The organism is Pseudomonas baltica (assembly GCF_014235765.1).
In the GTDB taxonomy this organism is placed as follows: domain Bacteria; phylum Pseudomonadota; class Gammaproteobacteria; order Pseudomonadales; family Pseudomonadaceae; genus Aquipseudomonas; species Aquipseudomonas baltica.
In genome coordinates this window covers 1-57,671 of the sequence record NZ_JACMYH010000004.1, presented here as the reverse complement: position 1 = coordinate 57,671, position 57,671 = coordinate 1, and the positions used below count along the sequence as shown (strand labels likewise).

At 58.2% G+C, this 57,671-nt stretch carries 36 protein-coding genes, 1 tRNA gene and 1 pseudogene (1 of these 38 running past the window's edge); 18 read left to right on the top strand and 20 right to left on the bottom strand.

All coding sequences use genetic code 11. The features are described 5' to 3' along the window. A protein-coding gene (gene dibA, locus H7993_RS14690; protein ID WP_185794827.1) for a phosphodiesterase DibA crosses the window boundary here: on the bottom strand, positions 1-1,574 show its 5' portion. 292 nt of this gene lie to the left of the window's left edge; the window shows 1,574 of its 1,866 coding nt (coding positions 1-1,574); its start codon is at positions 1,572-1,574; its stop codon lies beyond the left edge, outside the window. 146 nt (positions 1,575-1,720) lie between these two features. On the opposite strand from dibA, the gene desA reads away from it, so the two are divergent. The 3 genes from desA to H7993_RS14675 all read left to right on the top strand — a co-directional run bounded on the left by desA (position 1,721) and on the right by H7993_RS14675 (position 4,732). After that, on the top strand, positions 1,721-2,905 hold the full coding sequence (desA, locus tag H7993_RS14685) for a delta-9 fatty acid desaturase DesA (RefSeq protein ID WP_122480636.1): 1,185 nt from the start codon (positions 1,721-1,723) through the stop codon (positions 2,903-2,905). Positions 2,906-3,065: 160 nt separating this feature from the next. After that, entirely contained in the window at positions 3,066-4,055 is a 990-nt protein-coding gene (locus tag H7993_RS14680; protein ID WP_240998864.1) for a GGDEF domain-containing protein, read from the top strand. Between the two features lie 281 nt (positions 4,056-4,336). After that, positions 4,337-4,732, top strand: coding sequence for a hypothetical protein (locus H7993_RS14675; RefSeq protein WP_185794826.1), 396 nt, complete (start codon positions 4,337-4,339; stop codon positions 4,730-4,732). 78 nt (positions 4,733-4,810) lie between these two features. Here the strand turns inward: H7993_RS14675 and H7993_RS14670 are convergent, their stop codons facing one another. The 3 genes from H7993_RS14670 to gabD form a co-directional block, all read right to left on the bottom strand. Then, the gene (locus tag H7993_RS14670) at positions 4,811-6,028 is read right to left on the bottom strand and encodes an HDOD domain-containing protein (RefSeq protein ID WP_185794825.1); all 1,218 of its coding nucleotides are present in this window, start codon (positions 6,026-6,028) and stop codon (positions 4,811-4,813) included. 187 nt (positions 6,029-6,215) lie between these two features. Next, positions 6,216-7,496 carry a 4-aminobutyrate--2-oxoglutarate transaminase gene (gene gabT / locus H7993_RS14665; RefSeq protein WP_185794824.1) on the bottom strand — a complete coding sequence of 427 codons (1,281 nt, stop codon included), beginning with the start codon at positions 7,494-7,496 and terminating at the stop codon, positions 6,216-6,218. A 124-nt stretch (positions 7,497-7,620) separates the two neighbouring features. Further along, on the bottom strand, positions 7,621-9,063 hold the full coding sequence (gabD, locus tag H7993_RS14660; RefSeq protein WP_122795954.1) for an NADP-dependent succinate-semialdehyde dehydrogenase: 1,443 nt from the start codon (positions 9,061-9,063) through the stop codon (positions 7,621-7,623). 308 nt (positions 9,064-9,371) lie between these two features. Between gabD and H7993_RS14655 the strand changes: the two genes are divergently transcribed. From H7993_RS14655 to H7993_RS14635, 5 genes are all read left to right on the top strand, one after another. Beyond that, positions 9,372-9,448 (top strand) — tRNA-Arg (locus H7993_RS14655). Positions 9,449-9,553: 105 nt separating this feature from the next. Next, on the top strand, positions 9,554-10,636 hold the full coding sequence (locus H7993_RS14650; RefSeq protein WP_235668689.1) for a site-specific integrase: 1,083 nt from the start codon (positions 9,554-9,556) through the stop codon (positions 10,634-10,636). A gap of 340 nt (positions 10,637-10,976) precedes the next feature. Beyond that, a complete protein-coding gene (locus H7993_RS14645) occupies positions 10,977-12,548 on the top strand; it encodes a recombinase family protein (RefSeq protein WP_280517419.1) in 1,572 nt (523 codons plus the stop codon). Continuing rightward, the gene (locus H7993_RS14640) at positions 12,545-13,453 is read left to right on the top strand and encodes a plasmid partitioning protein RepB C-terminal domain-containing protein (RefSeq protein ID WP_185794823.1); all 909 of its coding nucleotides are present in this window, start codon (positions 12,545-12,547) and stop codon (positions 13,451-13,453) included. The genes H7993_RS14645 and H7993_RS14640 overlap by 4 nt, the downstream gene beginning before the upstream one ends. Beyond that, a complete protein-coding gene (locus H7993_RS14635) occupies positions 13,453-14,418 on the top strand; it encodes a plasmid partitioning protein RepB C-terminal domain-containing protein (protein WP_185794822.1) in 966 nt (321 codons plus the stop codon). Before H7993_RS14640 ends, H7993_RS14635 begins: the two co-directional genes overlap by 1 nt. A 126-nt stretch (positions 14,419-14,544) precedes the next feature. Here H7993_RS14635 and H7993_RS14630 read toward each other — a convergent pair whose 3' ends face one another. Next, positions 14,545-15,126 (bottom strand): hypothetical protein, encoded by a 582-nt coding sequence (locus H7993_RS14630; RefSeq protein ID WP_185794821.1) that lies wholly within the window; start codon positions 15,124-15,126, stop codon positions 14,545-14,547. 393 nt (positions 15,127-15,519) lie between these two features. On the opposite strand from H7993_RS14630, the gene H7993_RS14625 reads away from it, so the two are divergent. Together H7993_RS14625 and H7993_RS14620 are read left to right on the top strand one after the other, a co-directional pair. Continuing rightward, a complete protein-coding gene (locus H7993_RS14625) occupies positions 15,520-16,140 on the top strand; it encodes a helix-turn-helix domain-containing protein (RefSeq protein WP_185794820.1) in 621 nt (206 codons plus the stop codon). 280 nt (positions 16,141-16,420) lie between these two features. Beyond that, positions 16,421-17,476, top strand: a complete 1,056-nt coding sequence (locus tag H7993_RS14620) for a site-specific integrase (protein WP_185794819.1) — start codon at positions 16,421-16,423, stop codon at positions 17,474-17,476. A 436-nt stretch (positions 17,477-17,912) separates the two neighbouring features. Here the strand turns inward: H7993_RS14620 and H7993_RS14615 are convergent, their stop codons facing one another. Continuing rightward, positions 17,913-18,137 carry a helix-turn-helix domain-containing protein gene (locus H7993_RS14615; protein WP_005737328.1) on the bottom strand — a complete coding sequence of 75 codons (225 nt, stop codon included), beginning with the start codon at positions 18,135-18,137 and terminating at the stop codon, positions 17,913-17,915. Positions 18,138-18,272: 135 nt separating this feature from the next. On the opposite strand from H7993_RS14615, the gene H7993_RS14610 reads away from it, so the two are divergent. Beyond that, positions 18,273-18,887, top strand: coding sequence for a hypothetical protein (locus H7993_RS14610; RefSeq protein ID WP_185794818.1), 615 nt, complete (start codon positions 18,273-18,275; stop codon positions 18,885-18,887). A 188-nt stretch (positions 18,888-19,075) separates the two neighbouring features. Beyond that, positions 19,076-19,465 carry a hypothetical protein gene (locus H7993_RS14605; RefSeq protein ID WP_244647064.1) on the top strand — a complete coding sequence of 130 codons (390 nt, stop codon included), beginning with the start codon at positions 19,076-19,078 and terminating at the stop codon, positions 19,463-19,465. Positions 19,466-19,752: 287 nt separating this feature from the next. Here the strand turns inward: H7993_RS14605 and H7993_RS14600 are convergent, their stop codons facing one another. From H7993_RS14600 to H7993_RS14585, 4 genes are all read right to left on the bottom strand, one after another. Further along, positions 19,753-22,770, bottom strand: coding sequence for a type I restriction endonuclease subunit R (locus H7993_RS14600; RefSeq protein ID WP_185794817.1), 3,018 nt, complete (start codon positions 22,768-22,770; stop codon positions 19,753-19,755). Between the two features lie 417 nt (positions 22,771-23,187). Further along, positions 23,188-24,657 (bottom strand): ATP-binding protein, encoded by a 1,470-nt coding sequence (locus H7993_RS14595; RefSeq protein WP_185794816.1) that lies wholly within the window; start codon positions 24,655-24,657, stop codon positions 23,188-23,190. After that, positions 24,657-25,991, bottom strand: a complete 1,335-nt coding sequence (locus tag H7993_RS14590) for a restriction endonuclease subunit S (RefSeq protein WP_185794815.1) — start codon at positions 25,989-25,991, stop codon at positions 24,657-24,659. The genes H7993_RS14595 and H7993_RS14590 overlap by 1 nt, the downstream gene beginning before the upstream one ends. A gap of 4 nt (positions 25,992-25,995) precedes the next feature. Next, the gene (locus H7993_RS14585) at positions 25,996-28,386 is read right to left on the bottom strand and encodes a type I restriction-modification system subunit M (RefSeq protein ID WP_185794814.1); all 2,391 of its coding nucleotides are present in this window, start codon (positions 28,384-28,386) and stop codon (positions 25,996-25,998) included. Between the two features lie 685 nt (positions 28,387-29,071). Here H7993_RS14585 and H7993_RS20970 point away from each other — a divergent pair. Next, positions 29,072-30,250, top strand: a pseudogene (locus H7993_RS20970) (methyl-accepting chemotaxis protein); the annotation flags it as partial. Continuing rightward, positions 30,233-31,105, top strand: a complete 873-nt coding sequence (locus H7993_RS20965) for a methyl-accepting chemotaxis protein (protein WP_425312020.1) — start codon at positions 30,233-30,235, stop codon at positions 31,103-31,105. The pseudogene H7993_RS20970 and the gene H7993_RS20965, both read left to right, overlap by 18 nt. Before the next feature lie 396 nt (positions 31,106-31,501). Here H7993_RS20965 and H7993_RS14575 read toward each other — a convergent pair whose 3' ends face one another. The 3 genes from H7993_RS14575 to H7993_RS14565 are packed head-to-tail and all read right to left on the bottom strand — an operon-like array spanning position 31,502 to position 43,192. Beyond that, on the bottom strand, positions 31,502-31,972 hold the full coding sequence (locus tag H7993_RS14575) for a hypothetical protein (protein ID WP_185794813.1): 471 nt from the start codon (positions 31,970-31,972) through the stop codon (positions 31,502-31,504). Continuing rightward, complete coding sequence (locus tag H7993_RS14570; RefSeq protein ID WP_185794812.1) at positions 31,972-41,457, bottom strand: two-partner secretion domain-containing protein; 9,486 nt, start codon at positions 41,455-41,457, stop codon at positions 31,972-31,974. Before H7993_RS14570 ends, H7993_RS14575 begins: the two co-directional genes overlap by 1 nt. A gap of 25 nt (positions 41,458-41,482) precedes the next feature. Then, positions 41,483-43,192, bottom strand: a complete 1,710-nt coding sequence (locus tag H7993_RS14565; RefSeq protein WP_185794811.1) for a ShlB/FhaC/HecB family hemolysin secretion/activation protein — start codon at positions 43,190-43,192, stop codon at positions 41,483-41,485. 630 nt (positions 43,193-43,822) lie between these two features. On the opposite strand from H7993_RS14565, the gene H7993_RS14560 reads away from it, so the two are divergent. The 3 genes from H7993_RS14560 (at position 43,823) to H7993_RS14550 (ending at position 46,525) form a co-directional block, all read left to right on the top strand. Continuing rightward, positions 43,823-44,452, top strand: coding sequence for a LysE family translocator (locus tag H7993_RS14560; protein ID WP_185794994.1), 630 nt, complete (start codon positions 43,823-43,825; stop codon positions 44,450-44,452). Between the two features lie 111 nt (positions 44,453-44,563). Next, on the top strand, positions 44,564-45,451 hold the full coding sequence (locus H7993_RS14555; protein ID WP_185794810.1) for a bestrophin family protein: 888 nt from the start codon (positions 44,564-44,566) through the stop codon (positions 45,449-45,451). A 78-nt stretch (positions 45,452-45,529) separates the two neighbouring features. Next, positions 45,530-46,525, top strand: coding sequence for a zinc-binding alcohol dehydrogenase family protein (locus H7993_RS14550; protein WP_185794809.1), 996 nt, complete (start codon positions 45,530-45,532; stop codon positions 46,523-46,525). 46 nt (positions 46,526-46,571) lie between these two features. Here H7993_RS14550 and H7993_RS14545 read toward each other — a convergent pair whose 3' ends face one another. From H7993_RS14545 to H7993_RS14515, 7 genes are all read right to left on the bottom strand, one after another. Further along, a complete protein-coding gene (locus H7993_RS14545) occupies positions 46,572-48,011 on the bottom strand; it encodes an efflux transporter outer membrane subunit (protein WP_185794808.1) in 1,440 nt (479 codons plus the stop codon). Beyond that, a complete protein-coding gene (locus H7993_RS14540; RefSeq protein ID WP_185794807.1) occupies positions 48,008-48,898 on the bottom strand; it encodes an efflux RND transporter periplasmic adaptor subunit in 891 nt (296 codons plus the stop codon). Before H7993_RS14540 ends, H7993_RS14545 begins: the two co-directional genes overlap by 4 nt. Next, complete coding sequence (locus H7993_RS14535) at positions 48,895-49,104, bottom strand: DUF1656 domain-containing protein (protein WP_043191852.1); 210 nt, start codon at positions 49,102-49,104, stop codon at positions 48,895-48,897. Before H7993_RS14535 ends, H7993_RS14540 begins: the two co-directional genes overlap by 4 nt. Beyond that, positions 49,101-51,191, bottom strand: coding sequence for an FUSC family protein (locus tag H7993_RS14530; protein ID WP_185794806.1), 2,091 nt, complete (start codon positions 51,189-51,191; stop codon positions 49,101-49,103). The genes H7993_RS14535 and H7993_RS14530 overlap by 4 nt, the downstream gene beginning before the upstream one ends. Further along, positions 51,188-51,640, bottom strand: coding sequence for a MarR family winged helix-turn-helix transcriptional regulator (locus H7993_RS14525; protein WP_122480647.1), 453 nt, complete (start codon positions 51,638-51,640; stop codon positions 51,188-51,190). Before H7993_RS14525 ends, H7993_RS14530 begins: the two co-directional genes overlap by 4 nt. Before the next feature lie 212 nt (positions 51,641-51,852). Next, entirely contained in the window at positions 51,853-53,229 is a 1,377-nt protein-coding gene (locus tag H7993_RS14520; protein WP_122480648.1) for an HlyD family type I secretion periplasmic adaptor subunit, read from the bottom strand. Continuing rightward, on the bottom strand, positions 53,219-55,372 hold the full coding sequence (locus tag H7993_RS14515; protein ID WP_122795822.1) for a type I secretion system permease/ATPase: 2,154 nt from the start codon (positions 55,370-55,372) through the stop codon (positions 53,219-53,221). Before H7993_RS14515 ends, H7993_RS14520 begins: the two co-directional genes overlap by 11 nt. An 847-nt stretch (positions 55,373-56,219) precedes the next feature. Here H7993_RS14515 and H7993_RS14510 point away from each other — a divergent pair. Next, positions 56,220-57,671, top strand: a 1,452-nt coding sequence (locus tag H7993_RS14510) for a retention module-containing protein (protein WP_185794805.1), incomplete at its 3' end; no start/stop codon positions are given.

Genomic DNA, 57,671 nt, shown 5'->3' with positions numbered 1-57,671 from the left:
ATCGCCAGTTGCAAACCCAGATCGCGCAGGTGATGCAGTTGCTCCAGTGCGCGGTCCGGATCATCCATCACCGCACTTTCGGTCACTTCCAGTTCCAGATGCGCAGGCGCCAGTTCTGTCTCGGCCAGAACTCTCTCGACCTGCCGGTAGAGATCATGGTGGCTGAACAGACGGCTGGAGATGTTCACCGCGACGAAATCCAGTGCCTTGCCCTCGACCTGCCACTGACGCATCTGGCGGCACGCGGTGGCCAGCACCCAGGTGTCGATTTCGGCGATCAAACCACTGCGCTCGGCAATCGGTATGAACTGCCCTGGCGGCACCAGGCCGCGCTCCGGGTGCTGCCAGCGCACCAGCGCCTCTACCCCGACCATGGCCTTGTCGCGCAGGGCATGCACCGGTTGGTAGTGCACCCGCAACTGCCCGTCGGCCAGGGCCTGGCGCAGTTCTGCGGTCACTTCGATCTGCTGCTGGGCGCGGGTGGTCAGCTCTTGGGTATACAGGGCATAGCTCGAACGGCCCCGTGCCTTGGCCTGGAACAGCGCCGAGTCGGCGTTGCGCAACAGCTGCTCGGCACCCTGCGCGTCGTCGGGAAACAGACTGATGCCCATGCTGGCGCTGATGAACAAGGTGTGCCCATCGATGGCGAAGGGCGCGCGCAGGCCTTCGAGCAACCCCTGCCCCAGCGCCGTCGCCTGCCCTGTGCGCAACTCGCCTTCCATCAGCACCGCAAATTCGTCGCCGCCCAGCCGAGCCAGGGTCACCTCCTCGCCCAACCCGCACTGCAAACGCTCGACCACGGCCATCAGCAACCGATCGCCCACGCCATGCCCGAAGCTGTCGTTGACGTTCTGGAAGTGGTCGAGGTCGATCAGCAGCAACGCGCAGCAGCGTTGCGCAAGCCTGGCCGTACTCAAGGCGTGCTCGGTGCGGTGGCTGAACAGCAGGCGGTTGGGCAACCCGGTCAGCGGATCATGGTGTGCCAGATGGGCCAGCTCGCGCTGCGAATGCCTGATCGCGCTGATGTCGGAGAACACTGCTACATAGTGGCTCAGCTTGCCCCGATCATCGCGGATCGCGCGGATGGTCTGCCACTGCGGGTAGCTGTCGCCGCCCTTGCGACGGTTCCAGATCTCGCCGCTCCACTGGTCGTGCTCGGCCAGCGTGCGAAACATCTGTTGATAGAAGGCCGGCGGATGCTGCCCGGATTTGAACGTGTTCGGGTTCTGCCCGAGCACTTCGTCCTCTGCATACCCGGTGATCGCCATGAAGGCCCGGTTGACCTGCAGGATGCGCCCTGCAGTGTCGGTCACCAGCACGCCGTCGGCGGTGCAGTCGAAAACCGCTGCCGACAAACGTCGGCTTTCGCGGTTGGCCTGCCGCGCGCGCAGCCAGCCAAAGGCGAACGCACTGCCCAGCAACCACACACCGCAACCGGCCAGATGAACCCCCCATCCGGCCGACGACGCTCCGAAAAGGCCGTTTGCCACACGACCGCACAACAGAAACCACACCACACAGACAATCAGGTAAATCACAACGCCGCGCGCTGTAACCCGAGATAAAACAGACATAGGGTCAATCGGCCACACAAAATGTGTACCAATTATAGAATAGAAACATTCAGCGACTCTTATCTAAAAGAGCGACTGGCTTTATCTGATAGCTAGTCGATAATGCGCTGCACGCATTACCCACCCAACCGAGGGCCTTCCCGCCTATGTGGTACAACGGTTTTCTCGATCTGTCCGCCTGGCAAGTGGTGGCAGTCACGTTGTTGCTGACCCATGTGACCATCATCAGCGTCACTGTCTACCTGCACCGCTATTCCGCCCACCGCTCGCTGGAACTCAACGCCGGGCTCAAGCACTTCTTCCGTTTCTGGCTCTGGCTCACCACTGCCCAGAACACCCGCGAGTGGACCGCCATCCACCGCAAGCACCACGCCAAATGCGAAACCGTCGACGATCCGCACAGCCCCGTGATCAAGGGCCTGGGCACCGTGATGCGTACCGGCGCCGAGCTCTATCGCAAAGAGGCGGAAAACCCCGACACCTTGCGCATCTATGGCAAGAACTGCCCCGAAGACTGGATCGAGCGCAACCTGTACTCGCGCTTCCGCCACACTGGCGTGGTCCTGATGCTGGTCATCGACCTGTTGCTGTTCGGCGCTCTCGGCCTGACCGTGTGGGCCGTGCAGATGATGTGGATTCCCTTCTGGGCAGCCGGTGTCATCAATGGCCTCGGCCATGCCGTGGGCTACCGCAACTTCGAATGCCGCGACGCGGCCACCAACCTGGTGCCGTGGGGCATCATCGTCGGCGGCGAAGAACTGCACAACAACCACCACACCTACCCCAATTCGGCCAAGCTGTCGGTCAAGAAATGGGAGTTCGACATGGGTTGGGCCTGGATCAAGCTGTTTACCTGGCTGCGCCTGGCCAAGGTCCAGCGCGTGGCACCGATTGCCCACCGCGTGGAAGGCAAGGGCCAGCTCGACATGGACACCGCCATGGCGATCCTCAACAATCGCTTCCAGATCATGGCGCAGTACCGCAAGCTGGTGATCGCGCCGCTGGTGCAACAGGAGCTGAGCAGGGTCGACGAATCGGTACGTCACCAGTTCCGCCGGGCCAAGCGCCTGCTGTCGCGTGAAACCAGCCTGCTGGACGAAGGGCATCACCTGCACATCCAGACGATGCTCGAACACAGCCACGCATTGCGCGTCATCTATGAAAAGCGCCTGGCCCTGCAACAGATCTGGGCGCGCACCAGCTCCAACGGTCATGATATGCTCGCCGCCATCAAGGATTGGATCCAAGAGGCCGAAGCCAGTGGCATTCACTCGCTGCGCGACTTCGCGACCCAGCTCAAGACGTACTCGCTGAGGCCTGCTGCAGCCTGAGCCGTTTATCGGTGCGCCTTGGCCCCAAGGCGCGCCGTTCGGAACTTCGTTACAATTTTCCGCTCTCAGACTCATAGCGCTACCGCCTGGGATCATGCCTTGGCCGCGCTTTTCGCGCATCCGTTCGCAGTAATCCCAACGCCTCTGAGATGCCGTGATGATGGTCAATAAAAAATTACCTTCTACACCCGTCAAACCTCTACCCGAAGCCGCTGAAACCCTATTGGCCTTGATGCATGCCCAGGGTGAGGTCGCGCGGCTCAAGGAGCGCGAGCAGCTGTTCAGCTCGCTGTTGGTCAGCGTCAACGCGGTACTCTGGGCGTTCGATTGGGAAACCCAGCAGATGATCTACGTCAGCCCCGCCTACGAACGGATTTTCGGCCGCTCGGTGGGTTTGCTGCTGGCTGACTACAACGAATGGCGCGACAGCATCTACCCGGATGACCTGGACTACGCCGATCGCAGCCTGGCCGAAGTGCTCGACAAGGGCGCCGTCGAAGACCGCGAATACCGCATTATCAGCGCCGATGGCCAGATCCGCTGGCTCAGCGACAAGTGCTTCGTCAGCCACCAGGTGGATGCAGGCCAACGCGTGATCGTGGTGGGTATCGCCGAGGACATTACCGAAAAGAAGCACCTTGAAGGCGAGCTCCAACGCCTCGCCACCACCGATGTCCTGACCCAGAGCAGCAACCGTCGACACTTCTTCGAATGCGCCCACCGCGAGTTCGAGCAGTCCCGCCTCAACGACACGCCCATGGCCTTCCTGCTGCTGGACATCGACGATTTCAAGATGATCAACGATACCTATGGCCACCAGGAAGGTGACCACGTGCTGCAACGCATCGCCGAAACCGGCCGTGCGGTACTGCGCCGTGGCGACTTGTTCGGGCGCATCGGTGGTGAAGAATTCGCCGCCGTGTTCCCGGGCTGCGCGCCGGACATGGCCATGCAGATCGCCGAGCGCCTGCAGCGCGAAATCCAGCGCCTGAGCTTCCACCACAATGGCAAGAACTACGGCGTGACGGTAAGCCAGGGCCTGACCAGTATTCAGCCGCAAGACGAAATGCTTGACTCCCTCTTCTCGCGTTCCGACGCCGCCATGTACCAGGCCAAGCGTCAGGGCAAGAACCAGATCGTGCCGGCCTAGTCAGCGAACCATTGGTGTCCCCGGCCACCTGTTCAATTGCGACACGCCTATTTTATGCAACTGTGCTGGATTGATTCGCGTCTGGCCCATTAGGGAATTCAAGCATGTTGTATCAATTTGCAGAAATATCCACCTAGATCAAAACTCATTGGGTGGAGGGTTGTGCCAGCCAACTTCATTATTCTCTATTAAAAAGACATATTCGTTTCCTTGAGCCATACGTTAGGTCATGGTTTACTTTTCCATGAAGCTACGGAGAATTACCACTCAAGGAGTTGCACATGAAACAATTATTTATGATTGCCACGCTTGTCCCGCTATCGGTTGCTGCTAATTATGACAGCAAAGATCACCTAAGCTTTCCGCCTGCTTATTCCACGTTAACTAAAGTTGATTGGGAGGACTGGGAGTCTGTGACGAAAGAATTCAGAGACAACGCCCTCTGGAATCAAAACACCACTGAAATCCAGTCATGCGAAAGCCTCTATAGTTTGCCGGTGACCACATCCCGCGAAGGCAATGTCAGCTTTGGCGCAATCTGCACCATCGCAGGCTCTGGCCAAAAAGTATTCATATGCACCGACCGCATGCTCGGCCGCTTCGAGGTATTCCCAGAATTCCAGCGCGACCTGCCATGGATCGCGCAGAAGATTTTCGACAACTGCTGGGGTAGTTGATCCCCACCTCTCTCGATCACCGCCAAGGCCAGTGATCAGATAGAGGCCGTTATTCATGTCCCGGCGTAGTCCAGCGCGTCAGCGAATCATTGGCGCGCCCCGCCACCAGTTCAGCTGCGACACGCCTATCTTGAGCAACCGTGCTGGTTTGCCTTGGGCTATCTGGGTGACGTCCTCGTCGGCGCCCAGCGATGCCATCTGCGCTGCAATATTCACGATCAGTTTTTCCCTTGTGTACACCCCTCCGCCCAACTGGTAGGCCGCGGCGATCATCTCGCGCAGCTCGAGCGGCAATCGCCAGCGTCGGTGTAATTCCGAGCCATAAGGCGCACCAAACGTTCGTAGCGCGTATGTCAGCTTCGTCTGGTCAAGCTCACCGCCTGCCAGACGCCACTCCTGCAAAACGCGCAGCAGCGCCAGATCGCCCAGGCAGTGCAACACGCCTGCGCAATAGCAGCGCCACTCGTCCACATTCTGTTGATGGGCAATGTTGCGAGCGAATTCGGCTGTGTGGGTCGAGCGGTTCCAGCAGATTTCGGCTTGTTCGAACAGCAGCGGGTCACTCAGGTAGGCACTGGGCCGGGTGGTCATGCCCAGCAGCAGATTCATGCTCTGCGTAGGGCCCAGCGCTTGCAAGGCCTGCATCAGCGTCAACACCGGCGCCGCGCCCTGTTTCGCCGCACTGTTAGCGGCGCTCACCAGCACCCCGGTGACTTGCGGGTCGCTGCGCACGTTGGCTTCCAGCACCTTTAGGTTCAAGCCTTGTGGCCCTAGCGCCCGCTGTACCGCCGCCTGCACGTCGCACAGCAGCGGCCCACCGTCGCAGTCCAGGCGGCGGCGCGTCAGATACTGTTCCAAAGTGGTACCGGCAGCGATCTGCGGAATCCGGCAAACCCCCACCTCTGCGGAGCCAGACAACAGCGTCTGCAGGCGCGCCTTCAAACTGGTCATATTCAAGGGTTTGGTCAGATAGGCCGTCGGCGCTAGGGGCAGCACTTCGCGCACGCTCGCGCTGTCGCTGCGCTCGCTCAACAAGATGAACGGCAAGGCCGACAGACGAGGGCTCTTGCGCACTCCGCGCAGCAAGTCCAGACCGCTGATGCCCAGCAACTCGCGCGCTGCAATCACCAAGTCCGGTGGCTCGCGCAGATGCTCCAGCGCCTCAGGTCCCGTGGCGCACGCCTGCAGGCGCGCATCGCAACGTACATCGAGCAGCATCTGCGACAACAGATCACGCATCCAAGGGTCGGATTCGGCGATCAACACACGAGGGGGCATGCTGGTAGCGGTATTCATAGGCGCACTCCATGGGCCAGGGATGACAGCATGACGCTCGGTGGTGAGTATGAACGGTACTGCAAAAAAACGGATTCAGCAGAGGGTTTTAGCGCATGACGCGCCTGGCTGCAAACGAGGTGCAAACTAAAACCACCCCATAAAAAAACCCGCCGAAGCGGGTTTTTCTATCAAACGATCACATCACTCACGCCAGCTCAGCGAAGCACTCTTCGATGATGGCCAAGCCTTGGTCCAACAGCTCGTCAGGCGCCGTCAGTGGAACCAGGATGCGCAGGACGTTTCCGTAAGTACCGCACGACAGCAGGATCAAACCCTTGTCGCGCGCCTTGGCTACGACTTGGGCCACTGCTGCGGCGTTCGGCTTGTGGGTGTCGCCGCCTTCGAATAGCTCGATGGCAATCATCGCGCCCAGTGCGCGCACATCACCAATCACCGGGTACTTGGCCTGGATGGCGCGCAGGCCCGCCACCAAGTGCTCGCCGACTGCCTTGCTGCGATCGAGCAGGTTCTCTTCCTCGAACACTTCCATCACGGCCAGTGCTGCCGCGCAGGCGATAGGGCTGCCCGCGTAGGTGCCGCCCAGGCCGCCTGGAGCGATGGCGTCCATGTACTCGGCTTTGCCGCATACCCCGGCCAGAGGGAAACCGCCAGCGATGGACTTGGCGAAGGTGGTCAGGTCGGGTGCGACACCCATCTGCTCCATGGCGAAGAACGTGCCGGTACGGCCTGCGCCGGTCTGCACTTCGTCAGCGATCAAGAGGATGCCATGCTGATCGCACAGGGCGCGCAGACGCTGCATGAAAGCCTTGGGCGCGACGTAGAAGCCGCCTTCGCCCTGCACCGGCTCGAGAATGACTGCTGCAATGTCACGCGGCTCGGCGTCGTTCTTGAAGATACGCTCGATGCTGGCAATCGAATCGTCGACGCTGACGCCGTGCAGTTCGCAAGGGTACAGCGCGCGGAACACACCGCCGGGCATCAAGCCCATGCCAGCCGAGTACGGCACGACCTTACCGGTCAGGCCCAGGGTCATCATGGTGCGACCGTGGTAGGCGCCGGTGAAGGCGATGACACCGGCGCGCCCAGTGGCGGCACGCGCGATCTTGATGGCGTTTTCCACGGCTTCGGAGCCTGTGGTCACCAGCAAGGTCTTCTTGTCGAAATCGCCGGGTACCTTGGCGTTGATCTTCTCGCAGACCTCAACGTACGGCTCGTACGCCAGCACCTGAAAGCAGGTGTGCGTCAGCTTGTGCAATTGCGCTTGCACAGCGGCGATCACCTTGGGGTGAACGTGGCCGGTGTTGAGCACCGCGATGCCGCCGGCAAAGTCGATGAACTCGCGGCCTTCGACGTCGGTAACCGTGGCGTTCTGCGCCGACTCGGCAAAGATCGGATGAATCTGGCCCACACCGCGTGGCACGGCGGCCTGGCGGCGTTGCATCAGGGATTCGTTGGTCTTGCTCATGACATTCCTCATTCGCCGCTCATCGGTCGGCGTGATTCAAGGATAAAGCGGCCGGTAAGTACCGCAGCAGCATACGATGATCGACTGCTGCGGCCGCCGGCCGCCAAGGGTTCTGCGCGGTGGGTTACACCGAAATGCAGAGGTATTTGATTTCCAGGTAATCTTCGATGCCGTACTTGGAGCCTTCGCGGCCCAGGCCCGAGGCCTTGATGCCGCCGAACGGCGCCACTTCGTTGCTGATCAGTCCGGTGTTGATACCGACCATGCCGTATTCCAGCGCCTCGGCAACACGGAACACACGGCTCATGTCGCGGGCATAGAAGTACGAAGCCAGGCCGAACTCGGTGTCGTTGGACATGGCAATCACTTCGGCCTCGTCCTGGAAGCGGAACAGCGGCGCCAGTGGGCCAAAGGTTTCTTCCTTGGCCACGGCGGCGTCCTTGGAGACGTTGACCAGCACGGTCGGCTCGAAGAAGTTGCCCTGCAGCGCGTTGCCACCGGTGAGTACGGTTGCGCCCTTGCTGACCGCGTCGGCGATGTGTTCCTTGACCTTGGCCACGGCCTTGTCGTCGATCAGTGGCCCGGTAGTGGTGCCTTCTTCCAGACCGTTGCCGATCTTGAGCTTGCTCACCGCAACCTTCAGCTTCTCGGCGAACGCGTCGTAAACGCCGTCCTGCACATAGATGCGGTTGGCGCAGACGCAGGTCTGGCCATTGTTGCGGTATTTGGAAATGATCGCGCCCTCGACCGCCTTGTCCAGATCAGCGTCGTCGAACACGATGAAAGGTGCGTTGCCCCCCAATTCCAGGGACACTTTCTTGATGTCCTTGGCGCACTCGGCCATCAACTGGCGACCGATTTCGGTCGAGCCAGTGAAGCTCAGCTTGCGCACGATCGGGTTGCTGGTCAGCTCACTGCCGATGTCGCCAGCGCTGCCGGTCACGACGCTGAACACACCCTTGGGAATGCCTGCGCGTTCAGCCAGCTCAGCCAGCGCCAGTGCCGAGAACGGCGTCTGCGAGGCAGGCTTGAGCACCATGGTGCAGCCTGCGGCCAGCGCTGGGCCTGCTTTGCGGGTGATCATCGCGGCCGGGAAGTTCCACGGCGTAATGGCGGCGGTCACGCCGATTGGCTGCTTGATCACGATCAGACGCTTGTCCGGCTGGTGGCCGGGAATGGTGTCGCCGTAGACGCGCTTGGCTTCTTCGGCAAACCACTCGATGAACGAAGCGGCGTAGACGATCTCGCCCTTGGCTTCGGCCAATGGCTTGCCCTGCTCAAGCGTCATCAAGCGCGCGAGGTCATCCTGGTTTTCGATCATCAGTTCGAACCAGCGGCGCAGCTTGTTCGACCGCTCCTTGGCGGTCAGCGCACGCCAGGCCGGCAGCGCCTTGTCGGCAGCCTCGATGGCGCGGCGGGTTTCGGCGGCGCCCATTTTCGGCACGGTGCCGAGGATTTCGTTGGTAGCAGGGTTGCTGACCTTGATGGCCTGCCCACTGTCGGCGCCCAGCCACGCACCATCTATATAGGCTTGCTGGCGGAACAACGAGGTGTCTTTGAGCTGCATGTCGGCTTCCTTGATGGCGCCGTACGTGACGGCACGAATGGAGGGATGAAAAGGCGCCTGGGCTGAGGTGAAATACCGCATGGATGAACGCATGCGCATCGGCAACCAGACAAGAGCGTTTGAAATCTCAAACGAATCCTAGGATCTATGGCACCAAAGGACAATAGCCGTTCGAAAAAAAGAACGACACGCCTTGCAAGCCTGGGTATGGTCGGCTTGCGCGAGTGTCACCGTAGCAGATTACAAACGATGTGCCGGTTATCGCAATGGACGACCACCCCCGACATGGGTATCATGGCGCCCGCGTCGCACCAGTAGCTCAGCTGGATAGAGTACTGCCCTCCGAAGGCAGGGGTCGTGGGTTCGAATCCCGCCTGGTGCACCACCTCCTATCCCTTGTATAACAAGGGGTTAGCTTCACTGCCAGAAACCTGTCCTAGTCCTGAAAGTCGTTTTTGCCACAAATTTGCCACACTCAAGTGTGGCGGGAATGGTCGAAATGGCAACAATCAGGAATCGCGGCGAGTATCAGTGGGAAGCGCAAATTCGCCGTAAGGGCTATCCAGCCCAGCGCAAAACCTTCGAAACCAAATCCGATGCTCAAGCCTGGGCGCGCATGATCGAAAGCGAAATCGACCGGGGCATCTTTGTCTCTCGCGTCGAGGCTGAACGCACTGCCTTTCATCAACTCATCGATCGCTACATTTCCGAAATTGCTCCGAAGCACAAAGGCGCGTATTCGGAAATCAAACGCCTGGAAGCACTCAAGCGTCATCCGCTGGCGACACGCATCGTTGCGACCCTTACCTCTTCAGATTTTGCCCGCTACCGTGACGAGCGCTTGAAGATCCGCAAAGGCAATACGGTGAAACGTGAGCTGGCTTTGTTTCAGTGCGTGATCGAGGTCGCTCGCCGCGAGTGGGGAATTCATCTCGCTGAAAATCCGGTCAGGATGGTCAGTCGTCCAAGCTATAACGACGAGCGCTCGCGACGGCTCGACCCAATTGAAGAGCAATACATGCTCGGCGCGTTAGAGCTTCGTGAGCGACGTGCCGACGGCACCTACGCCGATGCATCACACAATCCCTGGATACGGCCCATAGTCCAGCTGGCGATTGAGACAGCGATGCGCCGTGGTGAGATTTTCGAGCTGCGCTGGAAGCATGTGAACCTGGATCGTAGAACAGCGCATCTCCCCGCAACCAAGAACGGCCTGCCCAGAACCGTCCCGCTTTCGCCGAAGGCTATTCAACTGCTAAAGGATTTGCCGCGCTCGTTGTGCGGTCGAGTCTTTCCCACCACTGCTGATGCGCTCAAGAAGGCCTTCGTTCGAGGTCTGGAGCGTGCGAGGCTGAAATACTTGGGGGATTGTGGTGCTGCGCAGGTAACCCCGCAGGAAGACTTCCTGATCAATCTGCGCTTTCACGACTTGCGGCATGAGGCGACCTGTCGGCTTGCGACTAAGCTGCCGAATTTGATTGAGCTTGCGAGCGTGACGGGGCATCGAGAGGTAAACATGCTGAAGCGGTATTACAACATTACCGCGGAGGAGCTGGCAGCAAAGCTGGCTTGATCAGACCACACCCGTCTGTGGCTATTGCTCAGACGGGGCACATTTGCATTCGACTTGGCCAGTCGTTTGCACCGAACTTGACCAGTAAAGTTGAAGAACTCGACCCTCAAAAAGTAGACCCATTGCGATCATTGGCCAACGGCAGAAACCGACCCATTTTAGCCGGGCGCAGCTTGTACGAAATCGGTTTCGGTTCAGCTTACAGCTATCGTTTCTGGCGCGATGGTTGACTGGTTGTCGCTATGAGCCAGTTTGTGGTAATGCCTCGTCACAACCACGTCACAAAGCATCGCTATGCTGAATAGATGGGCCAGACTTTCTGGTCTAGAGGAGGCCCACCTTGCCCTCTCCATCCAAGCGAAAAAAATCGGAAGACAGCTCTGCCAGTTTGATCCAAGCTGCGGAATACGTTCGCATGTCTACTGATCACCAACGCTATTCCACCGAAAATCAGTCCGCGGCTATCCATGCTTACGCCACGAGCCATGGTATGGAGATCGTTAAAACCTATCGGGATGAAGGCAAAAGCGGCCTAGATATCGGTGGTCGCGATGCTTTGCGCAGATTGATTGATGACGTCCAGGCGGGGAATATCCAGTTCCAAGTCATTCTGGTTTATGACGTGAGTCGCTGGGGACGTTTTCAAAACACTGACGAAAGTGCTCATTATGAATACCTATGCACCAGTTCCGGCATCCAGGTGGTGTATTGCGCAGAGCCCTTCGAGAACGACGGTTCACCTTTAGCAACGATTTATAAGGGCATCAAGCGTTCAATGGCTGGAGAGTACAGCCGCGAGCTCTCTCAAAAAGTTTTCGCCGGTCAATGCCGTCTTGTGGAGAAAGGCTTTCATCAGGGTGGCCCGGCTGGTTATGGACTACGCCGGGCGCTGATTGATGAGAAAAATGAATTCAAGGCAGAACTATCGAGAGGCCAGCAAAAAAGCATCCAGACAGACAGGGTCATCCTAATTCCTGGGCCCGAGGCTGAAATTGAGGTGGTACAGCACATCTATCACCAATTCATCCACAGCGGACTGAACGAGCGTGAGATTGCCAACGTACTAAATGCAGATGGCCTGCTCACCGACTTCGACCGCCCTTGGAGCAGGGGCAGCGTCCACCAAGTGCTGACCAACGAGAAATATATTGGCAACAATGTCTACAACAAAACATCCTCCAAGCTGCGCAAACGTATCAGTCGCAATCCACCCGACAAGTGGGTTCGCTGTGACGGCGCATTTCAAGGAGTTGTTTCGCTGGAGGTGTTTACCTGCGCTCGCGAAATAATCTTGCAGCGCTCATATCGCCTAGATGACGTACAAATGCTAGAGCTGCTCGGAGCCTTACTTCAACAGGCGGGATCGTTGTCCGGGATGCTCATCGACGAGCAGGATAATATGCCCTCTAGCGCCGCTTATATAAGTCGTTTTGGCGGGCTTTTACGTGCATATACCCTTGTAGGTTATGCACCGGATCGGGACTACCGATATTTGGATATAAATCGGTCGCTGCGACAACTGCATCCGCAGGTTTTTGAAAACGTAATAAAGCACTTGAAACTTGCTGGGGCGAGTGTGGAAATCAGTGCTCAAAATGATGTATTGACGGTTAACGATGAATGGACCGCATCCGTAGTTATCGCCCGCTGCCAATCCACTCCGGCAGGCACTCTTCGATGGAAACTGAGATTTGACAATAGCTTGGCCCCTGATATCACCATTGCTGTGCGCATGGAGCAAGCAAACCAGAAAGTCAGGGACTATTACCTTGTTCCACTTATAGACATGGGCGCTTGGCCACAGAAAATGGCCGAAGAAAACAGCCCTTTGATCGACAGCTACTGCTTCGCAACTCTGGATGTTCTTAACGGGCTAGCTGCTCGTTGCTCCCTGAAAGAGGCTTGCCAATGACCGGCCCATCAACTACACGAGACCGTGTAACACTAATACCGATAGCACAAATCCATATCCTGAACCCTCGGACCAGGAACAAGAAGGTCCACAGCGAGCTCATCGAAAATATTAGAACGGCGGGCCTCAAACGCCCCATTACCGTAAGTCGAAAAGCCTCTCCCCAAGGGCCGCTCAATTACGATTTAGTATGTGGGCAAGGCCGTCTTGAAGCATTTCTCGCTCTGGAAGCATTAGAAATTCCAGCGTTTGTAATTGACGCTGATGAAGAAGAATGCCTTGTGATGAGCCTGGTTGAGAATGTTGCTCGAAGGCAGCACCGTCCGATAGACCTGATGAATGAGGTTGGACGCCTGAAAGAGCGGGGTAAGACGGATGCCGATATCGCAAAAATAATTGGAAGCACTGCTTCATGGGTCAGCATGATTGTTGTGTTGATCGAAAGAGGTGAAGAAAAACTCCTATCGGCGGTTGAGACTGGTTTGATTCCGCTGAGTATGGCGACGGATATCGCACGCAGTAGCGAAAGTGACATTCAAAATTTACTGACTGACGCCTACGAACGCGGATTCAAGGGAAAGAAAATAACCAAACTTAGGCACCTTCTGGAACTCCGCGCCAAAAAGGACAAGCTCGTGCGAGGAAGCGCACTCGGCATTAGCCAAAATAACAAAAAGAAAAGACTGACCCCAGCTGACTTAAGGCGGCTGTTCGAGCGAGAGGCCGAACGACAGCGCTTAATGGTTAAAAAGGCAGCTTTTACACAGGATCGGGTTGTTTTTTCCATCCAGGCTATCAAAGAACTCTTATCCGTCAGTGATTTCGAAAAGCTCCTTTTTGATGAGCATCTGGATTCGTTGCCGAAGTTGATACAAGCTCGGCTTTGGAATGGAGGAGGTTTGTAATGTCTAGTCGACTATATGCTTCTTCTAACACTCAGCCGACTCACGTACCGAAAAATGCCTTTTTGGATGAGTGCGTTCGAGTCGAAATCATCAATATTATGCCGCTCAAAATATCACGACCTTCTGTTAAAGAAAGTCTCAAATACCAGCAAATCCTCGCCTCGATTCAAGACGTTGGGCTGGTCGAGCCGCCAGTTGTGATACCAGTGCCTGGCCAAACCGGGCATTACTTTTTGTTGGATGGTCATCTACGTATTGAGGCACTTAAGGATTTGGACGAGCTCGAAGTCGATTGCCTAGTGGCAACTGACGATGACACGTACTCGTATAACAAACGTACCAACCGACTTTCTGCTGTGCACAGCAACAAGATGATCGTGCGAGCAATGGAGCGAGGGGTCTCTGCCGAGCGGCTCGGCAAGGCTCTTGGCTTGTCACAACAGACGATCAAGCAACGGTTTCGTCTGCTTAACGGGATTTGTGCCGAGGTCATTTCGCTCTTGGGTGACACTGATTGCCCTGCCAATGTGTTCAATCTTCTACGACAGATGAAACCATTGAGACAAATCGAAGCAGCTGAGCTAATGATTGGAAACCGAAATTTATCCGTTCTTCTTGCCAAAGCCCTGTTGGCAGCCACGCCATCCGACCAACTGGTCTTCACGAGAAAACCCCTACCTGACCAGCAGATATCTCCAGAGTCCATTGCACGCTTAGAGCGTGAGCTAGCCGCCCTGCAGATGCAGATCAAAACAATCGAAGATGACTACGGGCCTGACGTTCTTCATCTCACGGTCATCAAAGGTTACCTAACCAAGCTCCTCGCCAACGCCTCCGTTGTGCGATGGTTAGCCAGACACCAACCAGAGTATTTAAAAGAATTTCAATCCATTGCCGAGCTGGCTGAACTGCCGTGGGGGAATGACGAGGCGGGTCCTGTACCAAAGCCCACTCCCGATCAATAATCGCGGCTTTAGATACTCTTGTATGCCCATGGCCAGTGTTCAATCGCCCCCAACACACATGGATACGTCCGTTGGACGGGCGAGGGATATTTAGAATCGCTACGTTTGCAACCGACATTAGCCTGATCAGTCGAACTGGAAATCGAACTCGATAGCCAATTCCTTAAACTGGCTATTGAGTTCGGCTCGACGAACGACAATGGCATTACGTTCGAGCTCCACGGCTCTGTAAGCTTTGTTGAACGCACTGATAATTTCTTCTTTCGTTAAAATTATCTCTGTAGCTTGTCTCCTAGTCTTTTCCATACCCCCCCGCAATGCGAGCTGCGCGGCTTCGCTATGGAACGACTCCATGACCAAAAATCCAAAAACGTAATCCTTGATCCAGCCTTCGGCCAGCGCCCACATCAACATCCTTCGATATGTGGGCCAAGCCATGTGCGCCTCACCGCTAACGTAGCGCCGCAGGGTCCTGCCATTTTCCAGCCCTGTGATACTTGTCAGCTGATTTTCTAGCGAGCTCTTTGTTTTTTTTGATGCTCGCAACATGAGCGCGTACAGATGCGTGACTCTGTCCACGGGCACTCGAACCAAGAATTTCTTTCGTCCCGATTCTCGATGCCTTGTCATTTCAAGCACTATGAAATTCGAAACGTCTTCATCTGGGACGTCAGGTAAAAGCAGCTGCGACTGAATGCTTGCGCTCATGAGGCCGATATCCCCTGCCAAAAAGCTGTCCTAGAAATGGAGCGCTTGATTGGCGAAAACTGGAGTCACTTCAGAGCAATCGAGCGGAACCGAGATGACAGTAGACTACGAAACCATTCTAAAAATCCAAAAGCTTGGCGACGATGTTCTCGTTGGCGTAGCAGAGGTAGCAGCACTGACCGGCTTCAGCTTGCTGACAGTGCGTCAACGGAAATTGCCCGGTCTTGATCCTGTTCCAGGTCTTTCACGCCTGAGATGGAGACTCGGGGACTTGAGGCAGTGGATGCGTGGTGGACCGGCGGCGACTTCTGCACTCATTCCCCCTCCGGGGCATGCGAGCGCTCGCCATACGGTTGGACGTCCAACCAAGAAGGCTCAGGTGGAGGGACGAAAATGAGCAGTCTGGAGATATCGCTAAATTCCATTGATCGCCAAGACCCAGAGGATCGGTTGAAATCCAATACACACTGGTTTCACGTTTTTCAGGCGATGGTGGAACACGAGCTCGCGAAGCTGGGACCAGACGCTTTCGCGGTTTACTGCGTCATCAAATCCCACTGTGACTTGAGAACCGGCCTGTCAATTCCCTCAGTCCAGACGATTGCACGGAAAGCGGGAATCAGTGAGCGTCAGGTTATGCGCAAGATCAAATCGCTCGAAGACCAAGGCTATATCTGCAAGTCACGCGCTCGAAAGTACAACCAGTATCAGCTGACGGAAAAAATAATGATCAGCGACTCTCAGGGTCGCCACCGCGGTCATGCGCAATGGAAGTATCGGCCCGGCGAGATCAAAGACGCGGTGCAGGAGCTTAAGCGCATGCTGCATAGTCGAGAAACTGAAGGTCAACACATACATATCGAGCACCTGCAGATCATTGAGAGCCAAACCAATATCGGCTTTCAGATCAATCAAGCCGACCTGGACCATTTGGCTGAGAGCAATCCAGACCTTTTTAATAAGCTCCTATCCATACGAAGCGCAATACATGAGCGCAATCGGAATGACGAGTAAGTTATACACAGGACTGACAGTCACCTGACCTCTGGACAGGTACCGCATCGCTTCGGCTGACTGCATGTCATGTGAAACGTGGTTTGAGGTGACACAGGGTCACCCATACAAGAAGAGAAAAACCATAAGGCCGAGGACGCTTGAAAACTCGATTTCGGTACACCGTGCGGACCAGTCGGTATACCACCCTGATATCAAAAAACTCAGCCCTACCAATGATTGATGCTGCCAAAGGACATCCACTGCGAGGCTGGCCATTCTAGTTAGAGGGAGCAAAGTGATGAGAGTAGACCCACAAGCACCACTGCACCAATTAGCCGATGAGTGCCAGAAAGTTGTATCTAGCCTGCAGAAGAAATCGGAGAAACGCGAAGCCCCCCATAAAAGAACGACTCAAGAATATCTGAGACTGGCTGCAACTTTGATAAAACGGTCGCTTTACATACCCGGTGGATTATCGGAAGTATTACAAGCAACGGAGTGTAGTAGCACCTTTTACAAGCGCTTAGCGGCCGTTCAATACACATTGCTACAACATCACGAAATGCTGATGGCGCGCCTGGCCGAGACAACTGATGCGATCCAATCTAGACATTTGACGCATCAGCTTAATTTCCATTTGAAGCGACTGATGCAATTACGCGAATCACAAGACATTGGCTTCCTACCCACGAGACGTAAACGCCACAGTAAACGCCAGGCTCTTCGGGGGCTACCTGCCAGTTGGCGGCATGACCTGTATAAGCGCGCCGACCACGGAAAATATGCCTTACCGATACTAGTAGCATCTCTAACAGGCTGCCGTCCCGCAGAGCTTCAACACGGCGTGGCTGTATGTAGAGAAATAGATCCGGCGACCGGTGAAGATTTTATTGCTTTTTGTATACGAGGCGCCAAAGTTAAGTCCGAGCAAGGACAACCGTGGCGGATCATTAAATACAGTGTGAGTGATCCTCATCCACTCATTCGTGAGATATGTAAATTCGCATACTGCAGCGACGACGTACCGATACAGGAAGTAAAAATTGAGAGCGCAGTGAATTTTACGGTTGAGGTACGACGCCTAGCCAGCAACCTATGGCCACAGCACAAACAGTCCGTCACGGCTTACTGTTTTAGGCACCAATGGGCGGCTGATATGAAAGCTTTCACCGACGGAGATAGCGTTAGCCGTGGCTTAGGACATGCTTCCGCAAAAACCCGGCGCACCTATGGAACAGCAGGCCAGGGTGGCAAAGATGGCTTGACTCCTTTAGCTATAGTGGCGACCAATCCGGTTCGAACGTTTACGACAGATCCTCGGCGTCAATCGGTCCCGGAATCAATAGAGCCTTAGTAACTCATTAGGAATAGAACAACCAAAACTTCCACACTCTCGCCACAGTCCTACCATCATAGGCACACATTCCTGCCACAATGTAGCCGAAGTTTTACCATACTAACGACACATTCCAGCCACAGTGATTACACACTGTCGTGGCTGATTTACCTTGGACGCAACACTCTGATTTTTTGTCCCCAGCGATTTCATACATTCTTTGTGCTGGCTCTGCTCAGCACAAAGAATGTGGCCGCTGAGACTGATTTCGGTAGAAATCAGTCTCAGCGGCCTTGGGGACAACCTATGCTTACAATGCGTCCAACCCTTCTTGACCTGAATCCCAATTGCGTCCCAGTGACGTGTTGCCGCCGCTAGCGGATGTCGTGCACAGCCTTGAGGCTAAGGGGAGTACTCTACTCCGCTGACCAGAAGAGACTATTTCTGAAAGCACTCATTTCGCCGCTGGGGGATCCATCAGTGATCCTGGCGTGACTGCCAAGGCCTCTGCAAGCTTATAGATGTTCAACAGTGCAATATTGCGCTGCCCACGCTCCACGCCCCCCAGATAGCTGCGCGCCAAGCCGCTTTCCAGCGCTAAGCGCTCCTGCGACCAACCTTTCGCCTTCCTGATCTCAATCAGCCGTAAGCCGAAGGCGGTACGTGGGTCAATCGCCATTATTCTCTCCCGTAAAGGAGAGGATGCTATGAGTACCCCTACTATAGGACCACGCCCTATGAGTTCACGCTCTATAAGTGACAAATGCAAAAACATGTCCTAGCATGTCCTCTATGAGTGACATTGGAGGTAGCTATGAAAAATGCTTTGAAGATTGCGGGAATCAGCCTAGCCAGTGGTATCGCGATACCTGCAGCGGGTCTATCAGGACTCGCGACAATAGGGTCATCACTGGCCATGGCCCTTTCGAGTGAGAACCGGACAACCGACGTATTTCAATTTTTCCTAGTGGCCGTTTCAATTCTCTGCCTCGCAATGTGGTATTTGGTACAGCAGCAAAAACGAGCGAAATCACTCGTCGCCTCTGTCAACCATCAGGAATGCTTGGGCCTCGACGGTACCCAGTTGCTCGGCTATCCAAGCCCGGTCTTCATAGTCTTTGACCAAGCCCGGCGGAAACTCGCTCAATGTCAAAGTGTGACTGGCGATTATCAAATCCGAGACTTCTCGTGGGTCATAGGCTGGCATTGCGAATGGCGGGAGGTCGAGACTATGGAGATGGGAGGCAGTGCTCGGGTCGTTAACGCGACAGGCATGAGCGTTCCAACATTCCAGCGCACACGTCGATTCAAAGACTTCGCACTGATTTTGACGGTTGCTGATGCAAGTCAACCGACTCTACGCTTTCCAATGAGCCAGCGCGCAGTACAAGAGTGGTGTACCCGGTGCAATTTGCTTTTCAATGGTTAGAGCTGAGAAGCTCAACGGCAGAGAACTGCCGCGAAAACCCTCATGGTCGCTGAGATGCCTCTAGATCAGATGGATAGTTCACTGCTTTTATCTGAGATCAAGGGGCCCCATGCTGCATTCATGTGCACGACTGCTCATGCCTCACTCTTCCAAGCCGCGTCGGAGACCGATATCATCAAGGAGGCCCTTTGCTAGAAAGAATGCAGTATGCGTGGTGCTTCAATCCAGAAGCCCAAGAATTTCACAGCGTCCCTACCCCGATGGTCAGAACCGACCCCGGTGGCTACTACGTCATTAGGGACGGATATGGGGATTTGTGGGTGCATGATCCTTGGGGTCGTGAATGCCACGCAGACTTTGATTTTGTAGAGGTGCACGGAATGAAATTTGATAGGGAGCAATTCGATCCAGAAAAGTCTGATGATCAAAGAACTAGTAAAGAGCCACCGACCCGTACCTTGTTTTCCCTTTCTCCCGAGGAAATAGATGACTTGCGTGCTGAAATGAAGCGGGATGGTGCATATATGCGTGAGCGCTTGCAGAAGCTCGGCAAGCTGAAACTCGGTAAAGACAACTAATGACCTTGCTATGGGCCGTGACAGTGAATATGAGGTTTACGGACGACCTAGTTTCCACCTGGACTTTGCATGCAGCTACTCATCAGCAGTCAGCTGAGAGCCAGCAAAAGTGGAATTTTATGCACCACGAGCTTGGGTCAACTTTATATCAGTAGCGGTTTGTTTCATTATCAGCGGCAACTGGGCTGCGTCGGAACCGTGCCGTACCTTTACGCACGACGTAGGTCCCAAGCGTTTTATTGAATACTAGCCGCATCATGCTGAAACGCGCCTAGCTTGCTAATGTCTTAGTCCAGCATGCCCCGCATGCTCTGCTGCAATGACGACTTAAGCACTGCATCGCTGGCCACTAGTCGGTAGAGCTCCAGATCTTGACGTCGCCGTATCAGCATGACCTCCTCAAATATTTTCTCGAATGCAAGGGCGCGGTGGTCTTCGTCCTGACTTTTCTGATACTTGGGCTCGAAGTCCGGATGCTCCTGAATACCCTGCAGAATGCTCAGAAACTTCACGCGCTTTTCCTCAGTGGTCACACCCCAGCCCTGGAACCAGCGCTCGTTGAAGCTTTGGATGATCTGATCCAGCGGGTCTTTCTCCTGCTCGCCACCATGTACCCCGCGCGGGTTAGGGTTGGCCGGGGCCAGCTCAGTGTCAGCGTCATCCAGGGCAATGCTATGGTTCAGTTTGACCCGCTCTAGCCCATAGGACGAAAGGTCTACCGAGTTGAGCAAGGCGTCGATCTCGTCAGCGTCTTTGTCTTGGACCTTGAGTTTCGGAATCAGAAACTTGAGGAACCAGAACAGCTTTTCCCAGGCCACGATTTCGTACGGCATGATCGAGGCCATCTGGCCGTAGATCTTCACGAACTGCTTGGCCTTGATCTTGAAATCGACCTTCGCCTCGTCCTCCAACTCCAGTTCCACCTCAAAACGCTCGACGGCAATATCGATCAGCACAGCCAGTTGCTCTGCATCGACATTGTCGAAGTACTGCGCAGCAAACGCTTCGACCTCTAGCCACTCGTAGACGCCGACCTCGTCCAGCTGATCCTTGAGCTCATGCAGCACGTTGATATCCGTCGCACGCGACAGGCTGGTGGCCGTGTAGAAAGGGTCGAAGGACGTCTTGATGTCTTCCACTAGGTTGAAGAAATCGAGGACGAACAGGTCCTCGGTCTTCTTACCCCACTTCGGCGCAGCGCGGTTAAGGCGTGACAGAGCCTGCACGGCGAGTACGTACTGCAGCTTCTTGTCCACATACATAGCACACAGCTTGGGCTGGTCGAAGCCGGTCAGGTACTTGTTGGCCACCACCAACAGACGGTACTCGTCGGTGTCGAATTTGTCCCGCGTATCTGCCTCGGCGAAGCCGTTGATCCCTGCTTCGCTGTACTCGATACCGTCGACCAGCTTGTCGCCGGAGAAGGCGATCAGTGCTTTGAATGGGTTGCCGCGCGCCTCCAGCAGCCGGCTGATGGCCTTGTGATAACGGATGGCTGACTCGATGTTCTGGGTGATGACCATGCCCTTGCCCTGGCCCTTGAGTTTTTTCGGCGTAACCACCTGATCAATAAAGTGTTCCATCATCACGTCCGCCTTGACGTCGATGGTCTGCTGGTCGCGCTCGACATAGGCGCGCAGCTTCTTCTGCGCCTTCAGCTTGTCGAACAGTGGGTTGTCCTCGATGGACTTCTGAATCTCGTAGTAGCTGCGATAGGTGGTGTAGTTGGCCAGCACATCGAGGATAAAGCCCTCCTCGATGGCCTGCTTCATCGAGTACAAGTGGAAGGGCTCGAAACGGCCATCGGCCTGCTGCTCGCCGAATTTCTCTAGGGTGCTGTTCTTCGGCGTGGCGGTGAAGGCGAAGTAGGAGGCATTGCCACGCATCTTGCTGTTCTTGATTGCGCCGAGGATCTTCTCCTGGGTGTCATCCTGTTCGTCGCCGCCCATCACCGAGTTCATCGTGCCGTGGCTGCTGCCGTCCTGCGAGCTATGGGCCTCGTCGATGATCACGGCGAAGCGCTTGCCGGCCATGTCATCGATGCCATCGACGATCCAGGGAAACTTCTGGATCGTGGTGATGATGATTTTCTTGCCTTGCTCCAGTGCCTGTTTGAGGTCGGATGATTTCAGCGCCGGAGCGATGATGTTCTTCACCTCGGAGAACTCGCGCAGGTTCTCGCGCAGCTGCTTGTCTAGCAGACGGCGATCGGTTACCACAATCACCGAGTCGAACAGCGGCACATCCAGGCCGCGCGCGCCAGCAACCTCCAGCGAGGCTGGGTAAGTTTCAATCAGTTGATAGGCCGCCCAGGTTATAGAGTTCGACTTGCCCGAGCCGGCCGAGTGCTGGATCAGGTAGCGCTGGCCCACGCCCTGCTGGCTGGCGTGCGCCACTATGCGGCGCACCACATCCAGTTGATGGTAGCGCGGGAAGAACAGTGTGCGCTTGGCCAGCGGCGTCTTGCTACTGCCGTCCAAGCGAACGAAGTGCTGGATGATATTGGCCACGCTTTCGCGGCTAAAAATCTCCCTCCACAGGTAGGCGCTCTTATGTCCGGCCGGGTTGGGCGGGTTGCCGGCCCCGTGGTTGTGGCCCTTATTGAAGGGCAGGAAAAAGGTCGCGGCACCGGCCAACTTGGTGGTCATGTAGACCTCGTCGGTATCCACCGTCATATGCACCAGGCAACGGCCGAACTGCAGCAGCGGTTGGCTGCTGTCGCGATCCTGCTTGTACTGCTTCTGCCCGTGATAACGGGCGGTCTGGCCGGTCCATGGGTTCTTCAGCTCGAGCGTGGCAAATGGCAGCCCGTTGATAAAAAGCACCAGGTCGATCTCTTCTAAATTATTGCTTAGGGAGTAATGCACCTGGCGGGTGCTACTAAAGAGGTTCGCCGCGAACTGGCGTTTGACCCGCTCCGAGCTGCTGGCTAACGGCGTGGGGTACATTAGGTTGAGGTGCACATCGTCGATGGCCAGGCCGCGCTTGAGTAGGTGCAGCACGCCGTATTTTTTCGCCAGCCGGTCGAAGCGCTCCAGAATGCGCAGTTCCCAGTCCTCGTAGCGCTGCTTGAGGCGTTCCAGCTCATCGCACTGGCTGGCCTCAAGGAACTGCCATAAACAGCGAGTATCTACAGCATAGCGGGCATTGAAGTCCTGGACGCGGCCCAGTTGGTAGCCGTGATTAGGGCCGAAGGGCAACTCCGTCACGCCATCGCGAATCGTCGCCTGCTCTTCCAGGCAAGTGCCGGTCAGGAATTTTTCGATGCTGGCTTCCAGCGCCTGTTCGTTGGTCTTGCTTACCATGCCGGCTTCCTTGTGCCTGATCCTTCGTGTCGCTACCAGGCTAGCCCGGAGCGCTGTACGAATGTCTAGAAATGTCTAAAACTATCCAGCCAATGGGCGTAGACATTCGTCGTCACCCACCTCAGTTACCACTAACACATTGATTTACCTAGCATCACAGCCATGAGCAGGGCTGATTGAGAACCTGCCGAATGTCTGATGTCTCGGCTTATTCGTCTAGATCTATCTGCTCAGTCAAATGAGCGTTATTTCCAAAACCTTGAATCTACTGGGTTTTAGCGGTTTCCCCAGCGTCGCTGGCCGTCTCAGTCAAATGGCCGGCAAATGAGCGGCGCGCCGACAAGCGCCCAAAACCGGGCCTTTAGCCTGATCTGCCTGCGGCTAAGGGCGGGCCAGTCAAATGACCGTCAAATGAGATCAGGCCCAGCTCGGTACATAGCGATAGGTCTTGCGATTGGCCTTGGGGTCATAAAGGCGGATCAGACCTGCCTCGATGGTCTGCTTGATGATCCGGCTGGCCATGGCGCTATTACCTTCCTCAATCTGGAAACGCTCGCGCAGCGAGGTGTTGTTCATCGGCTCGCGGTTTACGTATTTCAGACAGCAGTGCTGGTAACAGGCGCGCACGCGGTCTTCTTGTTCCATGTCCCGGTAGTCCTTGTGGGCGAACAGCACCACGCGGGTGTGCTCGTCGGTCTGCTCGAAGATCGGGGCCGGCAGTTGGTAAAGCTCGGTCTGGGCTATCACCTTGTCGATGCCGCTGCCGCGTTCTTCACAGATGCCGATACGACGCATGAAAGAAGCCAGCACCTCGTTGCGGCTACGCGGCGGGCTATCGAGAAAACGCTGCGGGTCGACCAGCGGCACGCCGGGGTTGGTGATCTCCATGCGCCGCTCGAACAGCTCAATCATCGGCCCGGTGCCGCTCAGGTTGAAGTCCTGGTGGATGATGGCGTTAGCCACCAGCTCACGCAGGGCCAGTTCCGGGTACATCGGCACTTCCTGGCGGAAGGCCTTGCCGATTTCCTCGTTGGCCGGCAGCAGGGTTTTCAGTGTGTCGATCACCCCCTCGAAGCCCAGGGCATACCCCTTGTTGCCAGTGAGTTCGCGCAGGGTTTCCAGCTTGCCGTTGCCCTTGTAGTGGATCAGGCGTATGGCCTTGCGCCCTAGCGCAGGGAAGTCCTGCAGGCGCTTGGCGAACAGAATCGCGCCCAGGTTGCTGATATGCAATTGCCCGCTGTCGCTGCGCTGGATCATGCGGTCTGCCGCCAGTGCGGCGAGAATCGCCTCGCGACCCTCCGGCAGGGGCTGGTGAGTCAGGTCAAAGTAGGCCGAATAGTCGAGCAGCTTGAGCACCTGATCGACGCCGAGGTTCTGCGCGGCCAGTTGTTGCTCGAAGGGCACTCGGTCGAAGACGCGCCAGAGCGCCCGCTCCTTTTCCGGAAACTCGCGCAGCCTCTTCTTGTAGGAACCGACGCGGGTATATTCGACGCCGTCGAACTGCACCGGGGTATGGCTGGCCGCCTGAACTTCCAAAATCACCACTGGCTGGCCGTCAGCGGCGGCAAACTCGAAAAAACGGAAGTGGATCTTTGGCGCGGTTTTCTGCAGCAGCCAGCTTTCCAGCTCCTGTTGCTTGTAGCGGGTGGCCGAGGGTTTGAAGGCCGTGCCGATCACCGAATGGCTGGCGTCGTCGATGCCCCACAGCAGGTAACCATACTGCTTGCCCAGCAGGGCGGCGGCATTGGCCAGCGCCGAGATATATTCGCCAATCAGCGGCGCGTCATCGTTGCTCTGCTTGAACTCCACCCACTCGGTTTCCTGCGGCAGTGCGCACAGCTCACGCAACAGCGATTGCAGATAGCTCAGGTCGCGCTCCACGCTCATCAGGCGATCTCCCGTTCCTCGATCTCGGCTGGCTCCACCACACCTGGCACCTTGATCTTGCCGGTGACGGCGCTATTGATCAGGGTGGCTTTGTATTCCTTGAGCTTGGTGATTTGTTGTTGCAGCAGCTCGATACCTCTAGCAATAAGAGCGCTCTGTGCGTCCACATGAGCAACGATCTTTTCTTGCTCGCCCCTAGGAGGTAAAATCACTAAGGCATTTTTTACATCATCAAGCCCCAAACCTTGCTTGAGGCCGTACTGTTCGAGAAAGAAGTATGTCTGCCCAACAGCCGAATGAAGAGTAAGCGCTAAGTACCTAGGCACAACAGCCTCAACCGGCCGAATCAGTGCCAAATGTTGATTAATGTACACCTCTCGCCCATCAAAAAACTCGGCAATAGCGGCCTTCCCAGTTTTAGCGCCAGTAATACAGACAACTACATCATTGTTTCTTAGTCGTGTGCGCAGCCCTTCCGCACCAAGGCGGGGATTAACCCGAACTGCTGAGCCCCATTCAACGGCCATATCTTCATTAAGATTACCGCTCTGCAAAAAGTAAGCTCCGTTCTCAGAAAAGAAATCTGACCAACCTCTAGGCCCAGAGGTTATGAAGCTTGAGAGATGCTTAACTTTTTGCAAATCCCAGTGCGCAGGAATCTCGCCAATCCATTCGATACCGGAGTCCCGCATGGATGCATCAGGATTAAGGCCACGGGTTACGGCCTGCTGGATCAGTATCTGCTTGCGCTCTTTAAACCGTTCAATCTGGCGTTTCTTAAACTTAACTGCCTGATCTATCTGAGTGCATTTTTGGTCAAGAAATTTCGAAATGGACAACTGCTCTTCGAGAGGCGGATAGATCAGAAGACTATTTGAGATTTGATTGAAGCTAATGGTTTGTCTGACGCCAGCCCCCAACAGCTTCATAACCGCCACGTCATATCTGTGCAGCAAGTACTTGAAGTACTGTTTGTTTATATGCGCCACCTCTTTTAGAACGATATAGCCTGAGCTTACAACCACATCGATTTTTGATAAGGCTATTCGAAGGCTAGTCAAATCGTAATTGAGGTTAAGTGGATTGATTAAGAATTCACCTGACAAAACCTCTTGATAGGAATGCTTTGTGGAGTCAGTGATCATTTCATCACTTTTCTGGACAACCTCTCCGAAGCTTATTGCGCCACAAGAAAGCGCCATGTTGCTTATATACTTTTTTTCGCAAAACAAAGATTTCAGTCGAAGAACGACCCAGTGGTCGGGAATTTCGCCAATCCAGCCTTCACCTGAGTCGATATATTTTTCGTACTTTGGTGCGAGTAGAGAGTCCATCGGATTAGCTCCCCTGCATTATCGATACATCTATGCCCAGCACTGCGGCAATCAATCCCTCCGCCTGCTGCTCAAGCGCTACAATCTCCCGCGCAACCTCGTCCATGCTGCGCAGCGGCTGGTGCTTGTAGAAGTATTTGTTAAAGCTGATCTCGTAGCCGATCTTGACCGACTCCAGATTAATCCAGGCTTCCGCCACATGGGGCTGCACTTCGGCCTTGAAGAAGCGGTGGATGGAGTCGGCCAAAGGGACGCTTTCGCTGTCGCGCAGGTCGCTGTTGGATTCGTAGGTAAAGAACTCGCCGACCTTGCCGTTGGGGTAATAACCAAAATCGGGCAGGTCGGCCTCATTGCAGCCAAGACGTTCGAGAAGCACAGCCAACTCGGCGCGGTCGAATTTCTCCACCTTACGGATGACCTTGACGGAGTTTTCGTCGTACCAACTGACGGCATTGAGCAGCTGGTTGCGCTCGCTAGCGCCGAGCTTGATGCCGGCCTCGTTGTTCAGTTGCTTGAGCACCTTGTCCACCAGCTTGACGAACAGGTTGAAGTCGTCGTATTCATCGTAGCCTATAGCCTGCATAAGGTAGTTAGCCACGGTGACCAGCAAGGACTGTTTGGCCCAGGTTTCGAGATTCAGCAGCTTTTTGCGCTGTTTAGCATTGAGTTCCAGGCCTTGCTCTTCGCACCAGGCGAGAATGGTCTTCTCATGCTGGGCCAGGGCGTCGTCCTGGTACACCGCTTCGCCCCACTGCTGGTAAATCCACTGCATGGGTTCGCGCAGGGACTTGTCGAAGCGCAGGGTTTCAATGCGCTCGGCGCTGAACTGCGCCTTACGTCGGTCCGGCCGCTCGATGCTGACCTTGTGGTAGCCGAAGTCGCGGTTATCGAATACCTGCGCAGCAATGCCGTCACCGCCAGCAGGGCGGTCGATGCTGGCCAAATCGAGGTAGGTCTGGGTGATCAGCTCGATATGTTCGGGGGCGAATTCGCAGTTTTTGTTGCCGAGGTTTTTGCGCAGTTTGCGGTACAGCATGCTGGAGTCGATCAGTTGCACCTTGCCGCGGCGCGGTGCCGGTTTGTTGCTGGAAAGCAGCCAGATATACGTGGTGATGCCGGTGTTGTAGAACAGGTTGTTGGGCAGTTGGATGATGGCGTCGAGCAGGTCGTTCTCGATCAGGTAACGGCGGATATTGCTTTCGCCGCCGCCGGCGTCGCCGGTAAACAGGCTGGAGCCGTTGTGTACCGAGGCAATACGCGAGCCAAGGCCGCTCTCGCCTGGGGCTTTCATTTTGTTGACCATTTCCATCAGAAACAGCAACTGGCCGTCGCTGGAGCGCGGGGTGGCGTCCTGCATCTCGGCGTTGCCCCAGTAGTCCGCGAGGCTGACTTTGAAGCGCGGGTCGATTACGTCGCCGCCGTCCTTGATGAACTTCTGCTCGCTGGCCCAGCTCTTGCCGTAGGGCGGGTTGGACAGCATAAAGTCGAAGCGGCTGCCGGCAAATTCGTCCACCGAGAGGGTGGAGCCAGGGCGGATATGGGCGGGGTTGTTGCCCTTGATCATCATGTCCGACTTACAGATGGCATAGGTCTCGTCGTTGATTTCCTTGCCGTACAAATGGATATCTCGCTGAGTTTGCGAGTCCGGGTATTTCTCCTCGATGAAGTTCTGCGACTCGGTGAGCATGCCGCCGCTGCCGCAGGCTGGGTCATAGATGGTCATGACCGGGGGCAGGCGATCCCTAATCGGATCGAATACCAGGTGGGTCATCAGTTCAATCACTTCGCGCGGGGTGAAGTGCTCGCCAGCTTCCTCGTTGTTCTCTTCGTTGAACTTTCGGATCAGCTCCTCAAACACATAGCCCACACCCAAATTACTCAAGGCTGGCAGGCGGTTGCCTTGTGGGTCTTCATTGTCGTGCGGGGTAAGGTTGATGGTGCGAGAGGTGAACTTTTCCAGTACGTCGAGCAGCACGTCTTTGCTGGCCATGTGACGCATCTGCGACTTGAGGTTGAAGCGGCGGATGATGTCTTTGACGTTGTCGCTAAAGCCGTCCAGATATTCCTCAACGTTGCTCAGGAGGATTTGCTGGTTGTTGGTAGCAGTCTTCTGCAGTTGGCTTAGCGTCCACTTGCTAGTGTTGTAGAACACATAGCCGGAGGCCGCACGCAGCGCGCTGTCGTCCAGCTCTGTCTCGCTCATTTCACCTTGCTGAAAGGCAAGCTCTTCCATCACTTTAGCTTTGCTTGGCTCCAACAGGGCATCCAACCGGCGCAGCACCACCATCGGCAGGATGACGTCACGGTATTTGCCGCGCACATACACGTCGCGCAGACAGTCGTCGGCAATCGACCAGATAAACGAAACCAATTTGTTGTGGACCGCTTGGTTCAACTACAGATACTCCAAATCAAAGCGCTGAACGGCAGCGCTGCAAGGGCGGCTGTACCGCACCCATTTACAAGCTAAGGAGCGCATCTTAACCAATGCAACCACGCTTTTGGCAGCTGAGATAAGCAACGGGGCTTTCCCATTTTACAGGACCGACAGTTGCAACGGACAGCTAGAACGCATAGGGGCCGGGTATTTTGGGCTATTGTCGTGGTTCAAATACACCTCTATGACATCACCAGTAGAGCCCGCAAATGCCACAAATTTGCCACACTCACCCCGCTAACCGTGGCGAAAACACGCTAACCCCAGCTAACACAACCCATTGATTTCCCAGCTAATCCCCGCTAACGTATTGATTCTAAACGTCGACTTTTAGGACTCCGAAGGCAGGGGTCATGGGTTCGAATCCCGTCTGGTGCACCATCTTCTCCTTTTCGTCCAGCACGTCCTTGTGCTGCACGATCTCAGCTTGATCGCTTCAACCCCTCGCAGCCTTTCAAATCGTCTTCGCACCCAAAAGTGACGCACGCACATCGCAGACAAACGTCAGCATTCGTGTCTATGGTGCCAACACCCAACGGTGACGCTGTTGCTGCCATTTTGCAGGCGAGCAGTAGCTTCCTGGCGCCTCGACCGGCTCAATATTTATCTTTAAATATATTGAACTTTTCATGTTTCAAGCAGCATGTTAGAAAACCTTCTTTTTGTGAAAATCTTCGCTAAAGATTCCCTGTGCGCTGCCGATTGGATGAACGCAGCACTGGCATGGAGTAGCCGACCGGAGAAACTAAAACAGCGATTTCGAGAGGCTCACATGTTGAAAAGTGCTTTAACCAACTTAACGGTCAGATCGAAGTTAATACTTGGCTTCACACTAGTTATCATACTTACCGTATTGATTGCCTTGACTGGTTGGAGAGGCATCGCCTCATTGAGCGAGCGCAGCGAGCGTATATCGGATATCGCAAAACTGAGCACCTTGACGCGAGACATGCGCATTGCGCGGTTGGTCTACAGCCAAAGCTCGGATGACGCCAATGCCGCGAACTGGCTCGCTGCCTATGACAATCTCGATAACCACCTCACCTACCTCAATGCCGTACTGAACTCCGAACTCAATATTCCTCATGTGCGAACTGCAGCAGCCGCCATGAAGGAATACAAGGATCATTACAACAATATTGTCAATGCCACGCACGCGCGTGAGGACAGCAGAGTAGTGTTGGGCACCCATGCCGACAGTGTGGACGCAAAGTTGCGGCAGCTGAACGGGCGCGCCAACTCGTTGGACGGCGACGCCGCACAGCGCGACGCTGTCATGCGAGCCATCACGCTGTTTCAGAAGATGCGCTTCGATGTTCGCGGATACACTTACACACTGAAGCCCGACGCCCAGCAAATGGCTGTCGCTTCGATAACTGCGGCGTCCGACTACATGCAAAGCCTGACCACCTCAGGCCTTGATGCCAGCGCCGTCGCAGGCCTGTCAGATTCGATGGACAAGTACGCTGCCGCCATCGGTCAATTTTCGTCTGCCCAGGCCACCATCAATCAGGGGCAGGCGGGCATCACCAAGAACATCGAAATCCTGCTCGGTTCGGCCAACCAACTGGCGCAGAACCAGGTCGACCTGCGCCTTGCAGACGTCAATCAGGCCAACCGGATGTTGATTTTGTGGCTCACAGCAGCACTCGTCATGAGTGCACTGGCGGCGTGGATCATCACTCGCCTCATAGTCGTACCACTGCGCGACACACTGCAGTTGGCTGACCGTGTGGCCCGCGGTGATCTGACCCACAGTGAGCCAAGCACGCGCACGGACGAAATCGGCATGCTGCAGACCAGCATGTACCAGATGACCCTGAACCTGCGCCAGTTGATAGGCGGCTTGCGTGATGGCGTCACTCAGATCGCAGGCGCGGCCGAACAGCTTTCAGCCGTCACCGAGCAAACCAGCGCCGGGGTCAATAGCCAGCGCAGTGAAACCGATCAGGTAGCGACTGCCATGAATCAAATGGCGGCGACCGTTCAGGAAGTAGCGAAAAATGCAGAGCAGGCTTCGGATGCGGCAGTCAGCGCTTCCAAGGAAGTGCGCGAAGGCGATGCAGTGGTGTCCAAGGCGGTGCTTCAAATCGAAACGCTTGCGGCTGAAGTCGGTCGATCCAAAGTGGCCATGGATGAGTTGAAACAAGAGAGCAACAAAATCGGTGGCGTGCTCGACGTGATCAAGGCGGTTGCCGAGCAGACCAACTTGCTGGCACTCAACGCCGCCATCGAAGCCGCCCGCGCGGGCGAAGCCGGACGTGGGTTTGCCGTGGTCGCCGATGAAGTCCGAAGTCTCGCCCAACGTACTCAGACTTCCACCGAAGAAATTGCCACCCTGATCGACGGTTTGCACAGCCGAACCGCACAAGTAGCGACCACCCTGGAAAACAGCCGCCTGCTGACGGATGACAGCGTTGCCTTGACCCGTGATGCGGGCACCTCCATAGGCAACATCAGCCGCTCCATTGCAACCATCGAATCAATGAACCAGCAGATAGCCGCCTCTGCCGAAGAGCAGAGCGCAGTGGCTGAAGAAATCAACCGCAGCGTGATCAATGTCCGGGACATCTCCGAGCAGACAGCGTCGGCAAGTGAAGAAACGGCATCGTCCAGTGTTGAACTGGCACGACTGGGTGTGCATTTGCAGGGGCTGATGAGTAAGTTTGTTTTGTGATGCGGGGTGTTGGAAGGGTCGTAGATTGAGGCGCACAGCCCCAGGTGAAAGCTTGGGGCTAATTGCCCGGCATATTCTATACTTGAAGCATTCTGGCCCCTTACGCCCCCCTTATATGCAGTCAAGAAAGGCTCAAATAACTTACATCAGAACAGTTTGTAAAACGTAAGCCACCTACGCCGCCCGCTCCTTTTCGCACGATCACTCACTGAGTTTCAGCTAGACATTATTAGCCTTACCCTCACAATGGCCCTAATGCATTGCCAGTAAAATATCTACCATCAATATCTACTACTGGCTCAAGCCGGCCATAGAATCTTTTTATGTTGATCCTCCACCTTTAGGTAAAGGGCCACATTGTCAGCGCCGAAACTAGCAGCCCCACCTTTTGCACCACTAACTCACCGAGTTAAGGCGTACCCCCTCACCGGTCATTATTTCCTCTGGAATCTCATCGTAGACAAAAAGCTCATCACCCAAGTTTAAAATGCATAGGCAAAAACCGTTATCAAACGAGAGGACAACACCTATCACTACATCTTCTGCTGAGGTCTGCACGAGCGATGCTGAAATTAACCTACTTCCTACAACATCGGAGAAATGAATGTCACCCGAGATGCAAAAAATATCGAGCCTACCGTATTCACCTAAATCGCAGCTTGAAATCGGATTCAAAGAAAAACAGAGAGAAGTACCATCAGACCCGCCATATAGCTTTCCCATTTGAGAATTTTCGAATAGAAGCCCTACTTCTTGTGGGGCAGAATCTCGTTCGAAAGAGAAAACATGAAATAGAGCATTGACTGACAGTAGTTTCTTCCCGAACACTGTTAAAAGCCAGGTATTTATAGGGCCAGTAAAGGTCATTACTTGACGCCTCCCTTCAACGCGCTCTGTACAGATGGATTCTGAGTTACCCCATCCTTCAGGATAGTAACGAACGACCCATCAGGCTTTGTAACAACTACATCATTACCCTTAATTCTGAAAAACACATTACCCCGAGCACCATTTGCTCCTTGCCCGGCAAATGTCCCAGCAATTACCTTTTGAGGATTACCGCCAACGTCATGAATTTTCTCGAGTACCATTTTACGATCTGCTGGGTTAGCCGCGTTACCGCCAAAATCTTCAACGTGCTTACCGAGTTTTTTACCTAACTGCTTCGAATCTATCTTAAACGCCGTACCGGCGCCTACACCATTTGCCGGAGTAGATGTGGAACCAGGTTTAGGGAGGAGACCGGGCACCCCTCCTTTCGCTCCACCCGCACTACCCCTACCCCCCTTCCCCCCAACCGCCATTGACGCCGCTACCACCATAGCGTCGCGAATCATCTCCTTCCGGGCGTCGCTGAACCCTAGCCGGTTTTGCAGCTCCTGCACAACCGAATCGACCTTGGCGCCCGCCGTGACCTGTGCCAGGGCGTTTTGAACCTCATGGTTCTCGGCCAGCAGAAGCGAAAAAACGTGCTGAGCATCCGGAGCCACAGCCGTGGAGGCGAGGTCTTTAAGCTGCTCTGCTCTGGCCTGAGCATTGGCCACCATCGACGAGGTGGTGACACAAGAGTCAGGGTTAGCAGCGCAAGACTGGAACGCTGCAATTTCCTGCTCACGGCTCAGCCTCACAAACTTTTGAAGAACATCCTCGGAGCAACCACCGTCTTTGGCGGCGCAGGCGTTGAGCTCTTTGGCTGCGCGCGTGAGGTCGCTGTGGTTCAGGTGGTTGTATTGCGTGGCTGTCGCTGCAATGTCGGCTGCGACCTGCGGATCGCCGCCTGTCACCACGCTGGACAGCAGGCCTACCACATTCGACATGGCCAGCAGAGTAACCTTGGCCTGTTCGGCGCCCCCTTTGCCGGGCTCATAGCCTTCTGGCATGACCAGGTCCGCCAGGTAGCTGACCATGGCTTCATTCGCGCCACCGGCCAGGGCACCAGTCTTGAAGTCCTCGCCCATGGCCAATGCCTTCATGCCGCCCAACAGGGCGTGCGCCGCGACCTTGCTGGGGCTACCTTCAACCATCGCAGAGTTGCCGAGGGCGGTTGCACCTTGGGCGCCCGCAGCAGTGATCAGTGCGCTGACCATGCTGCTTGCAAAGTTGTCGCTGAGGCTGCCACCGGTGATCGCTGTCTTGGCCAGTGAGTCGGCACCGGCTTTGGCAGCGACCATACCGGCACTCTCCGCGTTGAAGCCGAGCTGGGTGGGGTCGTAGCCCAGCTGACCTGCAATGCCAGCGCTGGTAGCAGCGAGTGCATACCCTTTGAGGCTGTTACTGTTGAAGGTATCGCTGAGCGTATCGCTGACGTTGCCTTTGTTGTTGATGGCGCTGACGGTTGCTGTACTTGCCATGGACGTAAGCGCGGCAGTCGCTGCCATATTGCCCAGCCCTGCAGAAGCGGTAGCAGTGGCTGCGGCCATGGTGCCGGTGGAAGAAGCGCCCAATGCGGTTCCGGCTGAGGCAGCGGCGCCGCTGGCAACTCCTGCGGTGAGAACCGACACGATGATCACGATGGCCAAAATCGCCCCTTGGCCCAGTCCAGAGTGCCCATACTTGAACGACTCGTGCACTTCCTTGATCTGCTGCCAGTTCACATCCCCGCGTGCCTCTGCCTCTTTCAACCAGGCCAATTGAGGGTCCGCCTGGACCATGGTGTCGATCGTCTGGCTGACGGTGTTCTGATCGATATGCTTGATATCGATATTCAGGCCTTCGGTAGCTTTGATTGCCAAGGTTCCTTGCGCAACCAACTCACTCTGCCGCACCGTCTCATCAGTCCTGCCCTTGCCCCCCATGGACATCCAGGCAAGATCACTGCTGCTCTTCTCGTGGCTCTCCTGCTTGAGATCTTTCACTCCCTCGAAATCAACGGCGCCGCCGCTGTCCAGGGTCAGGTCCTTGCCGCTTTCCAGTTTGGCGACCTGATACTTTTGATCGCCGCCGCTTTCCAGGGTGAGGTTGCCACCGGTCTTGATTTCGGTGCCCACGTTGGTAACGGTGGTCGTCTCGTCGCGCTGGGTCTGTTTGCTGCCCAGGCTGCCCTTTTTCTTTTTGTCGTAAAGGGAATAGTCGCTGTCTTGAGCGGCCAGCAGTTCCAGGTTTTCACCGGCGTACAGGTAGGCTTCGTCGCCTGCCGTGATACGGCTGGAGACCAGGGCCATGTCCCTGCCCGCCGTCAGGGCGATGTCGCCGCCTGCATCGAGCGAAGTGCCGATCTGGCTGACGTGATCTTCCTGTGCAGTGACCTTTTTGGTTTTGGAATAGGTGTGCTGTTCGTCTGCCGCGGAACTCAGCGTGAGATCACCGACGGCTGCCATGGCGATATTGCGTTTGGCGTCGATGTCGCTGGCAATGGCCGTCAGGTCACGACCGGCGGTGGCGATGACGTCCCGGCCTGCGGCGAGGCTGGAGCCGTGCTGGATGACAGAACTGCTGTGGGCTTTGCGGCCGAGGTCATTGCTTTCAGCCTGCTGGGCTGAGGCGAAGTTGATATCTCGACCGGCGGCCAGTGTCAGGTCGTTGCCAGCTTGCGACACGCCACCCACATTATTGACATCACGCCCCGCCCACACGCTCAGATCATTCGCCGCCTCGATCCGAGCGGCCGTGTCCGCGAAGTCCCTGCGTTCGCTGCGGTAGCCGCCACTGCTTTGATGGCTGGTCACCGTGCGCTCGTTGATCACGTCGCCGTTGACGGCGGTCAGGCTCACGTCGCGACCGGTGATCACGCCACCGGCCTTGTTGACGAGGGTGTTGCCCGTCAGCAGGTCGAGTCGGTTACCGGCCTGCACCAGGCCGCTGTTGACCAGGTTGTTGCCGGCGCTGGCGCTAAGGTTGTTGCTGGCTTTGAAGGTGCCTGCGTTGGTGAGATCGTTACCGGAAACCAGGTTGACGTCGCGGCCGGCGACCAGCGCGCCGTTGGGGCCGAGGCGGTTGTTGGCATGAGCCAGGTACAGCACGGGCACCAGCACGTTTTGGCCGTTGGCCTTGTACTCTTCCAGCCAGACGATGTCGTGGGTCAGTGCTGCGACTTGCGCCGAGGTCAGCGTGGTGCCTACCGACAGGTTGAGCTGTTGCTTACTGGCGATGGCGTTGTTCATCAGGTACTTGAACAGCGCTTCGTCGGAGTGCTGGCCGTCGATGAAGCGTTGGCCGGTGCGGGCGACTAGGGCCTGCTGGATCAGCTTCTGCTCGTAGAATCCGTCGCCCAGGCGCTTGGCGCTTTCGTCCGGGTTGTAGCCCAGGCCTGCCAGCAGGTAGTCCGAGCTCAGAAATTGCTTGAGGTCGGTGAGTGCCGGATTGGTTTCGATCAGGTATTTGTGTGGTTGTGAAGTACGCTGCGCATCGGGCAGACCCTGAGCGCGGTTGATGGTGACTGGAATCCCTTCCCCGGCGCGACCGGGCGACGATGCATCCGTCACTGTCGAGCCGCCAGCGCCGGAGACGGGGCCGAGTACGTTATCGATGTTCGGAGCCTGGTGAGAGGCAACGTGAACGTCGGAATTGATGACGTCGAAGGGAACTCTGCCCTCTACCTGAGGGGTACGGCCCTGGCTTATATCGGCGGTCTGGGTGCGCTGGGCCACATCGATGCTGGCGCTTCCAAGTGTCCAGTGTTGCGGGCCGCTATCGGTCTGTTTGGCAGCACTGTCCGTGGCGGGTCGGTCACTGAGGCGGAACAAGCCGTTTTGCCCGGTGGGGAGACTGAAGCCTGACAGGGCCAGCGGGTTGATCTGTTGTTGGGCGAGATCAGGAGGCAGTTGCGCGTCGAGACTGACCCGAGTGCTGAAATCGCTGCCTGAAGCACCGGTGTCGGTGCGGGTGCCGCTGCCGACGTAGTGGTAGTCGTTGCGTACTACGCTGTTGTCGAAGTTGTTCTGGGTGGTGATGTTAACGTCGCCGATCGCTTGAATGACCGCCGCATAGCCTTGATCGCTGGTCGACAGTTGGGTCACACGGGCGAACTCCGGGAGCTCGGTCTCGGTGTAGGCCAGGAAGTTGCTGATACCCGCTTCCAGACCGCTCAGGTTATTGACGTCGTACCGAGCACCTTCAAGCCAGTAGTGCTCGTTGAAGGCATTGGCTTCCGAAAGCAGCCCGCTGGCACCTCGCTGGCGGCTGGTGCGGAAGGTCCGCACGTATTCGGTATCGCCCGTTTCAATGCCGCGGTTGAACACGTTGGCGACCGAGGCGCTGAGGTTGCCACCCGTGGCAATGGTGCTGCTCTGGTTGAGCAGGTCGCCGCCGTCGAAACTCAGGCTGCCGCCTGCGGTGATGCTCGATGCCTGGCTCGCCTCGGTGACTTCCAGCTTTTGGCGTTCCAGAACTTCGAAGACGAAATTGCGTTTACCAGAGCAGTCGCCGGCGTTGACGCCCTCGACACAGGCCACTTGGTAGATCTTGCCGGTATAGATGCCAGCGTCATTGGCCGTGAGTACTGCGCGCACGTTTTCGATGGTGCTGGCAGCCAGGCTCATGCTGCCGTCACTTTGCAGCGTCGAAGAGCTGTTGCGAATCAGGCTGGCATGGCCGCCACTGCCGTCGCGATCAATACGCAGATTGGCCAGGCTGTAGACGTCGGCGTAACGGTTGGTGAAGCTGTCGACCTGCAAGCCCATGTCACCGCCGCTGAAGAGCAGTCCCCGCTCGTTGAGCAAGGTGCCGGTCTTGAGCGTGAGGGATTGGGCACTGCCGAGGGTGCCGTAGTTGTCGATGTTGCCGGCCGTGATCCCGGCGGCGTCCACAGAAGTGATGCGACCCTGATTGAACAAGGTACCGCCGATGCTTAGCGACAGGTCACCGTTACTGGCCAGCTTGCCCTCGTTGCTCCAATTGGCGCCTTCACCGCGCAGGCTCTGCGAAGCGAGCAGCTGGCCGCTGGCGGTCTGGTGAAAGTTGCCGACCTTGATGGTCAGGCGCCCGGCTTGCAGCACGCCGCTGTTAGTCCAGCTGTCGGCATTGAGGGTGAAGCCACCACGGGTGACCAGGCTGCCACCAGCGGCGGTGACGTTGGCGCTGGAGATATTGAATTCACCCAGGCCTACGTGCAGCAGAGAGCCGTTGGTATTGCGGAAGCTGCCCGCGTCGATCGTCAGATCGGCGTTCGCAATCTCGATCACGCCACCCTGGTTATCCAGTACACCGCCCACGCGATACACCGAGGCCCCGTGTGTGCCGAATGCACGCACGGTGCCGCCCTGGTTATCGAAGTCAGCGGCAGTGATGTCGAAGGATGAGTCGCTTTCGATGATGCCGAACGGATTCATCAGCGCGCCGCCTAAAGCGAAACGTACGCGGCCTCCGGCAATTTGGCCCGCGTTGGTGGCGGTGTTGCCGGTCACGTCGATCAGACCTTTGGCATACAGCCCGCCTGCGCGGTTGTTGAAGTGGACGGCGGTGATGCTGGCGTCGCCGCTTTGCGCGACGATGCGGCCATTCTGGTTGTCGAGCCCGGCCAGGGCCAGCAAGGTCAGGCGTTCGCCTTGAAGGGTACCTTGGTCGTTGAGCAGACCGCCAGCCATGCGCACCTCTAGAGCCCCTCGCAGGCTTGAGAGGATGCCGCCGCGATTGTCCAGGCTACCGGCCCCAAGTATCAGGTCGTCATTTTGGGTGATAAGACGACCGTTGGCGTTGTCGATCGCGCCACTGATTTGCAGGGTCAGGCCAGTTTGGCTGCGCACGACGCCCCCGCTGTTTTCCAGCGCATCAGCACTGAGGCTGACGACGCCGTTCTGGCTGTAGATCAAACTGTCGGGGTGGCTCTGCTCGCTGCCACTGGCGTCGAGGGTCAGTTGATCTAGCAGAGCCAGTGGCCTTGGGTTGGGGTTGTCCAAGCTGCTGGCGAACAGGCTGCGCAGGTTATGCCTGACCATCTGCCCATCGTGGTTGTCGATGTTTGGGGCGTGTTGAATGCGTGGGGGTCTGCTGCTGGCGAGTTTGCGCTGAGCATTGATCAAAGTGCCCAGCAGTTCGAGGGTAATGTTACCGTTGCTGGCCAATTGGCCGCCGGTATTGTCCAGCTCCTTGCCGGTCAAACTCAATGTCTGCTGGCTATTGACGATCCCGGCACGGTTGCTCAGGTCGGTGGCATGGACAGTCAGCTCCGCGCCACTGTCGATCAGGCCGCCTTGGCTGTTGTCGAGTGAGTCGTGCACTGAAAGGCTTTGGCCAGCGCTGCTGCTCAAAATGCCGCCTTGGCTGTTGTCCAGGCTGGCACTGTCGATGTCGAGACGTCCGCCACTGGCCAACGCTCCGACGTTGCTGTTGAGCAGCGCCCCGCTCAGACTGACCGTCAGGTTGCCGCTGCGGCTGGAAACGGTGCCGTTGTCGCGGTTGTCCAGGCTGCTGCCCTGCAGATTCACACCCTGCCAACCGGACAGTAGGCCATTACGGTTGATGATGGCGCCGCTGATGACGGACAGCTGGCCGCTGCTGATGATTTTGCCAGCACGGTTGTCGAGCTGCGCACTGGCCAGGGTGTAACCCTGATTGCTGGAGATCTCGCCGTTGCGATTGTCGACGGCGCCGATGCGGTTGAAGGTCAGAGGGCCTTCGCCGTTGATCAAGCCGACGCTGTTGTTCAGCGTGCCACCATTGAGATCCAGACGCACAGCGTGGTTGCCGAGCAAATGGCCGCCTTGGTTGTCGAGGTCGGCGCTGTGAATGTCCAGCACGGTTGCAGCGTTGATCAGGCCATTGTTGCGGTTGAGCAGGCTGCCCTGGCTGGTCATGTTCAGATCGCTGCGGCTGGTGAGCACGCCTTCGCTGTTATCCAGGCTACCGACCTGCACGCTGAGTGCGGCGGCGGCAATCTGGCCTTTGAGGTTGGCCAGGGCTCGCTCGATGTGCAGGGTCAGGGTGTGGTTGCTGAGCAGCTTGCCGGCGTTGTTGTCCAAGCTGCGGGCATTGAGCGTGAAGGCCTGGCCGCTGGAAATTTCACCGCCCTGGTTGTACACGGCACCGACGTTGCGCAAGCTTAATTCCGGTGCGTTGAGCAGGCCTTGTCGGTTATCGAGGTCGGCGCCGTTGAGGTCCAGCGTCAGGGCGCTGTTGCTGAAAAACTGCCCCGCCCGCGTGGCAAGACCTTGCAGGCTGGCAGTCAAGGCCAGTTGGCTACCAATACGACCGCTGAGGTTACTGACCTGCTGTGCGCTCAGCTCGAGGGTGTTGGCACTGCTGACCAACCCGCCATCGTTGTTGAAAGCTCCGGTTGTCAGGTTTACTGCGCCCTTGCCGCTGATGCTGCCGCCCTGTCCGTTGTCCAGGCTGGTGCTGAAGAGGGTCAAGCCTTCATCAGTGACCAGTTCGCCACCACGATTGAGGATCAGGCCGCGACTTTCGAGGGTCAACAAGCCTGCACTGGACAGGCTGCCGCCACTGTTGTCGAGGCTGCTGGCACGCAGGTGCACAGTGCCTTCGCTGCTGATCAGACCTTGCCGGTTAGTGGCCGAACCGGTGAGCGAGACGTCAATGTTGCCGGGACTCAGCAAGCGCCCGCCGCTGTTGTCCAGGCTACCGGCGTGCAGGCCGATGCCCGTCTTGCCGGACAGCAGGCCCTTGGCGCGATTTAGAACATCGACGTAGGCGAGAGTAAGGGAGCCTTGCGCCAGCACCTGGCCGGCATCTTCGTTGTTGAGCCGGTTACCGGATAGCTCGATGTCAGCCTGCGAAGACAATTCACCGCCACGGTTATCCACAGTGTCGACGTGAAGTTTCAAAGTTCTGAGTGCCGCCACCAAACCGTTCTGGCGGTTGTCGAGTCGCGCGCCCGCAAGCAGGAGCGCGCCTTCGGCGATCAATTTGCCGTTCTGGTTATCCAGCCCTGCTGTACGAACTTCGACGTCTTGCTTGCCGGCGATCTCACCTTCACGGTTGTCGATGCCGGCTGCTTGCACACGCAGCAGTTGGTCGCCGATCAAGGTCCCGGCGCGGTTGTCGAATAGGCCGCTGGAGCTGATATCAACCGTACCATGGCTGCTGAGCAGACCTTGCCGATTGTTCAGGCTCGCGCTTTGCAGGGTCAAGTTGCGGGCCGCTATCCGGCCTTTGCGGTTGTCCAGGTTATGCGTGCGCAGGTCAAGACGGGTGCTGCTCAGCGTGCCGTTGCGGTTATCGACGTCACCTGCGCTGACGAGCTTCAGGTTACGGCTGGCGATCACGCTGTTGCGGTTGTTGAAAGCTTGCGCATCGATGCGTACGTCGCCTCGAGCGTTGCGACTGTTGTCTGCATTGACCCCGGCTTCGATGATGCCGCTGTTGGTCAACTGCCCGCCGCTGCTCAGGGTGATGCTGTCGCGGGCGGTCAGGTTGTCGCTGACGGTCAGGTTGCCACGGGTCTGCGCCCGCAACTGGCTGCCTGCGTAGACTGGCCCTTGGGCGTCGAGGCTTTGCGCCGTAACGTTCACGGCGCCGCTGGCTGCCGCCTGGGCCAGGCTCAGGTGACCGTTGGCGTCGAGCTGGATGTCGCCGGCGCTGGCCGCTAGATGACCGGCCAGCTTCACCCCGACGCCGGCTTCGGTGCCCACCAGCTTGATCGCACCGGCATACATGCCACCCAGCGCGGAACTGTCGATGGCCAATTGCGGCTTGGCCGAGCCGTCATCGCCACGGGCGGTGGCCTGCAGGGTCGCGGCATCAACATCGTTGCGCCCTGCGACGATGGCGAGATTGCCAGCGTTGATCCGCGCATTGATCTGGGCCGAGCGGGTGATGATCTCGAAACCATCGACATTGCTGGCGTTCAGGCCCTGGCCGTCGATGGAGATCGCACCGCCATCGACCTGATAGCGCTGCACCCGGCCCTTCTCGACGATCGGCTTGCCGGTGGTCAGGGTCACCTGCTGGGTGTTGATGAAGCCGCAACCATTGCACGTTATGCCATAGGGGTTGGCGACAATGACCTTGGCCGACTGACCGGCGACTTCGGTATAGCCACGCAGCTGGCTGGAATTGCCGCCGGTGACTTCGTTGAGAATGACGTTGGCGGCGGAGCCTGCCAGGTTCGGATTGCCAACGATGATGCCGCCCAGCTGAGTGTGCTGGGTGCGGCCGGTGGCGTTGTTGAGGATTACGCCCTGGCTGCCGACGTTGTAATCCTTGTACTGGTTATGGGACAAGCCTGAGGAATTGGGTGTGGCAATGTTGACGATCGGCACACCGTTGCCGGCCTGTTGCAGGCCGGTGCCTGGACCACTCACCACGATGCCTTCGGCTTGCGCCCACAGCGGTTGCCAGAACATGACGTTGGCCAGCAGTAACGCCAGCGCGCGCTTGGGCAAGCCGCAGAATTGCTCACGGGGCTGAATTCGGGCCGAAGCTTGTCGGGCCAGAAAAGCGAACTGGCGAACGTCCATGTCGATTACCTACTGAAACGTGAAATCAGAGAAGAAGGTCCAGGCGAAAATAGATCGGCGTTTCGCGCTCGCTCAGCGCATCGGGGCGTTCCAGTGAGTGAGCGAAGGCCACCGACGTCGCGAAATGCTGACCGCGGGCGAACAATTCGACCGAGTTGCTGGACACGCGACCATGCTGGTCGCCGTTGTAACGATCACTGCGGATCACGCCTTGGTCGTAGCCCAAGCCGATGCCATATTCATCAAAGGCAGGTCGTAACCAGGCAAGATTGACGGGGCGAGTCCAGCGCAGGTCGTTGCGCCAATAGCCACCGCTGTCGCCAGACAGGTTCTGGTCCCTGATGCCACGCATCGACGACTGTCCGCTCAGGCTCATGCGTTGCGGGCTGAACAGCACATCTTCACTGCGTTGCCCGTTAGCCAGGCTGGTGAAGCTGAACGTTTCGCCCCACAGGTTGAAGCCTTGCAGGTAACTCACGGTGGCGGTGTATTTGCGATAGCGGTCGTTGGGGTCGCCGTGCTGTTCGATCTTGCGACTTTGCGCATCGAAGGCGCCGATGCCTTGCTGCATGCCCAGGTCGAGGTTGACGAACGCATTGCCGATACGGTGGCCGTGGTTGAGGCCGAACTGGGCCTCGCTGATGCGGTTGCTGCTGACTTCCAGGCGGTTGCCGCTCAAGTAGTTGTTGCTGCGCAAGTAGGCCAGGCCGCCGTTGATCGATGTTTTGCTGACCGAGTCGCGATGTATCACGCGCTCTGCACGAAACTGATGATTCTGGCTGTCACCGTTTTGCTTGAAGGCGAACCCGTTGCCATAAGCCTGCGAGCCGTATTCGCTTTGGCTGTAGGAATAATTTAAGTTCCACCAGCCCCATGGCACGCTGTAGTACGCCGTGGTGCTCTTGGAGCCGCGATGATGGTCGCTGACCGCATCATGACTGCCACGCAGCACCAACTGGTCGGCCAGGCCCAATGGGCTGTCCCAATCAAGACCCGCACCCCACTGCTGCTGACCGGTGCTGCGCTGGCCACCGTTGTTGCGCGACAGCGAAGCGCGCCAAGGCTTCTGGGTCGTGTTCCTGACCAGCACGTTACTGCCACCCAAAACCTCGCCTGGCGCCAGCTCTATTTGCGCATGGTTGGATGGCAGGCGGTTGAGCTGGTCGACCAGTTGCTCGACTTCGCGCAAGTTGAGCAGTTCGCCTACTTGGCCCGGAAACGCCATGTCCACTTCCCGTGTCGATAACCCGCTGTCATCGGCAGGTCGAATGTCTTCCAGGCGGCCTTCAACCACTTGAAGCGTGAGGATGCCGGTGGACAGGTCCTGTTGCGGCAGGTAGGCACGACTGGTGACCAGCCCCAGTTGCAGATAGCGATCGGTGACGCCCCCCAGCAACTCGTTGAGTTGCGCAATACCCAGGCACTGGCCCAGGTACGGCTGCACGAGTTCGGCCTTTTGGGCAGTAGCAAGGGCATCGGCGCCCTGGATGTCGATACGCTGAATGGTGAAGCAGCGAGCATCCTCCTCGGCTGGAGGCGCAGCAGCGCTGAGTTGCTCACCAGGCAGGTTCTTGAGCTCTTCGAGGCGCTGCCGCTGCTCTTGAAGCAGGCGATCCTGACGGTCGCGAATGAAGTCCTGCTCGCCCGGGGTAGTGGCAGCGGCGAAGGCCTGAGTTACACAGAAAATGCAGGCTACGAAATACCACGTTATATAGCGCGCTGCTATTACCCACATATTCAATCCCTGATACCGAAGAGGTCTTATATCTACTCAATGCAGCGGAATGATATTTAGCTATCAAATTCACGTCAAAGATCATATGTGTCCATATTCGACAGCATCTGGGCTCTTTGAGATTTTCAGAAATAACTTTATTAGTCGCTATGGGCTTTCAGGTCAGCAACTAGCAGCACGCTCAGCACCGGCATGATTTATTTACGATCTAAATCAGTAGCTTAGCTAAATTTAATGCGCTTATACCGTTAGACCAGGGGTGACTCGAGGCTTGAACATTTCCCTACCCGCTCGTAGGCGAAGTCTTATAGACAGCGTTTTGTAGTTCTGACCGATGCAATAAAGCTTGCCGATCTTCGCAACCTCGACAAGTAAAGGGCCAAAATTTTCGAAACAAATCAAAATTTGGTAGCAATAAATTTTAACAGGTGGTGTAAAGCATTCAGCCCGCCAAATCACAATGAGAACTTCGGCTCGTCGACGCATTGTTGCGTTCACTTTCCTAGCTGATCTGGACCGATATGAAGCGACGCCTGAGGTATCAACGTTGCGGCTTGGCGAGGGTTTCTCTACATTCTCCAGGTGATCTTCGAGTACCTCGGTTCCCTCTCGCGAAAGAGACGCAGAAAAATGGACCTCACCACCCTCCTGCTTTTCATCCCCGCCTGCTTTGCCCTGAACATGGCCCCAGGGCCGAACAACCTGCTGTCCATCAACAACGCCGCCCACCACGGCTACAGGGCCGCGTGCCTGGCCGGGTTCGGGCGGCTGGTAGCATTCAGCGCGATGATCGCGCTGGCGGCCATGGGACTGGCGGCGGTGTTGTTTGCATCCGAATGGTTGTTTCTGGCCATCAAGACGGTGGGCGCGCTCTACCTGCTGTGGCTGGCGTGGAGCCTGTGGACCAGCGAGCCCGTCGACATGGCAGGGGACTCCACGGCCGGTGGTACCAACCTGTGGCGGATGCTGCGCCGCGAGTTCCTGATCGCCGCGGGTAACCCCAAGGCGATTCTGATATTTACCGCGTTCCTGCCGCAGTTCGTCGATCCGCAACAACCCGTTGGTGCCCAGTTTGCGGTGCTCGGCGCGCTGTTTCTGGTTTTGGAATGGGTCGCGGTTGGGCTGTATGCGTACCTGGGCGTAAACCTCAAGCGCTGGCTGAATACGGTGCAAGCCAAACGTCGCTTCAATCGCGCTTGTGGTGGCTTGCTGGGGCTGGCAGGTATTGGCCTGCTGTTCGCCCGCCGCGGACATACCTAAAACGCCACCATGACCCTGTAGCAACTGGTAACGGCCATTCGTTAGCGTGCAACGAACCTTGTGGCAAAGCCGGCGTCCGACCTAGGCACGCTCATCGCCTAGGGTCCGCTTATGAAAGAAGCCATCGCCAAGAAATACCGTCTGATCATCAAGACCATGGGCTATGTCGGTTGGTCGCTGTTCTGGCTGCTGCTGTGGGATATCGCGGTGACCGTCGACTTCATGCTGTTTCTCAACACCAAGCTGAGCCTGCCAATCATGCCGCTGACGCTGCTGGGTTCGGCGCTGATCGTGCTGATCAGCTTTCGCAACAGCAGTGCGTACAACCGTTGGTGGGAAGCGCGAACGCTGTGGGGGTTGCTGGTCAATGCGTCGCGCAGTTATGCGCGCCAGGTGCTGACCTTGATCGACGACGTGGGCGATGACGTGAATCCGGTCAAGGCCACCTTGCTGCGGCGCCATGTGGCCTATGTGAACTGCCTGGCGGCGCACGTACGGCACATACCCTGCCCACCGGAAGTGGCAGCCTTCATCAGCGACGAAGAATTCGAACGACGCGACAGCACCAATAACTTTTCCAACGACCTGCTGACCGGCTCGGCGGCCTTGCTGGCCCGCGAGTACAAGGCCGGGCGCCTGGACAGCATCCGCCTGGCGCGCCTGGAGTCGACGCTGGTGGACATCTCCAACTGCCAGGGCGGCATGGAGCGTATCGCCAACACCCCGCTGCCCTACCCGTACGTCTATTTTCCGCGCCTGTTCATCACCGTGTTCTGCCTGATCGTACCGATCGGCCTGGTGGATTCGCTGGAATGGTTCACACCGCTGGCGTCTACCGTGGTCGGTTTCATGCTGCTGGCCATCGAGCGGATCGGCACCGACTTGCAGAGTCCGTTCAAGGTCAGCGAACATCAGATCCAGATGGATTCGCTGTGTGAGAACATCGAACGCAACCTGCAGTCGATGCAGCGAGATACTCAGGAAATGCGCTCCGCCTAGTCCTCTGCCCTTTTCGTGACCCGCGAGCGCCCTTTGCGAAGGGCGCGCCGGCCCATAGCACCCACTTGGGAACCCCTTATGAAAGCCATTGCGTATACCCAGAACGGCACGGCGTCCGTGCTCACCGACCTGCAACTGCCCGCGCCCACCCCGGGGCCGCGTGATCTGCTGGTGCAGGTCCAGGCCATTTCGGTCAACCCGGTCGACACCAAGGTGCGCAGCGGCGCCGCCGTCACCGAGCCGCGCGTGCTGGGCTGGGACGCGGTCGGCGTGGTGCAGCAGGTCGGTGATCAGGTCAGCCTGTTCAAGGTCGGCGACAGCGTGTTCTACGCCGGCGCCATCGACCGCCCGGGCAGCAACAGCGAGCTGCATCTGGTGGACGAGCGCATCGTCGGGCACAAGCCGCAAAGCCTGGACAACGCCCATGCCGCCGCCCTGCCGCTGACTTCGATCACCGCGTGGGAGTTGCTGTTCGACCGCCTGGGCGTGCCCGAGGGCGGTGGCGAAGGCCAGAGCCTGCTGATCATCGGCGCGGCCGGTGGCGTCGGCTCGATCCTCACCCAGCTGGCGCGCAAGCTGACCAGGCTGACCGTGATCGGCACTGCATCGCGGGACGAAACCCGCCAGTGGGTGACCGACCTGGGCGCCCATCATGTCATCGATCACAGCAAGCCACTGGTGGCGCAGCTGGAAGCCATCGGCGTCGGCCAGGTGGACCATGTCGCCAGCCTGACCCACACCGACACGCACTTCGCGCAATTGATCGAAGCCTTGCGCCCCCAGGGTCAACTGGCCCTGATCGACGATCCGAAGAGCCTCGACGTGATGCCGATGAAGCGCAAGGCGCTGTCGCTGCACTGGGAGCTGATGTTCACTCGCTCATTGTTCCAGACTCCGGACATGATCAAGCAGCACGAGCTGCTCGAGCGTGTGGCCGAACTGATCGACAGCGGCGTGCTGCGTACCACCCTGGGTGAGCACTACGGCGCGATCAATGCCGCCAACCTGATCCGCGCTCACGAGCTGATCGAAAGCGGCAAGGCCAAGGGCAAGATCGTTCTGGAAGGCTTCTAAGCCCCTCAACCGGCCCATTCAACCAGCCCGACCAACGTGGCCCGACTCAACGCGCGCCCGGCGCCTGCCGGGCGCTTTCCCAACCGCCGCCCAGGGCCAGGAACAGGTTGATCTGCTCCATGGCCACCTGGGTGTTGGCCGCCGCCAGTTGGCCACGCACGTCGGTGTAGGTGCGCGTTGCCTGCAGATCCGCCAGGAACGATGCACGGCCGGCTGTGAAGAACCGATGCGTCTGATCCGCTGCCTGCTTCGCTGACTGCTCGGCGTCGGCCAGGGCATCGCGGCGCTGCAACAAGGCGGCGTATTGCGCCAGGCCCGTTTGGGTTTCGCGAATGGCGTTGAGTACCACACCGTCGAAATTGGCCAAGGCGGCCTGGGTCGAGGCTTCGGTTTCACGAATCCGCGCCCGCGCCCCGTTGGTGGGAACGTTCCAGTTGATCAACGGGCCGATGCCCCAGCGATTGGTCGCCGGGTGACCAAGGTCGTCGAGAATACCGACCGTGCCAACCGTGGCGCCAATGCTGATGTCTGGATACAACTGCCCGGTCGCCACACCGATGTTGGCGGTGGCTGCCGCCAGCCGGCGTTCGGCCTGGCGGATATCGGGACGGCGCTTGAGCAATGCGGCACCGTCGCCGACCGGCATCAGCTGGTTGATGTGGGGCAGCTCCGCACACCCGACCACATCGGCCGGAAGCTGTGCCACCGGTGTCGCCAGCAGCATCGACAGTTTGTACAGGCCCGCCTGGCGTGATGCCTGATAGCGCGGCAGCTCTGCGCCCAGGGACTTGTACTGGGTTTCGGAACGGGTGACCTGGGTCTCGTCGCCACGGCCGGCATCGCGCAGGCGCTGGGTCAGCTGCACGCCTTCTTGCTGCAACTGCAGCGAGTGCCGGGCGATCTCGTATTCCTCGTTGGCCGCGCACACCTGGGTATAGGCACGTACCACATCCGCCACCACGGTGATGCGCGCCGTGTCGGCAGCTGCCTGGGTGGCATCGGCATTGGCGCGCGCCGCTTCGATGCCGCGCTTGAGCGTGCCCCACAGGTCGAACTGATAGGACAGGTTGATGGATGCGCTGCCCAGGTTATCCACAGGCAACTTTTCCGTCATCAGGAACGCCTCGCCCGACTCCTGCAACCGCTGCGCCTCGGCCTTGGCGTTGAAGTCGAAACCGCCTTCGGCCTGGGCCTGCTCGATCTGCGCGCGCGAACGGGCAATGTTGGCGGCCGCCACGCGCAGGTCGGTGTTGGAGGCCATGGCCTGGCGCACCAGCGCATCCAGGCGCGGGTCGTGGTACAGCTTCCACCAGTCCTGCGGCACCGGTGCCGAGACCACGTTGCTGTCACCTTCGACCAGCGCGCCCTGCAGGTCACTGCGGTTGAGCGCGGCCTCCGACGGGGTGTGGTAGTCGGGCCCGACCATCTGGCAGGCCGACAGCAACAGCGCGGCAGCAAGGCTGGACAGACGCAGGGCGTTGCTCATGGCGTGGCTCCCGCCACCGCACCGTCTTCGATGATGGACACCGTGGCGGTGCGGCCGGCAATCAGGCGATAACCCTCGGGCAGGTTCTCGAAGGCAATGCGCACCGGGATCCGCTGCGCCAGGCGCACCCAGCTGAAGGCGGGGTTGACGTTGGGCAGCAGGTTGCTGCCACTGCTGCGATCGCGGTCCTCGATGCCCGCCGAGATGCTCTGCACCCGGCCCTGCAAGCGGGTGTTGTCGCCCATCATGCGAATGTCCACCACCTGGCCAACATGGATCACGCCCAGTTTGGTCTCTTCGAAATAGCCATCGATATGGAACGAGGTGCCATCCACCACCGCCATCACGGCGCGGCCTGCGGTGACGAATTCATGCGGCCGTGGTGCGCGGTCATTGATGAAGCCATCCACCGGGCTGCGGATCACCGAACGATCGAGGTTCAGTTGCGCAGCGTCCACCGCGACCTGGGCCTCGGACAAGGCGGCCTGGGCACGCAGCTGGCGCGACTGGCTCTCTTCGAGCTGCTCGCGGGCCACCAGGTTGCCGAGGCTGCGGTTGCGCCGCAGTTCGCGTTCGGCCTGGGCCAGGGTTTCCTTGCGCTCGGCCATGCTCGCCTGGGCCTGACGCAGGGCCAGGCGAAAGCGGTCCTGGTCGATGGTGAACAGCACGTCGCCGGCCTTGATCGATTGGTTGTCGTGCACGTTGACGTGTTCGATCAGGCCGGACACGTCCGGCGCGATCTGGATGATGTCGGCGCGCACGTGCCCGTCACGGGTCCAGGGCGCGTACATGTAGTACATCACCATGCGCCAGACGATGAATGCGGCCAGGCACACGAACAACAGGGTCAGGACCAGGCGGCCAAAGGTGAGGATCGGTTTTTTCATAGCATCAGGCTTCGACAGATGGCGTCTACCGCGCCGAGCAGCACAGCGTAGAGAGCGACGTTGAAAAGAGCCCGGTGCCAGACCAGGCGGTAGAAATGCAGGCGGTTGAGCACGCCATGCAGTAGCAGAAACAGGCCGTAGGTGAACACCATCATCACCAGCACGGTGGGCAGGAAGATCCCGCTGATATCCAGTTCACCAATCACAGCGGTGCTCCATCGATGCCATGCGGCAGGTGTTCGGCGGCATCGCCCGCCTCGGTGACCACTTCGGCACCTGGCAGCAGCGCCAGGCGCAGGCCGCTCAGCGCGTGCAGCAAATGCTCGCGGGCTTCTTCGGCCTCGCCCATGGCTTGCACGGTCAGGCCACGGCGCGCGCGGTCCATGGTCATGAGCAGACCCATGGGGGCAGGCAGGCGTTCACTGGCCTTGCGACAGGCCTGGAAATACCCGCCCACCTCTTCTATCACCTGATGCAGCAACGGCCGTACGGCAGCGGGCACCCGCGGGCTGTAGGCCTGCATGTCGAGCAGGTTCAGCGCCACGCGCACATCGCGCAGCGCGGCACTGGTGTCCTGTCCGATCATGGTCAGGCGCGGCAGGTGCTGCATCAACCGGTCGAGCATCTGCACACCCATCGCCCGCTGTTCGGCCAGGCTTGCCGGACGGGTGATATGCACCACGTCGCGCCAACTGAAACGGGTCAGGCGCTTGGCCGCCAGCTCCACGCCGAAGGGGCGCACCACCAGGGTCCAGATGAACGCGAACAGCAGCCCGACAGGGCCTGCCAGGTTGCTGTTGGCAAAATTCATGAAGTCCGCGTCGTAGGCGCCCTGGATGCTGATGAACGACGACGTGTTGACGATGGTCAGCAAGGTGCCGAGGAAGAAACGTGGCTGCACGGTAAGCGTGCCGACGACGATGAAAGGCGCCGAGAAGGCCAGCACCAGCATCGGGAAGTCATGCAGGTTGGGCAGCACCAGAAACAGATAGAGGCTGGCAAACACCACCGACATCACGGTCCAGAAGAAGAATCGGTAGATCTGTGGCGCCGGGTCGTCCATGGCCGCGAAGAAACTGCACGCCACCGCCGCCAGAATCACCGCGCTGGCACCGTCGGTCCAGCCCAGCAGAATCCACAGTACCGAAGCGACGATGATCGCCGTGACCGTGGAAAACACCGAATACAACATCAGGCCGCGATCCAGGAAGGGCTTGAGTCGGCCCAGGCGCCAGTGCCGGTAGACCGCCCGCCAAGGCACGCGGCTATCGGTCTTGATCGCCAGTTCCAGGCTGCGCAGGTCCTGCCATAGGTCGACCCATTCGCCCAGTCGGTACACCGCGTTGGAAAACAGCAGCTCGCGACGGTCGTCCAGTTGCGCAGGGCTCGGGCGGATGGCCTGCAGCTCATCGCGCAGGGCTTGCCAGCGGGCCTGGCTGGGGTCGTCGACGCTGTCCTTGAGCCACTGCCGCGCCAGGGCCATGACCGGCGCCAGGCGTGCCACCAGGTCGGGGGTGCGGCGTTCGATGGCAAACAGCGCATCGTCCAGCGCATCGATGACAGGCAGCAGGTGGATCATGCGCCCGCGCAGCTCCCCGGCGTTGCGTACCAACTGCGGCCGCGCGCCCTCGTGGGGAAGCTGGCCGATCATCATCTCAAGCGAGTTGAACGTGCCTACCATGGCCGAACGCAGCGGGCCTACTTCGTCGGCTTTCACATCGCGCGCCAGAAAGTGGTCGCTGTAGCCCGCGGCATCTTCGAACCATTTGCCGGCGGCGCCGATGAACACCGGCGTGAGCCGGCGCGGCCAGAACATTGCGCCCACCACAGCGGCGCAGACGATGCCCAGGCAGATCTCCTGGAAACGCGAGCTGGCGATGTCGAACACGGCGGTGGGGTTGTCCACCACCGGCAGGGCGATCAGCGGCAGGGTGTAGCCCGACAGCATGAAGGCGTAGCTGTTGGCGGTGCGCAGGTGCAACGACAGGTACAGCAGCGTGCCGGTCCACAGGGCGATGACTGTGGCCAGCAGGAAGGGCGTCTGCACGAACAGCGGCACGAACAGCACCGCAGCGGCAGCGCCGGTGAAGGTACCTACCGCGCGGTACACCGCCTTGGAACTGGTGGGCCCGACGAAGGGGCTGGAGACGATGTAGACGGTAGCCATCGCCCAGTAGGGCCGTGGCATCTGCAAGAGCATGGCGATGTACAGCGCGATCATCGACGCGGCGAAGGTTCGCACGCCGTAGAACCAGTCACGGGCCGGTGGTACGTCGCTGAAGAAACCTTTCACGGGTAGCCACCCGGCGTGCCCTGGCCCGCTTCCTCGAAGGCACGCACCACACGCAATGCCGCTTCCAGATCCGCCGGGGCGATGTCCTTGAGCACTTCGCGGCGCAGGCGCACCAACTCACCTTCGATGGACTCAGCCAGATCGCGGCCGCTGGTGGTCAGGCTCAGGGCCTTGGCGCGGCGGTCGGTCGGGTCTTCGGTGCGGACCACGAAGCCGGCCGTGCAGAGCTGGTCGAGCAGCCGCACCAGCGAGGGGCTTTCCAGGCCGGCCGCCTGGGCAACCGTAACCTGCCGTACGCCGTCGCCCAGGCGCACGATGAGCAACAGCGGCACGGCGCAGGCTTCGGACACGCCGTAATTGGCCAGGGTGGCCTGACAGATACGGCGCCAGTGCCGCGAAGCGACCACCATGCCGCTGCTGATGTTCAGCTGGAGCTTGTCGATATTCATCGGAAGGGTGCGAATATTCATAGTTTGCTAACTATCTATATTCGCGGAACGGAAACATTTCGTCAAGAATTGGCGACCGAATGCAATCCCTTGCAGGAGCGGTCATCGGCCGCGAAAAGCACACCGCGGTGTACCAGACACACCCTACAAGCCCTTCGCGGCCGCAGACCGCTCCTACAGCAGAGCATAAGTGGCCGCGAACGGGTGAATCCTTACCGCTCGTGCAACGCTTCGGCGCGGGACTTGATGATGGGCTTGAGCAGGTAGCTCAGCACGCTCTTCTTGCCGGTAATGATGTCAACCGACGCCACCATCCCCGGGATGATCAGCAACGGCTTCTCATCGGAGCCCAGGTGGCTCTTGTTGGTCCGCAGCTTGATCAGATAGAAGGTGTTCTTCTTCTCTTCATCCTGCACCGTGTCAGCACCGATCTGTTCGAGGGTGCCTTCCAGCCCGCCATAGATGGTGTAGTCATAGGCCGTGAACTTGATCATCGCTTTCTGCCCTGGGTGCAGGAACGCGATGTCCTGCGGACGAATGCGCGCCTCCACCAGCAAGCTGTCATCCAGCGGCACGATCTCGGCCATGTCGCTGCCGGGCTGGATGACCCCACCCACGGTGTTGACCAGCACCTGCTTGACGATGCCTCGCACCGGCGAGGTCACCATGGTACGGCTCACCCGATCTTCCAGGCCCTTGGCCGTGGCCTGGGTCTTGGCCAGGTCGGTACGCGCCTCGTTCAACTGGGTCAGCGCCTCGCTACGGAACTTGCCGCGCGTTTCGTCGATCTTGCGCTGCACCTCGCCAATGGCCGCCTGGGCCCGCGGCACTGCCAGCGTGGTACCGTCGAGCATGCCGCGGGTTTCCACTTCCGAGCGCCGCAGACGCAGCACTTCGACCGGCGAAATCGCACCCCTGGCCACCAACGGCTCCGACATGCTGATCTCCTGGCGCAGCAGGTTCAGGCTGCTGCGGTACTGTTCGGCCTTGGAGCTGAACTCACGCAGTTCCTGCTGACGCTGGACCAGCTGTTGCTGCAAGCCACCGATTTCATCGGCCAACTGCTGCCGACGGCTCATGTACAGCGACTCTTCGTTGGCCGCCTGGTTGGGCACCGACTTGCGTGCCTGGGCGGTAATGTTCAACGGTCGGTTCTCGACCTCGGCACTCAGGCGCTCCACGCGCAGCTCCATGGCCACACGATCGGCTTCGGTTTCACCGACGTTGGAAGCGAAGCGTGTGTCGTCCAGACGAATCAGCGGTGCGCCCGCCTCCACGATCTGCCCTTCCTTGACGTAGATCTGGGCAACGATGCCGCCCTCCAGGTTCTGGATCTTCTGGATCCGCGACGAAGGGATTGCCTTGCCGTCGCCCTTGGTCACCTCGTCGATCACCGCGAAGTGCGCCCAGGTGAGGAGGAACACGAAGAATGCGATGACGCCCCAGATAGTCAGGCGCACGATGCGCGGCGCATCGTCGATCAGCGCCTTCTCGACCTCGGGCAAGGGCTGGCCTTCCAAGGAATCGGAGCCCTTGAAATAACGTACGAGGGAATTCTTGAAGCCGCCGGAAGAGGATTTAAGCAACACTGATCTGCCCCTTCTTCAACGCTTCCATGACAGCAGCCTTCGGCCCGTCAGCCAGAATCTGCCCACGGTCGATCACCAACAGGCGGTCGACCAAGCTCAGCAGCGAAGCGCGGTGGGTAACCAGAATCACGGTCTTGTTCTCGATGACGGCTTGCAGGCGCGCCTTCAGGCGCTCCTCGCCGGTGTTGTCCATGGCGCTGGTCGGTTCGTCCAGCAAGAGAATCGGTGGGTTGAGCAACAGTGAGCGCGCCAACGCCACGTTCTGCCGCTGGCCGCCGGACAGGTTCTGTCCACGCTCGCCGACCTGCAGTTCATAACCCTGCGGATGCAGGCGGGCGAATTCATGCACGCCGGCCAGTTCGGCGGCCTGCAGGACCATTTCATCATCGACGTAGCGGGCCCCGGACACCAGATTGTCACGCAGCGTGCCGGACAGCAGCTGAATGTCCTGCGGCACGTAGCCGATGTTGTGGCGCAGTTCGCTGACGTCGATCTGACGAATGTCCACGCCATCGACCAGCAAGGAACCGGCATCAGGCTGGTACAGCCCCACCAGCAACTTGGCCAGCGAACTCTTGCCCGAACCACTCCGGCCAATGATGCCGATCTTCTCGCCGGGGCGCACGGTCAGGTTGATCCCGTGCAAGGCCTGGTTCTGCTGGTTGGGGTAGGTGAAGTCGACGTTGCGAAATTCCATTGCGCCCTGCAGCACCTGACGGCTCAGCGGACGCTCGTCGAAATTGCGCTCCTGCGGCAGCTCCATCATCTGGTCGACCGAGACCATGGTGACCTTGGCCTGCTGGTAGCGAGTCAACAGACCGGACAACTGTGCCAATGGCGCCAGCGCGCGACCGCTCAACATGTAGCAGGCCACCAGGCCGCCCATGCTCAGGTTGCCTTCGATGATCTGGTACACACCGAAAATGATGATCGCCACACCGGCCAGTTGCTGAATCAGCAGGGTGATGTTCATGGCCAGGCTGGACAGGGTCTTGACCCGCAATTCCAGGCGGCTGAGCGTACCGATGGTCTGTTCCCACTGGTACTGGCGCTCGCTTTCGGCGTTGTTGACTTTGACCGCATCGAGGCCGCCCAGGGTCTCGATCAGGCTCGACTGACGCTCGGCGGCCAGGGCCATGGTCCGCTCCAGAGTCTTGGTCAGCGGTTTCTGCAGGAAATGACCGATGCCCAGCGCCAGCGGGAACGCGATGATCGGAATCCATACCAGGTGCCCACCCAGCAGGGCGATGACCAGCAAGATCAGAATGGTGAACGGCAGGTCGATCAGGCTGGTCAGGGTCAGCGACGTGAGAAAGTCGCGCATGCCCTGGAATTCGTGAATGTTCTGCGCGTAGCTGCCTACCCGAGCCGGGCGGCTTTTCATCGACATGCCAACGATGCGTTCGAACAGCGTGGCCGAGATGATCAGGTCGGTCTTCTTGCCGGCCAGATCCAGGCACAGGCTGCGCAGGCCCTTGAGCAAGAGGTCGAACAGGTAGGCACCACAGATGCCCACCGCCAGCACCCACAAGGTCGCGGTGGCCTGGTTGGGTACGACTCGGTCGTACACGTTCATCACGAACAAGGGTGCAGCCAGGGCGATGATGTTGATCACCAGGCTGGCGGCAATGGCATCGGCATACAGCCAACGCGAGCGCTTGAGGGTGTCACGGAACCAGGAATGAGCGCGGGGGATCAGCGAGCCGTTGGTCACGTCGAACTTGTGCTGCGGCTGGGCGAAAAACACTCGGCCGGTGAAGTCTTGAGTCAGCACCTCGCGCGCCACGCGCACTTCACCGCCATCGCTTTCGCTGAGCAGCAAGCGCGCGGTATCGCCTTCCCAGCCCAGCAGCACGGCGCACCGTGCATCCTTGAGCATCAGCATGGCTGGCAGTGCGATGGACGGTATCTGCTCCAGCTTGCGCTGCAACACGCGGCCCTGCAGACCGGCACGCGCGGCGGCACGCGGCAACAGGTCGGCGGTCAGGCGCTGCGAAGGCAGCGGCAGGCCTGTGGTGAGCATGGCCCGGCTGGCGGGCTTGTGATGCAGCGAGCACAGAGTCAACAGCCCATCGAGCAACGGGTCGTCGTGCTGGCTGCGTGGATCCTGGCTGAGTAGTACCGAACTTAATTCCGAATCCACGCTGACACTCTCTTATCGCTCATTGAACACCTTGGTCCCATCGGGATCGCTTCATCCCGCCTGGTCTTGTAGCGGTTTGGGTTGTATTTGCACAACGGATGCCAGCGTACACGGGGGTGGCTGGCTGCGCATGGGCTCGTTTGATGAATGGCCGTCCAGGGTGTTTCACCGCTGAACCAAGTCACCCGCTTCTGCAGCCTCATTCGCCAAGCAACGGTCGGTCACCATTCGCTGCCCCGAGTGTCACTCAGCGATTTTCTTCAATAAACACAAAGAGTTAACCGTTATTACTTGCACACTAAGTATTACGAACTTTCCAATGCGATATATGTCCATCGGTCGGCACTATCAGGGCGGCATTCATCGATGACTTGCCAACATGCGTTTCACATCCATGACTTGCGTCATTGGCGCAGGGCTGACCTCGCGCTCATGCACAGGCTGCGCGGTGCCCGACCTGTGCCTGGCAGGATTCGTGCTACGTGCAGCCTGTGGTCAGGCCAAGTAGCGCGGACATCTCTCGTGTCGTCCCTGCGATATTTCACAAGCGACTTTTTTTGTCACATCCATCTGCAAAAAACGTCAGTCGCAGCCGTCTTGACGTCAACGAACTCACCCTGTTGAAGCGTTTTGCATAGCCGAGAAATATCAATGTGACATTACACAATGGATTGTTTAGGATGGCGCCAAATAGGTCAATACATTGTCAGAAAGTTCATTTCTGCGACTTTTAGACAATTAGTTGGCGTCAATATTACAGCATAAAAATGTACCGAATGCCCGTCGCCGTCTCTGGTGATGTTCAGGCACCGTACCAACGAATGGTCACCCCCGGAGAGTCCCCTACATGAGCAGTGTTGTTGCCATCGTCAAAAGCATTGTTGGCCAAGTGTTCGCAGTATCCCCAGAGGGGATTCGCCGTGTGCTCATCGAAGGGGATCGTCTGTTCGCCGGGGAGCAGGTGGTTACCGGCGCGGCGGGTGCCGTTACGCTGGAGCTGGCTGACGGCCGCACCATCGATCTGGGGCGCGAAACGCAATGGAGCGCCAACACCCCGGACTCCATCACTGATCTGAGCGCGGCCACTGCCCAGGCGGCCCCTTCGGTAGCGGAATTACAGCAGGCCATCGCGGCCGGCGCCGACCCTACCCAGGACCTCGAAGCCACCGCTGCTGGCCCCGGCGCCAACGACACCGGCGGTGAAGGCGGCGGCAGTCACAGTTTTGTATTGCTCAGTGAAACCGCGGGTGAAGTCGATCCAACCGTGGGCTATCCCACCGAAGGCCCGAACGGTGCTGCGGGCCCCAACGCGCGGGAGATCGTGGGCGATACCAACCCGATCAACGCCGATACCGATGCCGACGGGCCAGTCCTGCGTACCGCTACGCTAACCGTGACCGCAACCACCGCCATCACCGAAGCCGGCGGCGTGATCACCTACACCGCCACCCTGACCCAGGCGCCGTCCAGCGACCTGACCGTCACCTTGTCCAACGGCCAGTCGGTGCTCATTCCCGCAGGCCAGACCACGGGCGCGGTCAACGTCACCGTACCGGACACCAACACGCCCTATATCGACCCGTCGCAGATTTCCGTGGTGGTCACCGGTACCACTGGCGGTGGCGATCTGGTGGTCACTACCGACCCGACCCCAGCCGTTACCCGTGTCGACGACACCATCGACGTCACCACCGTGACCCTGACCGTGGGCAACAACCCGGTCACCGAAGGCACCACCATCACCTACACCGCCGTGCTCACCAACCCGGCGCAGACGCCGGTGACCGTGACCCTTTCCAACGGCTCCACCATCACCATCCCGGCAGGCCAGTCCTCGGGGTCGGTCGATGTCGCCGCGCCGGCCAATGACGTCTACAACAACCCGACGACCATCAACACCACGATCACTGGTGCTACCGGCGGCAACTTCGAAAGCCTGGTGCCAAGCCCGGCGCCCGCAGTGGTCAATATCGTCGACTCGATCGACACGACAACCGTAGTGCTGACCGCGACCACCCCTGCCGGTGGCGCCGTTGAAAGCGGCACCATCGTTTACACCGCCACTATCGGTGCGCCTGTAACGGGTTCCCCAGTCGTCGTGACTCTGTCGAACAGCCAGACCATTACCATTGCCGTCGGCGAAACCAGCGGTTCGGTTTCCTTCCCTCTGGGCAACGACGTCTACAACGGTGCCGACACTGTTTCTACTGCCATCACCGGTGTGACTGGCGGCAACTTCGAGCAGCTGACTCCAATCACCACCCCGGTCGTGACGCCAGTGGGCGACAGCATCGACGTG

Coding starts and splice junctions, on each gene's coding strand:
- desA (WP_122480636.1), top strand. CDS start 1,721: ATGTGGTACAACGGTTTTCTCGATCTGTCCGCCTGGCAAGTGGTGGCA.
- H7993_RS14680 (WP_240998864.1), top strand. CDS start 3,066: ATGGTCAATAAAAAATTACCTTCTACACCCGTCAAACCTCTACCCGAA.
- H7993_RS14675 (WP_185794826.1), top strand. CDS start 4,337: ATGAAACAATTATTTATGATTGCCACGCTTGTCCCGCTATCGGTTGCT.
- H7993_RS14670 (WP_185794825.1), bottom strand. CDS start 6,028: ATGAATACCGCTACCAGCATGCCCCCTCGTGTGTTGATCGCCGAATCC.
- gabT (WP_185794824.1), bottom strand. CDS start 7,496: ATGAGCAAGACCAACGAATCCCTGATGCAACGCCGCCAGGCCGCCGTG.
- gabD (WP_122795954.1), bottom strand. CDS start 9,063: ATGCAGCTCAAAGACACCTCGTTGTTCCGCCAGCAAGCCTATATAGAT.
- H7993_RS14650 (WP_235668689.1), top strand. CDS start 9,554: ATGGTCGAAATGGCAACAATCAGGAATCGCGGCGAGTATCAGTGGGAA.
- H7993_RS14640 (WP_185794823.1), top strand. CDS start 12,545: ATGACCGGCCCATCAACTACACGAGACCGTGTAACACTAATACCGATA.
- H7993_RS14635 (WP_185794822.1), top strand. CDS start 13,453: ATGTCTAGTCGACTATATGCTTCTTCTAACACTCAGCCGACTCACGTA.
- H7993_RS14630 (WP_185794821.1), bottom strand. CDS start 15,126: ATGAGCGCAAGCATTCAGTCGCAGCTGCTTTTACCTGACGTCCCAGAT.
- H7993_RS14625 (WP_185794820.1), top strand. CDS start 15,520: ATGAGCAGTCTGGAGATATCGCTAAATTCCATTGATCGCCAAGACCCA.
- H7993_RS14620 (WP_185794819.1), top strand. CDS start 16,421: ATGAGAGTAGACCCACAAGCACCACTGCACCAATTAGCCGATGAGTGC.
- H7993_RS14615 (WP_005737328.1), bottom strand. CDS start 18,137: ATGGCGATTGACCCACGTACCGCCTTCGGCTTACGGCTGATTGAGATC.
- H7993_RS14610 (WP_185794818.1), top strand. CDS start 18,273: ATGAAAAATGCTTTGAAGATTGCGGGAATCAGCCTAGCCAGTGGTATC.
- H7993_RS14600 (WP_185794817.1), bottom strand. CDS start 22,770: ATGGTAAGCAAGACCAACGAACAGGCGCTGGAAGCCAGCATCGAAAAA.
- H7993_RS14595 (WP_185794816.1), bottom strand. CDS start 24,657: ATGAGCGTGGAGCGCGACCTGAGCTATCTGCAATCGCTGTTGCGTGAG.
- H7993_RS14590 (WP_185794815.1), bottom strand. CDS start 25,991: ATGGACTCTCTACTCGCACCAAAGTACGAAAAATATATCGACTCAGGT.
- H7993_RS20965 (WP_425312020.1), top strand. CDS start 30,233: ATGTACCAGATGACCCTGAACCTGCGCCAGTTGATAGGCGGCTTGCGT.
- H7993_RS14575 (WP_185794813.1), bottom strand. CDS start 31,972: ATGACCTTTACTGGCCCTATAAATACCTGGCTTTTAACAGTGTTCGGG.
- H7993_RS14570 (WP_185794812.1), bottom strand. CDS start 41,457: ATGGACGTTCGCCAGTTCGCTTTTCTGGCCCGACAAGCTTCGGCCCGA.
- H7993_RS14565 (WP_185794811.1), bottom strand. CDS start 43,192: ATGTGGGTAATAGCAGCGCGCTATATAACGTGGTATTTCGTAGCCTGC.
- H7993_RS14560 (WP_185794994.1), top strand. CDS start 43,823: ATGGACCTCACCACCCTCCTGCTTTTCATCCCCGCCTGCTTTGCCCTG.
- H7993_RS14555 (WP_185794810.1), top strand. CDS start 44,564: ATGAAAGAAGCCATCGCCAAGAAATACCGTCTGATCATCAAGACCATG.
- H7993_RS14550 (WP_185794809.1), top strand. CDS start 45,530: ATGAAAGCCATTGCGTATACCCAGAACGGCACGGCGTCCGTGCTCACC.
- H7993_RS14545 (WP_185794808.1), bottom strand. CDS start 48,011: ATGAGCAACGCCCTGCGTCTGTCCAGCCTTGCTGCCGCGCTGTTGCTG.
- H7993_RS14540 (WP_185794807.1), bottom strand. CDS start 48,898: ATGAAAAAACCGATCCTCACCTTTGGCCGCCTGGTCCTGACCCTGTTG.
- H7993_RS14525 (WP_122480647.1), bottom strand. CDS start 51,640: ATGAATATCGACAAGCTCCAGCTGAACATCAGCAGCGGCATGGTGGTC.